This window comes from Rhizobium oryziradicis, from assembly GCF_001939045.1.
In the GTDB taxonomy this organism is placed as follows: Bacteria; Pseudomonadota; Alphaproteobacteria; order Rhizobiales; family Rhizobiaceae; genus Allorhizobium; species Allorhizobium oryziradicis.
On record NZ_MKIM01000028.1, the window covers coordinates 458562 to 516232 of the forward strand.

Here is a 57671-nt window from a genome sequence, read left to right on the forward strand (position 1 = left end):
GGCGGCGTGCGGGCCGCCATAACCCACCGGCACGCCAAAGCGCTGGGTGGAGCCGATGGCAATGTCAGCGCCCATTTCGCCGGGGGATTTCAGCAAAAGCAGCGCCATGGGATCAGCAGCCACAGTGGCAATCGCCTGCGCATTGTGGAGCGCGTTGATCAGCGGGGTAAAATCGCTGACATGGCCATGGGTGCCGGGATATTGAAATAGTGCGCCAAATACCTCGCCGGGGTTGAGATCGGCAAAGGGATTGCCGACCACCACCTGCCAGCCCAGAGGCTCGGCGCGGGTCTGGATAACGGCAATGGTCTGTGGGTGGCAATTTGCATCCACAAAGAAGGCTTTCGCCTTGGATTTGGATACGCGCTCCGCCATGGCCATGGCTTCGGCCGCAGCCGTTGCTTCGTCCAGCAAGGATGCATTGGCAACATCAAGACCGGTAAGGTCACACACCATGGTCTGGAAGTTCAACAGTGCTTCCAGGCGCCCTTGGGAAATTTCCGGCTGGTAAGGCGTATAGGCCGTGTACCACGCCGGGTTTTCCAGAATGTTGCGCTGGATGACCGGCGGGGTGATGGTGCCGTAATAGCCCTGACCAATCAGCGAGGTCAGCGCCTTGTTTTTGTTGGCGGTCTCGCGCAGCTTGTCCAGCGCTTCGCGCTCGCTCATAGCCGCACCCCAAACCAGTGGAATGGTCTGGCGGATAGAGCTTGGCACCGTGGCCGCAATCAGGCCGTCAAGGCTGTCATAACCAACCACTTTCAGCATCGCATCCATCTCGGCAGGCGATGGGCCAATATGGCGGCGATTGGCAAAATCGTAAGGCTGGTAGTCGGTAAACTGAAATTCTGTTGGCGTTGTCATGCGATCAGCTCATTGTAGGCGGCTTCGTCAAGCAGGCTCTGTGCGTCGGCAACATTGGCAAGCTTCAGTTTGAAGAACCAGCCAGCGCCACGCGGGTCAGAATTGACCAGCGATGGATCATCCACAATCGCCTGATTGATCTCGGTGATCTCGCCATCGAGCGGACAATAGACATCAGAGGCCGCCTTCACGCTTTCAACGGTTGCTGCCTGAGCGTCTTTTGCAAATGTGGCACCAACTTCTGGCAATTCGACAAACACCAGATCGCCAAGCTGTTCGGCAGCGTGCGCGGTAATGCCAACAATGGCGATATCGCCTTCAATTTGCAGCCATTCATGTTCAGAGGTGAATTTCAACATGGGAGATCCTTTTCGGGAGCTGGGATGGAGGAGGAAATGGCAGAGCAGAGCGGGGTAAATCCTCGCTTATCCCTTACCAATCAGCGTTTGTACGTTGGTGTAATGAAGGGCAGGGCCGAAACTGTCACAGGCAGAAACTTGCCGCGCACTTCCGCATAAGCTTGCGTGCCGACGGCTGCGTGATCTGCATGGACATAGCCCATGGCAACAGGGCCTTCGACTGTGGGGCCAAAGCCGCCAGAGGTGACTTCGCCAATCTCCACCTTGCCATCGGCATCGGCAAAAAGCTTGGCATGGCCGCGCACGGGCGCTTTGCCCTCCGGCTTCAAGCCAACGCGGCGGCGGGTAGGGCCGTTTGCCAGTTCAGACAGAATACGCGCTGAGCCGGGAAAGCCGCCTTCACGGTCGCCGCCTGCGCGTCTAGCCTTTTGTATGGCCCATTCAATCGCGCCTTCCACCGGGCTGGTGGTGGTATCAATATCGTTGCCATAGAGGCAAAGGCCCGCTTCCAGCCGCAGCGAATCGCGCGCACCAAGGCCAATCGGCTGACAATCCGGGTGGTCCAAAAGCGCCTTGGCCAAAGCCTCTGCCTTGTCAGCGGGCACAGAGATTTCAAAACCATCTTCGCCGGAATAGCCGGAGCGGGAAACGATGCAGAGTGTATCGAGGAGCGGAATTTCGCGCACATCCATGAATTTCATGCCAGATACACCAGCCCAAAGCTCTGCCAAAACCGCTTCTGCGCGCGGGCCTTGCAAGGCGAGCAAAGCTCTGTCTTCCAAAACCCCAATGGTGCAAGCCTCGCTGAGATGGGCGCGCATATGGGCAATATCGTTCTCTTTGCAGGCGGCATTAACCACCACAAACAAATGATCACCGCGATTGGTGATCATCAGATCATCGAGAATGCCGCCGTCAGCATTGGTGAAAAAACCATAGCGCTGGCGGCCTTCTTTCAGCGCCAGAATGTCCACCGGCACCAGCGTTTCAAGGGCGAGAGCCGCATCGTCCACCTTGCCGGATTTTGGCTTAAGCAGCACTTGACCCATGTGGGAGACATCAAACAGGCCTGCGCTGGCGCGGGTGTGCAAATGTTCTTTCAAAACGCCAGCGGGATATTGCACCGGCATGTCATAGCCAGCAAAGGGCACCATGCGGGCACCAAGGGCAATGTGAAGATCATAAAGAGGGGTGCGTTTAAGGGCGAGATGGTCGTCCAAGAGGCGTCTCCACTGTCATGCGCATGCGCACATAGGCTCAAAATTAGGCACAGCTATGCCGGTTCATGAGCCCCCTCTGTCCTTTTGCCTGAGATTGTTATCCCTTCGGCGCGGCCCATGCATATCAACGCAAGGCTTTTCTCCAGAGTGCAGTCTACCCCTTGTGGTCCGTTTGCCTGAGAGTTTCCGGGGCGGTTGCTCCTTCGGCACCGGATTAAACCGGATTCTCCCAACAAGGTCATAAAGCCATTATCTTCAGGCCCCACGCGTTGGCAAGAGGGCTTGGTCGTTATCAGCTAAATATTTGTCGCCCCCAAAAAGGGGCGGGACGAAATCGTTGTACTCTCAAGGTGCATTTTGCGATCCTCGCCGCATGAGCGCACTTGCATTTCACAAAAATTTGAATAGCTTCCCCTCTGGGGGATGAAGAAAAGCATGAGCACATCGCGATCAGCATTGAAGCTTATGATCCGCGCTTTGTGCGTGATTGCGCTTTTATGCCTGAGCTTTGCCCATAAGGCACCACAACTCTACGCAGCCCCGATTGAGGCCGCCGCGCTGCAACTGCCAGACGGAAGCTATGCCGATCTTTGTGTTGCCGAAAAAGGCATTAAATACCCAGCAGCCAACCCATTGTGCGAGGCTTGCATTGTTTGCGCCTCTATGGTTTTGCCTGCACCGCAGAGTGATGAATGGCTGTTGGGCCATTTCGCAAGCCTATCTCGGCCATGGGTTTCTTCCGCTGCAACACTGGCCGGGCATCTTGCGCCTCTGGCACGGTCTCGAGGGCCGCCGGTTTTCCCTGAATTGCTGAATTTCCACTTTTATCAAGCAATTTGATCGCGAACCGACAGCTTGGTTCGCCGGGAGACATTCCGTGAAATCTATCATTCTGTTGTCATCAGCAGCCTTTGCGCTGGCTGTTGCATCCACATCGGCTTTTGCCCATGCCTCGTTTGCCAATAAGGACGCCAAGGCCGAAGGCTATGTGGTGGCTACCCTGCAAGTGCCACATGGATGCGACGGCCGCGCCACCACTGACGTTTTTGTCAAATTGCCAGAAGGCTTTATCGCCGCCAAGCCAAAGCCAAAAGCGGGCTGGAAGCTGGAGGTGATCGCGGGCAAATACCAGAAATCCTATGAAAACCACGGCTCGCAACTGACCGAAGGTCCGGTTGAAGTGCGTTGGACCGGTGGCGATTTGCCCGATGCGTTTTATGATACCTTTGTCATTTATGGCAAAGTGACGGGTGTGGCACCCGGCACAAAGCTGCCCTTTGCGGTCACTCAGCTGTGCGGTGCAGATGCAAAGGTTGCTTGGGATGAAATTCCCGCAGCGGGTGTTGATGCGCATAGCTTAAAACACCCGGCCCCCACGTTGACAATTGTCGCGGCAGGCGATGATCCACATGCTGGAATGGTGATGGCGGGCAATAGTCATGATCATGCGGCCATGATGGAAGCCACGCAGCCACCAGCCGATTCCAGCACAGCCAATGTCGGTGCACTGAAATTGTCTGCGGGTTTTGTAAAGGCAATGTTGCCGGGCCAGCCAGTGGGCGGCGGTTATGTCACAATTGATAATACGGGTGCTGCCGATGATAAACTGGTGTCGGTTTCATCATCGGATGCCGATAAAGTTGAGATGCACGAAATGTCGATGACCAACAATATCATGAAAATGCGCAAAGTGGATGGTGGGCTGGACGTCAAGGCCGGTGGTCGGCTGGAAATGCAACCCGGTGGCTATCACCTGATGTTCATGGGCGTGAAAAAGCCGTTTGCCGCTGGTGAGAAAGTGCCTGTGACGCTGACGTTTGAAAAGGCGGGCAAGGTCGAGATGTTATTGCCGGTCTTGGCGGCGGGGAGCAAATAACAAAGCGCAAATAATGAAGAGCATGAGCAGGTTGGATTATTCAGCCTGCTCATCCGCCAGATCTTCGGCATCGCGATAGGCCTGTCTGGTTTCTTCCAAGCTGGCGCGGGGGTGTCTGTGTTCTCCCGCTTTCATGAAATGTAGGCCAATGGCGGTCGAATCTTTCAATGTGGCAATGGCCGTGCGGGTAATGCCCTCAGCCTTGTTGAGCTCTTTCTTTGCTTCGATTTGCTGGTTTATTTGCTCAACATAGGGCGACCGCGTCCCTTTTTGGACGGGTCTCAACGTATCTGTTACGTAGCCAGCTGTTGTGGCCGAAACCGACAGCACTTGGGTCATGTTGCTCACCAGATCTATTTGCTCATCGACATCTCACCATATTTAAATATACGAAGCTTTAAACACGCATTTCCAATTTTAGATTGTTTTGCCTTATTTGCATAATTTTGGGGCGAACGTGCTTAACATTGCCTGAAATTTGCGAGTGTCTCTCGCAAAATGTGCCGAGCTATACCATTGTTACCCTCAGAATAACGGCCGCGCCGATCAGATTCGGCACACAGATCATGCAAGAGGCAGAATGGAACATGTGGCATATGTGGCACTTGGCGGAGCGCTTGGATCTGTTCTGCGCTATCTCACCGGCATGGCCACCATCCGGTTGTTTGGTCCGTTTTTGCCTTGGGGCACATTTACGGTCAATATCGTCGGCTCATTCTGCATTGGTTTGCTTATGGAGTGGATTGCGCGCAAGCTGAATGCCTCAACCGATATGCAATTGTTTCTCGTGACCGGTGTTATGGGTGGTTTCACCACGTTTTCATCGTTTTCGCTGGATGTGATCCGCCTTGCAGAGCGTGGAGAATTGCTTTGGGCCATGGCCTATGCGCTGGCCACTGTGTGCCTTGCAATTGTTGCCGTGTTTGGCGGTCTGGCCGTGGGGCGAGCGATATTTTAAGCTGTTCTTCTGTTTTTTTCGATCTGCCGTTTCCCACATCCGTTAAAATACGCTAAAGCCACCCCAAGAAGCAGAGTTTGCCACCGCGTTACGCGGTTTTTGGCTTTGGCTGCACAGATTTTTAAGGCTGGCGCGTCTCGCGCCCAAGGGAACGAAAGACGTCCTTATGGCAGGAATAGAACATATCACCGTGGATGCGGATGAGGCCGGTATGCGCCTCGATCGCTGGTTCAAGATCCACTATCCGGGCCTGGGCTTTGGCCCCTTGCAAAAGCTTCTGCGCTCCGGTCAGGTGCGCGTCGATGGTGGCCGTGTGAAAACCGATGCCCGCGTGCAACCGGGGCAGGTTGTGCGGGTTCCACCTTTGGATGTTGATGCAAAGGCTGTCAAAACCGGCCCGATCGGCATCAAGGATCTGAAGCATTCCGACGATGGCGAGTTGCTGTCTAGAATGCTGTTGCATGAAGACGACAAGGTTTTTGTGCTCAACAAGCCAGCCGGTCTGGCCGTGCAAGGTGGTTCAGGCCTGACCCGCCATCTGGATAAGATGCTGGAAGCATGGACCAGCAAAAAGGGTGAAAAGCCTCGGCTTGTGCACCGGCTTGACCGCGACACCTCTGGCGTTTTGGTGGTTGCCCGCACCCGTGGCGCTGCGCAAAAGCTCACCGCCGCCTTTCGTGAGCGCGACACCAAAAAGACCTATTGGGCCTTGGTGAAGGGCGTGCCACGCAAGCAGGACGACAAAATTTCCACCTGGCTGGTCAAAGAACAGACCGAGGATGGCGACCGCATGCGGATTGCCAAACACGGCGAAGACGGTGCTGACCATGCCATTTCCTATTATCGCGTGCTGGAAACAGCGGCACAAAGCCTGGCCTGGCTGGAGATGGAGCCATACACGGGCCGCACCCATCAGCTTCGCGTGCACGCCTTGCACATCGGCCATCCAATCATTGGCGATCCGAAATATTATGTTGATGATCCCAACTGGGATTTTCCCGGCGGTGTGCAAAAACGCCTGCATCTTCACGCCCGCCATATCGACATTCCGCACCCCAGCGGCGGACGCTTGCGCGTCACCGCGCCCCTGCCGCCGCATATGGTGCAAACGTGGAACCTGCTGGGTCTGGATATGGAAAATGGCGGAGATCATGAATGAAGCTTGTTCTGTTTGATTGCGATGGAACGCTGGTCGATAGCGCCAGCACCATCCATGAAACCATGCGGCGCACGTTTTTGCATTTCAACAAGCCAGAGCCGGCTTTGTCGGCAACCAAATCCATCATGGGTTTGACCTTGGACATTGCCATTGCCCGCATGGACAACAAGCCGCATGTGGATGATGAAGCGCTGGCGATGATGGCCTATTACAAGTCATTGTTCACCGAAGTGCGTCAGGCACCGGATTATCGCGAGCCTCCGTTGTTTGACGGTATTCGCGGCGTGGTTGAGCAGCTGGCAGCGCAAGAAGCGATTTTGATTGGGGCCGTGACCGGAAAATCCCGGCGCGGGCTTGATGCTATTCTTGATGTGCACGGCTTTCGTCCGCATTTCATCGTCTCGCGCACGGCGGATGATTGCCCCTCCAAGCCGCATCCCGCCATGGTGACCGAGTGTTGCGATGAAACAGGCTTGCGGCCAGAACAGACCATTGTGATTGGCGATGCCATTTACGATATGCAAATGGCAAAAAGTGCCGGGGCAAAGGCCATCGGCGTCAGTTGGGGCAGCGCCAGCGTGGAGCAATTGGTGGCCACGGGGGCCGATGTTGTGGTTCATCAACCCCATGACCTTCTCGACCATATTCTGTGAGTGAAACAATGCGCGATATTTTTGAGGGGCTTACGCCTGAATTGAGCGATGCTGATCCGATCAGGCGGGCGCAAATCCAGATGAAAAAGCCGCTGCCAAAGCGGTTTTACACGGAAGTCACTGTTGCTCCCGCAGAGGATGGTTTTGCCGTGCTGCTGGATGGCAAGACGGTGAAAACGCCTGCGCGCAATGGGCTGGTTTTGCCGACCAAGGCGGCGGCAGAGCTGGTCATGGCAGAGTGGCAGGCGCAAGTGGAGGTGATTGATCCCGGTACCATGCCCATCACCCGTTTGGTCAACACGGCGCTTGATGCGGTGGCCGTTAGCATGGATGAAGTGTTGGACGATATCGTCCGCTTTTCCGGCTCTGATCTGCTGTGCTATCGCGCCGATGGCCCCCAGGAGCTTGTGGCACGCCAAAGCGCGCAATGGGACGGTATTCTAACATGGCTTGCCGATCGCCATGGTGCACGCTTCATCCAGACCAGCGGTATTATTCATGTGGAGCAGCCAAAACCGGCCACAGATGTTTTCCGTCGGGCATTGAACTCCTATAACCATGCCTTCGCGCTCGCCAGCCTGCATGTCATGACGTCCCTGACCGGGTCTGCCATTCTGGCGCTTGCTATTGCCGATGGTCATCTTTCGTTGGAGCAGGGCTGGGATATTGCTCATCTCGACGAAAACTGGACGGATGAACATTGGGGCACTGATTCTGAAGCACAGGCGCGGCGCAATGCGCGATTGGTGGATATGCGGGCAGCACATCTGGTTTTGAGATCAACTGTGCAGTGATGAACTTTGGCTGATAAAGCCGTTAAAACCCTGCTGCGTGATCCGTGGCAGGGTTTTATTTATATTTAACAACATCTTGTTGTTACATCCGCGATGCAGATTTACAGGGCGCGCTTTTAAATAACGACAATGTTATTGACATTTCCTGCGGGCTGAACAATGGCTAAATTCTGTTCTCATTGCCAGAGTTTTGTGCTTGCGGGGTTTTATGCTGTCGCGCCTTTTACGTTTTACGGCTGGTGTTGTTTGTGTGCTCTTGCTGGCGGGCTGCGTGTCGCGCGTGGTCGATCCTGCGCCGAAAAAATTCTTCTACGATGTGCGCGCCGTGGTGGTCGTTGCTGGTCCGAAAGTGCCTTTGCCTTTGGTGCAAGGGGTTGAGCGGCGCATGTCGGATGCGGTTGCAGCCACTGCGAGATCAGAGCTTTTGCCGCGCGTTATCCTGACGGTGCGCTTAGAGCAAGTTGGTATTTCCATTGGGCTGGATAACAATAAGAATGAAGCTGAGGTCAAGGTGTCGGCAGCGTCGGTTGAAACGGGCGAAGTGATCGCGCAGGGCGAATTCAAGGTGCTGACCGAGACTGGCAGTGCCAGCCTTGCAGCCGAAAGCCTGGCTGAAGAGGTTTCTGCTCGTCTTCGCTCCTTGTTTTATCTCCAGCGCCCGCCGGTGCAATAAGGGTTTCCCGCGTCAGCGGATCTGTCACCCGCTGATGGGAATGCAGATATGAACAGGTGTGAGATTGACATATTTTTGTCTTGCGCCTAACCATGAACATGGATGGTTTTTGCTTTGAAGAGGTTCAGAGCGGAAAGCAAAAGGGAATGCGAAGGTGTGGACCCCATCAGGGCACGCTAAACGCAGCCGACCCCGCGACTGTAGAGCAGCGAGGGTTTTCCATTCGGCTTTGGACTGATTGGTACGGCGGGCCACATGGTGTGGCCGGTGCGAAAAAGAAAAAAGCCGGAAAAGCCACTGGAGTGGCAAAGCGATCTGCCGGGGTTGGACGCCTCTTTATCTACGAATCGTCCGCCTTTTCGTTTGTGCCCCATGCTCCGGGAAGGTGAGGAAAGCCTGTGAACCAACCTCTTAGGTTGGTTTGACACTGTGAGCCAGGAGACCTGCCGTCCGTGACGGGCATTTGCCCAATTGGGGGAGAAATCCCTGACGCCAGCACGGAGGTTGTCGTGGCGCAACAAATTTTAAGCGGAGCCATCTGGCCCCGCACAGAGGTGCATTGCACCCTGCAAAACCACTCCCTCTTGCAAGAGGGAGTGGTATTGTGGTGATGTTTTCAACGTCGCGCACCATTGTGGCTGGCTTTCTGGCGCTGGCCATCGCGGCCTTGGTTTTTGCCGTTTGGCCGCGCGGTGCTCCTGACGCAATTGATTCCGCTTCAAAGGCTTCGCCGATGTCGAGCGCTCCAATGTCAATGGGCTCCTCCACATTCGGCGGAAAAATGGCGGAAAGCAGGCCCGATGTCAGGGCACGCAGCCTTTTTGCGCCACCAGCGGGTGGCAATTAAGCCATGTCCTATCAAAATGTGAAAAGCACCTTCGTTCTCGGAGGGGCACGGTCTGGCAAATCCCGTTTTGCGGAAAATCTGGCGATTGATAGCGGTCTGGAGCGGCATTATATAGCCACCGGCCGCGCCTGGGATGATGAAATGCGTGCGCGTATTGCAACGCACAAGCATGATCGTGGCACCCTTTGGACCACCCATGAACAGCCGATTGCGCTGACGGATACGCTGATGCGTCTTGATGCACCTGGCCGCGTGGTGCTGGTGGATTGCCTCACACTTTGGCTTACCAATCTGATGATGGAAGAGGCTTCAGATATTGCGGCAGAAAGTGCGGCCCTTGCAGCCCTTTTGCCGAGACTTTCGGCCTCCATCATCCTTGTTTCCAACGAGGTCGGCCTTGGCATCGTGCCAGACAATAAAATGGCGCGAGAATTTCGCGACCATGCCGGTCGGCTTCATCAAATGATCGCGGCGAACGTCGCAGAAGTCTATTTTGTTGCGGCTGGCTTGCCGCTGAAAATGAAGGGTTAAGTGCATGTTGCAGCAAAAAATTCCCGCCACCGTCATCACCGGCTTTCTGGGTGCTGGCAAAACCACCATTATCCGCAACATGTTGATGAATGCTGGCGGCAAAAAAATTGCCCTGATTATCAATGAATTTGGCGATCTCGGCGTTGATGGTGATGTGCTGAAGGGCTGTGGTGCGGAAAACTGCACCGAGGATGATATTATCGAACTGACCAACGGCTGCATCTGCTGCACGGTGGCCGATGATTTTGTGCCGACGATGCAACGCTTGCTGGAGCGTGACGTCAAGCCCGATCACATCGTCATTGAAACCTCCGGCCTTGCTTTGCCGCAGCCGCTGGTGGCGGCGTTCAACTGGCCAGATATTCGCACTCGTGTGACAGTCGATGGTGTAATTACGGTGGTGGATAGTGCTGCCGTTGCCGCTGGCCGTTTTGCTGATGACCACGACAAGGTGGATGCGCTGCGCGTGGCCGACGAAAGTCTGGACCACGACAGCCCGATTGAGGAGTTATTTGAAGATCAGCTCACCTGCGCTGATTTGATTGTGCTTAACAAAACCGACCTTTTGGATGCGCAAGGCATTGTCCGCGTGCGCGAAGAGATTTCCGGCCGCATCGCCCGTAAACCAACCATGGTGGAGGCCAAAAACGGGCAAGTGCCTTCGATGGTGTTGCTGGGTCTTGGCGCAGGCTCGGAAGCCGATATTGATAACCGCAAATCCCACCACGAACTGGAGCATGAAGCGCTGCATGAAAGCGGGGTTGAGCATGAGCATCACCACGACCATGATGAATTTGAAAGCTTTGCCCTGAACCTCGGCAGCATTGCAGACCCATCCGGCTTTGTGGATCGCTTGAAGCCGGTGATTGAAGCCCATGATGTGCTGCGGCTGAAAGGTTTTGTCGATGTACCCGGCAAGCCGATGCGGCTTGTGATTCAGGCCGTTGGCTCGCGCATTGACACCTATTTCGATCGGCCTTGGGCGTCTGGTGAAAAGCGCGAGACCCGTTTGGTGGTCATTGGCCTGCATGATTGGGATTTTGGCGCGGTGGTGGAAGCCGTGCAGGCGGCAGCATAAGCCATGCATCTTCTGGCCGCCCAGCAAGGCTCGATTGTGGATGGAGATGAGGCAATAGACCTTGGCCAAACGCCGGGAGATATTGTGTTTTTATCGGCTGCCGACACCGAGCTTTCAGCGCTTGCTGCGGCTTTGTCGCGGCGCGAGGCGTCCACCCGCTGGCGGCTTGCCAGCCTGATGGCATTGAAACACCCCATGTCGGTGGACACCTATATTGAGCGCACGGCCCGCCATGCGAAATTGATTGTAGTGCGGGCGTTGGGTGGGGCAAGCTATTTTCACTATGTGCTGGAAGGGCTTTTTGCTTGCGCGCAGCGCTCAAACGCCGCCATCGTCGTGCTCCCCGGCGATGACAAGCCGGATGCCGGGCTGGATGGATTTTGCAATGTCGTGGCGGCGGATGTTTCAGCGCTTTGGGGCTATTTGATCGAAGGCGGAGATTGTAACGCGCTGAATTTTATCACTTATGCCGAAGCGATTGTGCGGGGTTCCGAAAAGCCACAGCCGGCAATGCCTTTGCTGAAGGCTGGCCTGTGGTGGCCGGGGCGCGGGGCTATTGGTGTGGAGCAATGGGCGGAGCTGGTGGCTGGTGGTTTACCCCCCTCTGTCCTGCCGGACATCTCCCCCTCAAGGGGGGGGAATGGCCCGACGAAGCCCCTCGATTCCTCTTCAGCCTCAAGGAATGTCGATACAGATGCGCAAGATGCATCATCCCTGATCTCCCCCCCTGAGAGGGAGATGGCTGGCAAGCCAGAGGGGGGGGGTATTCTCGCTCGAAGGCCAACCGCCGCCATCTGCTTCTACCGCGCTCTGGTGCAAAGCGGCGAGACGGCACCCGTGGAAGCGCTCATAGACGCGCTCAGAGCTGAGGGGCTCAACCCGCTCCCCGTTTTTGTCTCTAGCCTTAAAGATGCGGTTTCGGTCGAAACCCTGCGCTCAATTTTCACCCAAGCCAAGCCCGATGTGGTGCTGAACGCCACCGGCTTTGCCGTCTCGGCTCCCGGCTCTGAAAACCCATCCACCGTCTTGGACGAGGGTGGTGCGGTGGTACTGCAAACCCTGTTTTCATCGTCACAGCGGTCCACTTGGGAGGCTTCAACCCAAGGGCTGACGGCGCGGGATCTGGCCATGAACGTGGCACTTCCCGAGGTGGATGGCCGGGTGCTGACGCGGGCGGTATCGTTTAAATCGCAGGCCCGCTATGATGCGCGGGTGGAGACCAATCTGGTCAGTCATGAGCCGGATCAAGGTCGGGTTGATTTTGTGGCAAAGCTTGCCGCCAACTGGGCGCGGCTTCGCAAAACGCCAGCGCCTGAGCGCAACATTGCCCTGATCATGGCCAATTACCCTAATCGTGATGGCCGTTTGGGCAATGGCGTTGGGCTGGATACGCCAGCGGGTAGCATGGAAGTCTTGCGGGCGTTGAAGGCACAAGGCTATGTTGTTGATGGCTTACCCTTGAACGGCGACGCCTTGATGGATGCCTTGATGGCCGGGCCAACCAATGCCGCAACCGATGGTCGGGTGGTCCGTGAACGGCTTTCTCTCGATGATTATCGGGCTTTCTTTGCATCTCTTCCCGTTTCGATCCAGCAGGCTGTTTCCGCTCGCTGGGGTGATGCAGAGACCGACCCTTTCTTTCTGAACGGCGCATTTGCCCTGCCATTGATGCGCTTTGGCAATATCATGGTCGGTATTCAGCCCGCGCGCGGCTATAATATTGATCCCAAGGAGAGCTATCACTCGCCCGATCTGGTGCCGCCCCACGGTTATTTTGCCTTCTACGCCTTTTTGCGTGAGACGTTTGAAGCGCATGCGGTGATTCATATGGGCAAGCACGGCAATCTCGAATGGCTGCCGGGCAAAGCGTTGGCGCTCTCCGAGAGCTGTTATCCCGAGGCCATCTTTGGCCCCATGCCGCATCTTTATCCGTTCATCGTCAACGATCCGGGCGAGGGCACGCAGGCCAAGCGCCGTACCAGTGCGGTGATTATCGACCATCTGACACCGCCGCTCACACGGGCCGAAACCTATGGCCCCTTGAAAGATCTCGAAGCGCTGGTGGATGAATATTATCAGGCAGCCGGTGGCGATCCGCGGCGGTTGAAATTGCTGAAACAGCAGATTCTCGATCTGGTGGCCGATATTGGTTTGGATGAGGACGCAGGCATTGCCAAAGATGATGCCGATGACATGGCCTTTTCCAAGCTGGATGCCTATCTCTGCGACCTCAAGGAAATGCAGATCCGTGATGGCCTGCATATTTTTGGCGTCGCCCCTAAGGGGCGTTTGCTGACAGATCTGGTGGTGGCTTTGGCGCGGGTGCCGCGCGGGCTGGGGCAGGGTGGCGATGCCAGTTTGCAACGTGCCATTGTCATCGATGCCGGGCTTGCCGCCTTTGATCCACTAGATTGCGTCTTTTCTGATCCATGGACAGGTGCAAAACCGGCTATTCTCAAGGCGTTGATCGACACACCTTGGCGTATCAAGGGGGATACAGTTGAGCGCATTGAAGTGCTTGCCGCAAAGCTCGTTTCCGGCGAGATGCCTTGTCCTGAGGATTGGCTCAAAACCCGCGCGGTGCTGGATGAGATTGAAGCGCGGCTGAAACCCGCTGTGGTCACATCCGGCCCTGCAGAGATAGCCGGGTTGCTCAATGGTCTTTCGGGACAGTTTGTGCCGCCCGGCCCATCGGGTGCACCCACGCGCGGAAGGCCCGATGTGTTGCCAACCGGGCGTAATTTCTACTCTGTCGATTGCAGGGCTGTGCCAACACCTGCGGCCTATGAGCTTGGCAAAAAATCTGCCGAGCTTTTGATTGCCCGCTATGTCCAAGACCATGGCGAATGGCCAACATCGTTTGGCTTGACCGCCTGGGGCACATCCAATATGCGCACCGGCGGTGATGATATTGCTCAAGCGCTTTCGCTGATTGGCGTCAAACCCTTGTGGGACAATGCTTCACGAAGGGTGACGGGCTATGAAGTGATTCCCCAAGCCAAGCTGGGTCGTCCACGGGTGGATGTGACTTTGCGCATCTCCGGCTTTTTTCGAGATGCTTTTCCAGAGCAAATTACTCTGGTTGATAAGGCTGTGCGGGCCGTGGGTGCGCTGGATGAGGACGAGGCTGACAACCCGATTGCCGCGCGTATCCGGGCCGAGACAGCACAATTTGAAGCGAAAGGCCTCACCACCAAGGAGGCAAAACGTCGCGCCGGATACCGCGTGTTTGGCTCCAAGCCCGGCGCTTATGGTGCTGGCCTGCAAGCCTTGATTGACGAAAAAGGCTGGGAGCGCCGCGCCGATCTGGCCGAGGCCTATCTGGTCTGGGGCTCTTATGCATATGGTGCTGGCGATGAAGGGCTCAATGAGCGTGGCCTGTTTGAGGAGCGTTTGCAAAGCATTGAAGCCGTGGTGCAAAATCAGGATAATCGCGAGCACGATCTGCTCGACAGCGATGATTATTACCAGTTTGAAGGCGGCATGACGGCAGCGGTTGAGCAGCTCTCAGGTGCGCGCCCAACCATCTACCACAACGATCATTCGCGGCCTGAAAAGCCGATTATCCGCACATTGGAAGAGGAAATCGCCCGCGTGGTGCGCGCCCGCGTCGTCAATCCCAAATGGATTGAGGGCGTGATGCGCCATGGCTATAAGGGCGCGTTTGAAATTGCCGCGACTGTCGATTACCTGTTTGCTTTTTCGGCCACCACCGGCGCCGTGCGCCAACCGCATTTTGAAGCGGTTTACCGCGCTTTTGTGTTGGATGAGCGGGTGCGCGATTTTATGCTGGAGAAAAACCGGGCGGCGTTTCAAGAAATGTCGGATAGGTTGCTGGAAGCCATAGATCGTGGTCTCTGGACCCCGAAAAGCAATTCTGCAAAATTCAATCTGTCAAAACTGCATTCTTTGGAGATGACCCATGACTGAAGACGCAACGCCCACATCTCCAGAAGATCTTGCCCGCCATGCCGAGAAAATGGCCAAGAAAAAAGCGGCCCGCGACAAAATCATGGCCACTAAAACCGGCGAAAAGGGCTTGATCATTGTTCACACCGGCAAAGGCAAGGGCAAGTCATCGGCAGCCTTCGGCATGATTTTTCGCCACATTGCCCATGGTAAAAAATGTGCGGTGGTGCAGTTCATCAAAGGGGCCATGTCGACCGGAGAGCGCGATTTGATTCTGCGGCATTTCTCTGACCTGTGCGAATTTCACACAATGGGCGAGGGGTTTACCTGGGAAACACAAGACAAGGCCCGCGATGTGGCCATGGCAAAGACCGCATGGGAAAAGGCCAAGGATCTGATTCGCGATCCATCCAACTCCATGGTCTTGCTCGACGAAATCAACATTGCCATTCGCTACGACTACATCGACTTGGGCGAGGTTGTCGCATTCTTGCGCGATGAAAAGCCGGCGATGACCCATGTTGTTCTCACCGGCCGCAACGCCAAGGAAGAGCTGTTAGACATTGCCGATCTGGTAACGGAAATGGAATTGATCAAACATCCCTTCCGCTCCGGCATCAAAGCGCAATTGGGCGTGGAATTTTAATGACCCAGCATTGGGCGTTCTGGGCTTTTCTGTCGGCAGGCTTTGCCGCTCTTACAGCCATCTTTGGCAAAGTGGGCGTGGCGGGTGTTAATTCCGATCTCGCCACACTGATCCGCACAGTGGTTATTTTTGTGGTTTTGGTCGGCATTGTCACAGCCACCGGGCAATGGCAGGCACCGGCCTCCATCAATGCCAAGACATGGATTTTTATGGCACTTTCAGGCGTCGCCACCGGCGCATCGTGGATTGCCTATTACCGCGCTTTGAAGCTGGGCAATGCCTCGCAAGTGGCACCCGTCGATAAACTATCCATCGTCTTGGTGGTGATTTTTGGCGTGGTTTTTCTCGGCGAGAAAGTGTCGCTGGTCCATTGGACCGCAGTAACGCTCATTGCTGCTGGTGCAATTATATTGGCAGTGTTTTGATGAAAAAGCCCGCCGGATGTGAAATCCGGCGGGCTTTTTTCATCGCGGTTTATCAGAGAACCAGGCGATACTTGGCAAAGCCGTCCGTGCCATTGCCAGCATCTTCAATTTTCGCACCCTTCACCTGTGCTGCAAAAGTCCGGCCTTTGGGGCCAGTCTGGAATGTGGCTGTGGTGCCGGGCAAGGCTGCGAATTTCCAGTTTCCATCGGCTTCCGGGTCAATGGTGCCCTTGGAGATGATGTAGCGCACAATCACGTCGCGGTTGGTGTCGGGGCCAACAAAGATCACCTTGTCGCTGGCAATCTCCGGGAAATGACCACCACCGCCTGCGCGATAATTGTTGGTGACAACCACGAATTTCTGCGCCGGATCAATGGACTTGCCGTTAAAGCTCAGGTTCTTGATGCGGTTGGCATCGGGATTGATGGCCTTGCCATCCTTGTCATATTTCGTGGGCTGCGACAGATCAATCTCATAGGTCACGCCGTCAATCACGTCGTAATTATAGGATGGGAAGTCCAGATTGAGCAGCGCTTCATCCTTGGAGCCGGGCTTGATCTGATTGAACATGCCAGCCGACATTTCCAGCCAGTTTTTCACCTGCGCACCGGTGATCAGCACAGCCTGCACGGTGTTGGGGTAAAGATAAAGGTCGGAGACGTTCTTGATAGCGATATCGCCCGCTGGAACATCGGTGTAATAATCGGCACCGCCGCGTCCACCGGCCTTGAAGGGGGCCGCAGCCGAGAGAACCGGATAATCCTTGTACTTCGTGTCCTTCAACATGTCCTTGATGTACCAGGTCTGGGCATTGGACACGATTTGCACCGATGGATCATCGGCCACCAGAGCGAAATAGGAATAGAGCGGTGCCGAGGTCTTGCCCACCGGCGTGCGCACATAGGTCAGGGTTGCCTCGTGCTCGTCTTTTACGGCCGCAACAATCTTTGGCTCGTCTTTGGTGTCGGCAATGATTTTTTTGGCATCATCGCGGTGATAGATCGGCCGGGCTTCGCAAGTGAAATCAACGATCTTCCAGCTTTTGCCGTCTTTTTCCAGCATCAGATCAATCAGGCCCATATGCGAGCCCCAGAAGCCAGCCATAACGGCGGGCTTGCCCATCAGCGTGCCTTTAACCGGATCGGCACCCTTGATACCGTCCCATGTTTTAGGGCCGGGGAACACCAGATGCTGGTGACCGGTGAAAATCGCGTCAATGCCGTCAACGCCTGCGAGATAGAGCGAGGCATTTTCCATTTTGTCGGTCTGGCTTGCACCATCAATGCCGGAGTGGGAGAGGGCGATGATAATGTCAGCACCCTGCTCTTTCATCACCGGCACCCACGCGCGGGCAGCCTCTACAATGTCGCGGGTCTGGGCTTTGCCTTCCAGATGGCCTGCATCCCACATCATGATCTGCGGTGGTACAAAGCCGATAAAGCCAACCTTGATGGTGCTCTCAACACCGGCACCATCCTTGATTTTCTTGTCAATGATGGTGAAGGGCTTGAAGTAAAGCACATCATTCTTGGGGTCCGAGGCCAGCTCGCCCTTGGTCAGATTGGCGCAAACGATGGGGAATTTCGCAGCCGCCAGCGTGTTGAACATAAAGTCCAGGCCGTAGTTGAACTCGTGATTGCCTAGCGTGCCGCACTCATAGCCCAGCACGTTCATGGCCTTCATCACGGGATGCAGATCGCCGGCTTTGATGCCCTTTTTATAGGCCATATAATCGCCCATCGGGCTGCCCTGCAAAAGGTCGCCGTTGTCAATCAGCATGGAATTGCCTGCTTCGGCGCGAATCGAATCAATCAGCGATGCCGTGCGCGCCAGCCCCAACGTGTCGTTTGGCTTATCGGCATAGTAGTCGTAGGGCATCAGGTTGACGTGAATATCGGTGGTTTCCATCAGGCGCAAATGGGCCTGATTGCTGTTGGCGCGCGCGGCAAACGGGTGCAAGACCACCAGCGCACTGGCAGCAGCAAAACCACCAAGCAAAGATCGACGGGTAATAGGGTGCAGGTCAACGAGAGACGACATGGAAGGGCTCCTGGCAAGCGTTATCATCGCAAATCAGTTGCATTCCTATCATGACAGTCTGATGATGCTAAAGTGCAAATTCCTGAAAACAATCAAGATTGATCAGTTGGTCTTGTGCATCACGACTTCAGCACGGGAATAACTTCGTGATGAAAATGCCGAAAGTAAGCCGTGACTTGCGCAACCGATTTGCTGTTTTGGCGAAATTGAATGCCAAGCCTGCCGCCCTTGTTCCAGCACACGATGCCTTCCATCAAGCCGATGTCGTCATTCTCAACCTGAATCGTGCTGCCGGTGGCGGCGTGAAAGGCTGTGTAAAGCTCGACAGCCAGTCCTTTGCGGGAAATGTTGACAATCCGGCAATTGGCGAGCTGCTTCATATAGCGCACATTGCTGTCCATGCGCACGCGGCTGCGCTCAACGCTTCGGATATCCGCTTTTAAAGTGTTTTCGCTGGCAACAGTCACCTGAATATACTCCCGAGCTTATTTTTATCGATGTTAAAAAATCAAAGAGTTTTGCCGATGCTCCACAGCGTCGTTTGATCTGTGAGGCTGTCAACACTCAAACGGATCTCGTTGCCCGTTTGCCGCAGGCGCAATTGTGCCGCAACACCTTCACCGCGATGGGTGTCAATGCTCCAGAGCCGTTGATTGTTGCGGTTGTGGAAAACAAGATTGCCGGTCTCGCTGATCCGCAGTGTGCCGGGCAGATCGCGTCTTTCATGCTCGGACACCATAGACCAAAGCACCTCGCCTTTGCTGTTTTTCAGCAAGGGGCCTTGATCTGGATCGTTCACAAGGCTTGCGCTACCGTTGAAGGTGGAGAGCGATTGACCGGGGAGCAAGGTCGCATTCACACGGCTATCGAGCCGCGAAAGATCGGCCATTTCGCCCACCAAAGGCGTCTGCATCAGAAATTTCACATCCTCCAGCGACCAGCCGTTGAACTTTTGTGCCGCCAGCAGCACTGTCAGTTTGGCAAGCGACGCGCTTGGTGTCATATCCACGGGGTTCAGTGCGCCAATGGTTGGCAACCACGCGCCAGCGGCATAGGCGTTGTAATCAACGGCACCTTGCTGAACATGGGTGTTATCAACAATTACCACGCCCGCCGCATTGGCATCATGCAGTGCCTGATAGATCGCGCCTTTCTCAGGCGTATTGGCATTGCCGCTCGGGAAATTGCCAGCGCCGTAGGATTGCAACACCAGGCCACCAATGCCCTTTGCTGTGATGGCGCGAATCATATCGGCCAGCATCGCTGCGCCCGTTGCGGGATTATAGCTGGCCGGAAAAGCGTTGAGCTGCACCACCGGCCTCGCATTGATGGCTGTGGTGATGGCCTCAAGCTGGGCGAGGGTTGAGGCGCGGGTGTCGGGGTGGTCGAGGCTCACAGCTTCAGAGACAGGGCCGGGCGGGATATATTCCGGCGAGAGCGAAAATGTGATGCCGTATTGGCCGAGATTGGGAAAGTTGGGCGATGCAAAGGCGCGAAACTGGCTGGTGTTGGCCTTGACCACGCGCGACGCCCGCATCAGCTGATTGTCGAAAAACACCGAAACCGCGGGAATGCCAAGTCGCGCCGCAGCAACCGCGCCACAGACATTTTCAAACGCATCGGTATGAAAACTCACGCCGGAGATGTTGCCAGGTTCTGGCGAATGAAACAGCGGCACTTGCGAACCAGTTAGAATAACCGGCTTGCTCAATTGTGCGCTCATAGTGCCATCCGCATCAAAGCGCGACAGCAGCATGGGAAGCGCTGTGCCGCTGAATTCCAGCGTGTCTGTGCCGTGCAACACAATCCAGCCGTCGGCCTCGGTGTAATGCTCCAGAATGTAGCGGGCTATCAGGCACCAATCTGTGGGTTGCAGATTGGTGCTATCCAGCATGCCGCTGGCGCTTTCGGGGAAGGCGAGGTCGGTGATGTAATCCAGCATCAAACCCGGAAACTGTTGGTGAATGATCGGGTCAAGATGGGTCTGGCAGGCTGCCTTGAATTCCTTGCTGGTCATGGGAGCCAATGGCGAGCCAACGCAACTGATGGTTCCCCCGGTGTTGATAACAGCAATTTTCAAGGCACTCTCCCTAGACTTTTATTGTCCGGCAGATGTGGCCTCTGCCGGTGCACGATCAATCCTGCATTGAAAGCAGTTGTTGCGCGCAGATCTTACATGCACATAGGCGATTTCTGAACGTTCGAGAAGCTCTTGTGCGCGGGTAATGATGTTATCCGTGCTGGTCACAGCACCTGTGCCATAAACAATGCGATCATCATGCCCATAGCCACGCACAATATAGTCCGGGCTATCGAGCATGGGCGGCAATGCGTCGCCGTGAGCATAGCCCGAACATTCTTCCGCATGGATGAAAATTGGCCCTGTCTCGGCATAGGGCTGAAGGGCAGGAAAGGGTCTGTAGGCCAGCGTCAGATAAGGCGCGCCTTCCACAATTGGCCCAAGGCAATGGCGGCATTGATAGCCGCCGGGGCTGTGGCGATGTTCCGGCGCTAGGCCATAGGCATCGGGCGCTCCAGCGCGATAGGCGCTGGCAAGATCGGATGGCATGGGGGAAAATATGATTGATGGCATTGTCAGGCTCCATGTTTGAATGCAGCCAGACATTTCATGATGAATTGCGCGCAAACCACCCGTTTCTTGCCGTTTGCGGCAAAGACTATAGTAGGAGCTGGGACTATAGTGGGCGCTGGATATTGCTGTACACGCTCATCAGTTTTTTCAGCCGTGCATCATAGGCTTGCTCAATGCAGGCCACATCGGCATTGCAGGCCTGGCGGGTTTTGAGCCATGCTGTTTGCTGATCTTGCAATTCGCCCCGGTTGCCCATGGGCAACAGGCCGGAAACGAGATCAAAGGTGGTGACCATTTTCACGTCAAGATCATTTAAAGGTCGATTGTCGCAAATGGCTTTTTCATCGGCCTTCAGGTCTGTTTTGCTACAATCAAAGCTGGCCGCGTGGCTGGATTGAGGAAGAAACATGCCAAGGCCGAGAATCAGTGCTGCAGATGCTAAAAAAAGATAGGTCTTCATTGCCGTCACCGTTTTCCCATTTGAAATCCCTTCTCAACGAAAAGGCACCCCAATTGTTCCCGTTTCATGGCAATTTCATCGACATTACACAGTCTTAATGTGATCACGCATCTTATGACTTGAAATCATGGTTATTTGCCACAATTTTCACCCATCGACCTATTTTGCTGATGCGAAACCTCCCATAGAACTGTTCGCAAGAATGAAGAGGATGCAAGTATGCGTGGCCTGAAACCTTTTATCCCGGCTGTGATGGCTGTGATTGTGCTGACAGCGCCGCTGGTCGTGGCGCAGGAAACCAAAACCGTGCCGGAAAACCGGCAGGAAATGCAGATGTCCTTTGCGCCGCTGGTCAAACAGACTCACGGTGCGGTGGTCAACGTTTATGCAGAGCGCATTGTGCAGCGTCGCACCAATCCCTTCGCTGGGGATCCCTTTTTTCAGCAGTTTTTTGGTCAGCGCTTTCCCAATCGCACAGAAAAGCAAACCTCACTTGGTTCAGGTGTGATTGTTGAGGCCAACGGCACTGTTGTCACCAACAATCACGTGATTGAAGGTGCCGATGACATCAAGGTATCGCTGTCTGATGGGCGGGAATATCCGGTGAAAGTGGTGTTGAAAGACAAGGCGCTGGATTTGGCCGTTTTGAAAATCGACGCCAAAGAACAGCTGCCCACGCTGAAAATTGCCGACTCAAACAAGATTGAGGTGGGCGATCTGGTGTTGGCCATCGGCAATCCCTTTGGTGTCGGCCAAACCGTTACCAGCGGTATTGTTTCCGGTCTTGCCCGCAATCAGGTCACCGATGGTGACTTTGGCTTTTTCATTCAAACAGACGCATCCATCAACCCCGGCAATTCCGGTGGTGCGCTGATGAACATGAATGGTGAGCTGATTGGCATCAACACCGCCATTTTCTCACGCGGCGGTGGCTCGAACGGCATTGGTTTTGCCATTCCGGCCAATCTGGTCAAAGTGTTTCTGGCGGCAGCCGATAAGGGCGATAAGACGTTTGAGCGTCCCTATGTGGGGGCCACGTTTGAGCCTGTGACTTCGGATGTTGCTGATGCGCTGGGCCTGAAAAACGTGCTGGGTGCGCTGGTGGTCAAGACAATCGAGGGCGGTCCTGCGGATAAGGCCGGTATCAAGCCCGGGCAGGTGATCACGGCTGTGAATGGTCTTGTTGTCGAGCATCCCGATGCGCTGAACTATCGCCTGACCACGGCAGGTCTGGGCAAGGCAGTGACGCTGACTGTGATTGAAAATGGCAAGCAGAAAGAGATTAACCTCACCCTTGGCAGTGCGCCCGAAACTCGCCCGCGTGATGAGCGGCTTTTGAGCGGCAACATCCCGTTTGATGGTGCAACAGTGGGCAATCTGTCTCCGCGTCTGGCCTATGATCTTGGTATGCCGACCGATGCGACCGGCGTGGTAATCACCACTGTGGCTGATGGCTCTGTGGCTGAGCGTCTTGGTTTTCAGCCGCATGATATTGTTGTTGCCATCAATGGCACGCAGGTTAATTCCACCGAGCAAATGACAGAGATTGCCAAGAGCAACCCGGCCTTCTGGCGGGTGGAAATTGATCGCAATGGCCAACATATCCGGCAGATGTTTCGATGAGTGATTTGTTTGCCCCCAAGCTGGATGAGGATATGGCGGCCAAACGGCCGCTGGCGGATCGGTTGCGACCGAAAACGCTGGCCGAGGTGACGGGGCAAGACCATTTGACCGGGGCAGACGGTGTTCTGGCCCGGATGATTGCATCGGGCTCGCTTGGCTCGATGATTTTCTGGGGGCCGCCGGGCACGGGAAAAACCACGGTTGCACGGCTATTGTCTGGCGAGGCTGATCTTGCGTTTGAGCAGATTTCAGCAATTTTTTCGGGCGTTGCCGATTTGAAACGCGTGTTTGAAGGTGCGCGCGCGCGGCGTATGTCCGGGCGGCAAACCCTGCTGTTTGTCGATGAGATCCATCGGTTTAATCGCGGACAGCAAGATAGCTTTCTGCCTGTCATGGAAGACGGAACCGTGATTTTGGTGGGAGCCACCACCGAAAACCCGTCGTTTGAGCTCAATGCCGCTTTGCTATCGCGGGCGCGGGTGCTGACCTTTAAGCCTCACGATGAAGCCAGTATCAAAACTTTGCTGGAGCGGGCTGAAGAGGTGGAAGCAAAGCCGCTACCGCTCGATGACGCTGCCCGCGAAAGCCTGATCCGCATGGCCGATGGAGATGGCCGTGCAGCCCTCACCCTTGCCGAAGAGGTTTGGCGTGCTGCCCGCACCGGTGAGGTGTTTGACACCGAAGGCCTTAGCCGCATTGTGCAGCGCCGCGCACCGGTTTACGACAAGGGGCAGGACGGCCATTATAATCTGATTTCGGCCTTGCATAAATCGGTGCGCGGATCTGATCCTGATGCAGCGCTCTACTATCTCTGCCGCATGTTTGATGCCGGTGAAGATCCGCTCTATCTGGGACGCAGGCTGGTGCGCATGGCAGTTGAAGATATTGGCCTTGCCGATCCGCAAGCGCTGGTGATCTGCAATGCCGCCAAGGATGCCTATGATTACCTTGGTTCGCCAGAGGGAGAACTGGCACTGGCACAGGCCTGCGTTTATCTGGCAACAGCCCCCAAATCCAATGCCGTTTATACCGCCTATAAATCGGCGATGCGGGCCGCCAAAGAACATGGCTCGCTGCTGCCGCCCAAGCATATTCTCAATGCCCCGACCAAGTTGATGAAGGGCGAGGGCTATGGCGATGGCTATCGTTATGATCACGATGAGCCGGATGCTTTTTCAGGGCAGGATTATTTCCCGGAAAAAATGGGCCGCAAGACATTTTACGATCCGCCAGAGCGCGGGTTTGAACGCGATATTCGTAAACGTTTGGAATGGTGGTCGAAGCTCAGACGTGAGCGCGGCTGATATATATGGGGGAATTTCGAGTGAGCAATGTTCAATCCGTCAGCCTGTCGTCGGGTCACGCTTTTAGCAAGGAATGTCAGCCGGATATTACTCTGCTGGAAGGGCTCGGTGTTGAAGGTGATGCGCATTTGGGCGTCACGGTTCAGCATCGCTCGCGGGTGGCCAAAGATCCCACCCAGCCAAATCTGCGCCAGGTGCATCTCATCCACGCAGAATTGTTGGATGAATTGGCCGAGAAAGGCTTTCACGTTGCGCCTGCCGACATGGGCGAGAATATTTTGACACGCGGGCTTGATTTGCTCGCACTTCCGCGCGGAGCGAGGCTGCATCTCGGCGAGAGCGCGATTATCGAGGTGACTGGCCTTCGCAATCCTTGCAAGCAGATCAATGATTTCCAAAAGGGATTGATGCAGGCCGTGCTGGATTATGATGCCGACGGGCGTTTGATCCGCAAAGCAGGTGTTATGGCCATTGTGCTGAAAGGTGGGCGCGTGCGCCCCGGCGACAAGATCAATGTCGTGCTGCCCGACGCACCGCACCAGCCGCTTGAGGCGGTATAATCAGACTGTTTTCCGCGCTTTTGCTGGCGGATTGACCATTTTGACCGAGGATTCGGCGAGGCCGTTATGCCCTTCCATATCAACAATCAGATGCCAATGGGCGGTTTCAGGCACGGCAACTTTTACCGGGGCCTTTTTGGCCACACCGCCCGCATATTTGTAATCCAGACCTTCTTTGAAACGCTGAAAATTGGGCGCAGTCATCAAGCGCACATTATTGATCACGGATAGTGAGATTTCCAAAACTGTGCCGCCGCGCAGTTCTTTCAGATCATAATGGGTAAAGCGAAAGGCTGGCTTGGACATAAATCCTCCTCCCTTTATAAAAGGGTGTTCTGTTTTTTGTGGGCCTAAAATAAATCTGCTCTCTTAATGAAGCATAAGCGAGGGTGGTGAATTACCCGTAAAAAACGACTGGAAATGCGCCATAATAGCACCACGGAAGCGCCCAATTGACGCCCCATGGCTTTGCTAGAACGATTTCAGAAATCTCCAGTTGCCCCGCTTCGGTTCTGCCGAGCGGGGTCTTTTTTTATCAGAGCTTGAAAGAGCGCAAGCGCAAGGCGTTGGAGAGCACAAACACACTGGAAAGGCCCATGGCAACTGCGGCAAACATCGGTGACAGCAGCGTGCCATTGACAGGGTAAAGTGCTCCTGCGGCAATGGGGATCAGCAAGACATTATAGCCAAAGGCCCAAAACAGGTTTTGGCCGATATTGCGGATCACGGCATGGCTGATGCCAATGGCGCGGGCAACGCCATTCAGATCGCCGGACATCAGAACCACATCGGCGCTTTCAATGGCGATATCCGAACCGGTGCCGACGGCAAGGCCGATGTCTGCGGCGGACAGGGCCGGGGCGTCGTTGATACCATCACCCGTGAAGGCCAGTTTGCCGAATGTCTTGCGTAAATCGTCAATGGCTGCCACCTTGCCATCGGGCAACACTTCGGCCACCACGGTATCAATGCCAAGCTGGCTGGCAATGGCTTCTGCCGTTTTCTGATTGTCGCCGGTGATCATTGCCACTTTCAGCCCCAGATCGTGCAGCACCTTGATGGCCTCTGGTGTGCTGTCTTTGATCGGATCAGCAACTGCGATCAAGGCCGCAAGCTTACCATCGACCGCTATGTAAAGCGGCGTTTTGGCGGCAAGCGCCAGCCGTTTGGCATCCTCATCAAAGGCGCTCACAGAGATGCCGCTCCGCGCCAAAGCACGGTCTGCCCCGATGATGATGGTCTGGCCGGAGACGGTGCCGCTGACGCCAAAGCCTGGCTCTGCCTTGAAGTCGGTGACGTCAACACTGACCGCGCCTTCGCTTTTGGCCGCTGCCACAATGGCGGCAGCAATGGGGTGTTCCGAACGAGCTTCCAGACTGCTTGCGAATGCCAGAATATCACGACGCGAAAAACCATCTGCGACGATCAGGTCGGTGAGTTCGGGCCTGCCTTTTGTGAGCGTGCCGGTTTTGTCAAAGGCGACGATTTTCACGTCTTTGAGGGCCTGCAAAGCCTCGCCTTTGCGAAACAACACGCCCAGTTCGGCGGCGCGGCCGGTGCCCACCATGATAGAGGTTGGCGTTGCAAGCCCCATGGCGCAGGGGCAGGCGATGATCAGCACCGCAACCGCATTGACGAGCGCATAGCTGAGCGCAGGCGATGGACCGAGCAGAATCCACAGAGTGAATGTCACCACGGCGGCAGCGATAACGGCAGGCACAAACCAAGCCGTTATCTCATCCACCATGCCCTGAATGGGCAGTTTAGAGCCTTGCGCAGTCTCGACCATGCGGATGATCTGCGCCAACATGGTATCGGCACCGACTTTTTCTGCTTCGAAGCGGAAGGCCCCGCTTTTATTGATGGTGCCGCCTGTGATTTTGCCGCCTTTTGCTTTCTCCACCGGCACCGGTTCACCGGTGATCATCGATTCGTCAACGTAAGACTGTCCCTCAATGAGCGTGCCATCCACCGGAATTTTCTCGCCGGGACGAATATCAATCACATCACCGACCTTTACCGCGCTGATCTCGATCTCTGTCACATGACCATCGCGGATCACCCGCGCGGTTTTTGGCGACAGGCCGATCAAGCGCTTAATGGCCTGGCTGGTTTTACCCTTGGCGCGGCTTTCCAGCGTGCGGCCCAGCAGTACAAGGGTGACAATCACGGCGGCCGCTTCATAATAGACATGCACCGCATTGGCAGGCATCAGGCTTGGGGCAAAGGTGGCAACCACGGAATAGATCCAGGCGGCAGAGGCACCCATAACAACCAGCGAATTCATATCTGGTGCGAGGCGTGCAAGATTGGGCAGGCCTTTTTGGAAGAAGCCAAGGCCCGGGCCAAACAACACCAGTGAGGTTAGCAAAAATTGCAATTGCCAGCTATGGTCCATGCCAATGGTTTGCATCACCCACATATGCATGCCGGGCACCATGTGAGAGCCCATTTCAATCACAAACACCGGCAGCGTGAGAACAACCGAGAGAATCGTGAGCCGGGTCAGCTTTTTCGTTTCAGCGTCCCGATGATCTTCTGGCGGCGCATCACTCATCTCGCGCACAGCCGGGTGACGCACAGTGTAGCCCGCCTTGGTAATCGCGGCTTCCAATGTTGCTATGTCGGTGTCTGTGGTTCTGGTGACCGTTGCCCGCTCGGTGGCTAAGTTCACTGACGCCGATGTGACACCAGCAACATCCGTGAGCGCTTTTTCCACCCGTCGAACACAAGAGGCGCAGGTCATGCCTTCGATATCGAATTCGCTGGTCTCGATCCGTGGTGTGTAGCCGGCTTTGGTTATGGCGCTCAGAACATTTGCAAGTTCCGGCTTGTCGACAAAGCGCACACTTGCCTTCTCCGTTGCGAAATTAACGGATGCACTTTCAACCCCCGGCACGCTGGCAATCGCTTTTTCCACGCGCCTGACGCAGGATGCGCAGCTCATGCCCTCAATGGCAATGGTGGTTTCGGTGGATGCATTGGCAGTCATCGGCGTGGTCCTTATTGGAGGAGTGCCTGCCATAAATAGGGCTTCCCACGGGGGGAAGGTCAAGGGCAATCACCAAGATAATTTTCAGCCGTCTTTATGGATGGCTTTGGATGTCGCCAATTGAGGCGGATCGACGCAGCTTGACTTAAGTCAAGGCTCATAGGCCTGGATCATGGAATGACTCCTGCAACAGGGGGTAGTCTTATGAAACCTGATTTGGCTGAACAAACACCGGCGGAACAAATATCGGGGGGTGTTGAACAGTTTAACGCTGAAGCCGTTAACTCGGCGAAAAAACGCGAACCACTCTACGCTGCGCGCAAGAAAATCTTTCCCAAGCGGGCATCTGGCCAGTTTCGCCGGTTTAAATGGCTGATCATGGCCATCACGCTTGGTATTTATTATCTCACGCCGTGGCTGCGCTGGGATCGGGGTGCCTATGCACCGGATCAGGCAGTGCTTATTGATCTGGCCCATCGTCGTTTCTACTTCTTCTTCATCGAAATCTGGCCACAGGAATTCTTCTTTGTGGCGGGCTTGCTGGTGATGGCGGGGTTTGGGCTGTTTTTGATCACCTCTGCCGTCGGGCGGGCGTGGTGTGGCTATACCTGTCCGCAAACGGTGTGGGTTGATCTGTTTTTGGTGGTGGAGCGCGCCATTGAAGGAGATCGCAACGCCCGCATTAAGCTGGATAATGCGCCGTGGAGTTTCAACAAGCTATGGCGTCGGGTGAGCAAGCACCTTGTGTGGATTGGCATTGGTGTGCTGACGGGCGGTGCCTGGATTTTCTACTTTGCCGATGCGCGCGATTTGCTCAAAGATTTGGTCACCGGCGAGGCAGCACCGATTGCCTATATGACGGTGGCGATTTTGACAGCCACCACCTATGTTTTTGGTGGGCTGATGCGCGAGCAGGTCTGTATTTACATGTGTCCATGGCCACGCATTCAGGGTGCGATGCTGGACGAAAATTCACTGGTGGTGACCTACAATGACTGGCGCGGTGAGCCGCGCTCACGCCATGCCAAAAAAGTGGCAGCCGCTGGCCAGCCGGTGGGCGATTGCGTGGATTGCAATGCCTGTGTTGTGGTCTGTCCCATGGGCATCGACATCCGCGATGGTCAACAGCTGGAATGTATTACCTGCGCTCTGTGCATCGACGCTTGTGATGGCGTAATGGATAAGACCGGCAAGCCGCGCGGTTTGATCGCCTATTCAACGCTTGCGGAATATAACGGCAATATGGCGCTGGCCACCAGCAATGGTGCAACGGCCATTGATCCGGCCAAGGTGCGCAATGCCGATGGCACATTTGTCGATACGATTCGCCACTTTAACTGGCGGGTTATTTTTCGCGCACGCACGCTGCTTTACATCGGGGTCTGGTCTGCTGTTGGCATCAGCCTTCTCGTGGCACTTTTAACACGCGAGCGGCTGGATCTTAACGTCTTGCACGACCGCAATCCGCAATATGTTCTCGAATCCAACGGTGCGATCCGCAATGGCTATACCGTGCGCCTGCTCAATATGATCCCGGAGCCGCGCGATTTGACGGTGACGCTGGATGGTTTGCCGGAGGCGACCATGAAGGTGAATGGCATGCAGGAGACGCCAACCCGCTCGATCACGGTGTCCGTGGAACCAGATGAGGCAACCACATTGAAAGTCTATGTGACAATGCCGAAGGGACAGATCACGGACCAATCCGAAACCTTCCAATTCGTGGTCAGCGATCCATCGTCAGGCGAGAACGCCGTGAACAAAGCCACATTCAACGCACCGGGAGGCAAGTGATGACAGCAAGAGTGAAAAAGCAATTTGTCTTTACCGGTTGGCACATGCTGGCAACGATCTGCACGTTCTTTGGCGTCATCATCACGGTTAATCTGACCATGGCCTATTATGCCAGCCATAGCTGGAGTGGTATGGTGGTTGGAAATACCTATGTGGCCAGCCAGCAGTTCAATCGTAAAACAGCTGAAATTGGCACGTTGCTGGCCACGGGAATCAAGGGCGTCATCACGATTGATCAAGGCCAGATTACCTATGATCTTTCGATTCCTGATCAGGGGCCGGTGGTGGCCGATGACGTGGTGGCGAATTTCAGGCGCCCGGTGGGCGAGCATCAGGATTTTTCCCTGACCCTTTTGCCAACCGCGCCCGGCCATTTCACCGGCACGCATCCCGTTGCTGATGGTCACTGGATTGTCGAAACTATTGCCAAACGTGATGGCAAACTGGTGATGCATGAAGCAAACCGCATTGCGGTGATCAGGGGGCAGCAATGAGCTGCTGTGCAGCCGGAACAGAGGCAACACTGGATCTTGCGCAGTCGGCGGCACTTTTGCCTTCGAGCGATGAGATAAAGCTGGCGCGTCGCCAGTTGGGCGATGGCGTGTTTCAGGTCGATTTCAGTGTCCCCGGCGTCTATTGTGGTGCCTGCATCACCACCATTGAGACCGCATTGAAAAAGCTGCCGGCTGTTGAAAAGGCGCGGGTTAATCTCTCCACCCGCCGTGTCAGCGTAGTGTGGCATGGTGCGGATGAACAGGGCTTTGACCCCGCAGATCTCGCCCGCGCGGTTGCTGCCCAAGGCTATGCCTGCCATCTTTTCAGCGCACAGGAAGAGGCGGCCGACCAGCAATTGAAGCAATTGATCCGTGCCGTTGCTGTTTCTGGCTTTGCCGCCGTCAATATCATGCTTTTGTCCATCTCTGTGTGGTCCGGTGCCGATGATGCAACCCGCGATTTGTTTCACTGGATTTCGGCGCTGATTGCCGCACCCGCTTTGATCTATGCCGGGCGTTTCTTTTATGTATCGGCGTGGAATGCCCTCAAGCATGGCCGCAGCAATATGGATGTGCCGATCGCCATTGGCGTCAGCCTTTCCTATTTTTCGTCGCTGTGGGAGACCCTTCATCACGGCGAACATGCTTATTTCGATGCCACGGCATCCTTGTTGTTCTTTCTGCTGATTGGCCGCACCCTGGATCATATGATGCGCAATCGGGCGCGCTCGGCCATCAGTGGCTTGGCACGGCTTAATCCGCGCGGCGCAACCGTGGTGGGAGCCGATGGCAGTCGCGATTATCGTCTGGTGGATGATATTCGCATCGGCGATCACATTGCCATTGCGGCGGGCGAGCGCATTCCGGTGGATGGTGTGGTGCTGGTGGGCCGCAGCGATCTGGATCGCTCCATTGTCAATGGCGAGAGCGTGCCGCAGCCAATTGGCGTGGGCGACGCTGTGCAGGCGGGAACATTGAACCTGACCGGCTCGCTGACCATTGAAAGCACCGCGCAGGCCCGCGATTCATTCCTCGCAGAAGTCATCCGCATGATGGAAGCCGCAGAGGGCGGCAAGGCGCATTATCGCCGCATTTCTGACCGAGCCGCCCAGCTTTACGCGCCGGTTGTGCATCTTTTGGCGCTGGCCTCCTTTGTGGTCTGGGGGTTTTACGATGGCGATTGGAAACATGCGTTGATGGTGGCTATTGCCGTGCTGATCATCACCTGCCCATGCGCCATTGGCCTGGCGGTGCCGGTGGTGCAGGTGGTTGCGGCTGGCAGGCTGTTTCAAAAGGGCATTATGGTCAAGGACGGTGCCGCCATGGAGCGGCTCGCAAAGGCTGATGCCGTGGCCTTTGACAAAACTGGAACGCTCACCATTGGTCAGCCCCGTTTGGTGAGCGATGGTGGTGCAAGCGCCGAGATTTTAACCATCGCCAGCGGGCTTGCGACGCATTCGCACCATCCTTTGTCACGCGCTCTGTGCCGAACCGTTCAGGTCATGCCTCGACATTTTGACTCTGTGCAGGAGTTTCCGGGCCGTGGTGTTGAAGGTGATGCGGCGGAAGGGCGTTATCGTCTTGGCAATCGTATTTTTGCGGTGGGACAGGACGGGGATGATGGAGCAGACACGCAGGCGTCAGAGGTTGTCCTGTCGGTCAATGGCTGTGAACTCGCCAGCTTCCTGTTTGAAGACAGTGTGCGCCCGGGCGTTGAGCAAACCGTTGCAGAGCTTAAAGCAGAAGGATTTCGCTTGGCCATCTTGTCGGGCGATCGTGATTCGGTTGTCTCGGCTTTGGCCGCAAAGCTCGGTATTGTTGAGCATCATGCCGGACTTAAACCTTCGGAAAAGGCGGAATTTTGCAAAGTCGCTGACGCCAACGGGCAGCATTTGCTGATGGTGGGCGATGGCATCAATGATGCACCAGCGTTGACGGCGGCTTACGTATCCATGGCACCCGCCACGGCCTCGGATGTCGGCCGTCAGGCTGCCGATTTCGTGTTCTTGCACGATAGCCTGGATGCCGTGTCCTTTGCCATTGATGTGTCGCGCCGGGCAGGGCAGTTGATCCGCGAAAACTTCTTTTTAGCCATCGGATATAATGTTTTGGCGGTGCCGATTGCGCTTTTGGGCTATGCTTCACCGCTAATCGCAGCGGTTGCCATGTCCACCTCGTCCATGCTGGTGGTGGTCAATGCGCTGAGGTTGAACCGGCTGAGTGGCGCGGCCGCATCCTCTCGAAAAAGTGACCTTGTCGTATGAATATGCTGATCTATCTCATCCCTATCGCGCTGTTTATGGGCGGTATCGGCTTGGCGGCTTTTCTCTGGTCGCTCAAATCCGGGCAATATGACGATATGGATGGTGCGGCCTGGCGGGTGATTGCACAAGATGACGACAAACCTGACACCTGACGTCGCCTTTCGCCTTGCCGGATGACCAAAGGAGTGCCAAAACAGCCTCCTTGATTTTTGGTAGATGAATTGGAGCATTCACATGCAACAGGCGGAAATCGGATTGATCGGCCTTGGCGTGATGGGGTCAAACCTCGCGCTGAATATTGCCGAGAAGGGCAATCGCATTGCGGTGTTTAACCGCACGCCCGCCCGCACCCATGAGTTTTTGGCAGAAGCGGGTGATCTGGCCAGCAACATCATTGGTTGCGACACAATTGAAGAATTCGTTGCCGCCATTCGCCCACCGCGCCCGATCATCATCATGATCAAGGCTGGTGACGCCGTGGACCAGCAGATGGAATTGCTCAAGCCTCATCTTGAGGCCAATGACATCATGATTGATGCTGGCAACGCCAATTTCCGCGATACCATCCGCCGCTTCGATGCCTTGAAGGATTCCGGCCTGACTTTTATCGGCATGGGCGTGTCTGGTGGCGAAGAAGGCGCACGTCACGGACCTTCCATCATGGTTGGTGGTCTGGAAGAAAGCTGGAAGCGCGTCGAACCCGTGCTGACCTCAATCTCTGCCAAATTCAAGGGTGAGCCTTGCGTGGCATGGCTGGGTACCGATGGTGCAGGCCATTTCGTCAAGACCATTCACAACGGCATCGAATATGCCGATATGCAGATGATTGCCGAGATTTATGGCATTTTGCGTGATGGTCTTGGCATGTCTGCCAGTGAAATCGGTGGCGTGTTTGGCGAGTGGAACAAGGGTCGTTTGAACTCTTACCTGATCGAGATCACCGAAAAGGTTTTGAAGGCAACGGATCCGATTACCGGCAACCCGATGGTGGACATGATTGTCGATGCCGCTGGCCAGAAGGGTACCGGCAAATGGTCGGTCATTGAGGCGCAGAACATGGGCGTTGCTGCAACCGGCATTGAAGCCGCTGTTGCTGGCCGCGTTTTGTCATCGCAAAAGAAAGAGCGCGTGGCTGCGGAAGGCATTTTCGGTCTGCCAACGCTTGGCGAAAAGCCACAGGATGGCATGGCCTTCCTTGCCGATCTGGAAAGCGCATTGCTGGCTGCCAAAATTGCCGCCTATGCTCAGGGCTTCGCAGTGATGGCGGAAGCCTCCAAGGAGTTTGGCTGGTCCTTGCCAATGCCAACCATCGCCAAAATCTGGCGCGAAGGCTGCATTATCCGCTCGCAATTCCTCGATGAAATCACCTCGGCTTTCACCAAGGAGCCTGATGTGGCCAACCTGTTGATCACCCCTGCATTCTCGCAGATGGTCAAGGAAACCGATGGCGCTTTGCGTCGCGTGGTGTCTTACGCGGCACTCTCGGGCCTGCCTATTCCGGCGCTGTCCTCGGCTCTGTCTTATTTCGACAGCTACCGCCGTGGCCGCGGCACAGCCAATCTCATTCAGGCACAGCGTGACTTCTTCGGCGCGCATGGCTTTGACCGGGTGGACGGCAAGGAATATCACCACGGCCCTTGGGGCAGCGGTGCTGCGATCTACTGAGTGTTTTAAAATATATAGCGGCTCAATCCTTCACCGGATTGGGCCGTTTTTCTATGGGTAGTGACATGACAAATTCTCTTACGCTTCTTGGTACCAAGGGTGGTCCCGCCATCCGTCCCGGTGGACCCAACCCAACATCCATGCTGTTAACCCTGGGCGGACGCCGAATGGTGGTGGATTGCGGCTTGGGTGTTGCCCGTGGTCTGGTGGAAGCGGGCATGTCTTTGAAAGACCTCGACCTGATTTTCATCACCCATTTGCATTCAGACCATGTGTTGGAGTTGGGGCCGCTGATTCACACCGCCTGGACCACAGGCCTCGCAAACAAGGTGACCGTATTTGGTCCTCCCGGCATCAAGCGTCTTTGGGAAGGGTTTGTTGCCTCAATGTCGTATGACATTGAAACCCGTGTTGCTGACGAGGGACGCCCGGATTTGAGTGCCTTGGTCGAACTGATTGAGTATGGTCCGGGGCTTGTTTTGGACGCAGATGGATTGCGGGTGGATTCCTTGCGGGTTGATCATCCGCCTGTGACAGATTGTTTTGCTCTGCGCATAAAGGCCGAGGGGCGCTGTGTGGTGTTTTCATCCGATACGGCCTATTTTCCGCCGCTTGCCGATTTCGCCTCAGGGGCGGATATTCTTGTGCATGAAGCCATGCTGCCGGAGGGAGTTGATAGCATTATTCGCCGCACCGGCAATGGTGCGCGCCTGCGCGAACACCTGCTGGCGTCGCACACACTGGCAGCAGATGCAGGCCGCATTGCAACGCAAGCTGATGTGCGATGTCTGGTGCTCAATCATCTTATCCCCGCGGATGATCCGGATTTTACGGAAGATCACTGGCGTTCCGCTTTGGCACCAACATGGTCTGGCGAATTGGTGATCGGCAAGGACGGATTATCCATCGTCCTCGATTGAAGTGCTCAATCTTCCCAAACCGGCTTGCTTATGCCCTGCAACAAGTGCGGCTCAACGCCATCAATACTGGCGATGACGGTTTTGGCCAGCTCGCGGCCCGCCATGCGAAAATCTTCCCTGGCCGTGATGATTTCCGGCCTGATCCAGTTGAGAATCGGCATGGATTCCTTGGATACAAGATCAACCTTATCGCCAAGGTGCTGCCCAGCCGCCTCAATACCGGCATTGACGGCAATTGCGGCGCTGCTGGCAGAACAGATGATGCCATCGGGGGCATCACTGGAGCGCATCAACGCTTCGGTGGCTGCGCGTATTTTTTCCAACGGCGCATCAATATCAATGTCGATTGGAACCTCTTGTAAGCCGTGGGTGCGAAGGCCGGCGCGAAAGCCATCACGGGTGTGCGTGAAATATGTCAGCTTGCTGGGCGGTGCGAACAGCGCAATGCGTTTACGGCCACGCGCTGCCAGCTTGCCCACAGCCTCACTGGCAAATTTTTCATTGTCGAAATCATAATAGGGATGGATTGCCCCATGGGCCGTGCGCCCATGGGTGGCAAAGGGCAGGCCGCGCTCTAGCAAAAGATTGACGCGAGCATCATTTGGCTCAGTGCGCGAGATGATAATGCCGTCGGCCGAGCCTGTATCCAGAATATATCGAACCGCCTGCATGGGGTCTTTGCTATGGGAATGGGGCGTAACCACAATGTGGTAAGGCGTGCTGGATAAGACCTCGGAAATGCCAAACATGATCTGGCTGCTAAAGCCCATGATCTCTTCGTCAATGCTCAGCACTAGGGCAATGACATTGGTTTTGCCGGTGCGCAGGCGCACGCCAGCGCGGTTAGGTTGATAGCCAAGCTGCCTTGCCACCATTCGCACGCGCTCTTTGGTGTCGGCACCAATGTCCGGCGCATCCTTCAAGGCGCGCGATACGGTGGTAATGCCTAGGCCTGTCATGAAGGCAATGGTCTTCAGGGTTGGGCGCTCTTTTCCAAGGGCGCTGGATTCTGTGGCCTTTTTGCTTTGTTTCAGATCATCATCCATCGAAATTCCACCTGAAGAAAGCCGTGTTTACACGTGTCGAGCGGTCTTGTGCAAGGGGCGGCAACACCTCTCAATCGACGGAAAAGACGGATAATCTGAAACGTTACAGTTGGAAAGTCCAGTGCAGAAATTGCAGGCGAGACACTTAATGAGGGTGTTGCATGAGGTGATAATAATATTGCATTTGCGATGCTGCATCGTATCATTTTTGCCCAAATCATTCAAAAATATCGCTTTTTTGCAATTTTGCGATGCAAATTTTGTGAAAAATCATGGCTTCGCAGGCGGCTTGCGCCCATCAAAATTAAAGGCGTGAATAAAAAATGAATATTTTCTATCTTCATGGTTGCGTGATCTGAAACTTTGACATAGGTTTTTACTGCAACGTTTCAGTTGGGGAGGAGACCTAATGAATTTCCGGTGCATCGCGGCTGTTTTGGCTGCTACCGTGGCATTGCCGTTTGGCATGGCCCACGCGACCGATCTTGAAGTAACCCATTGGTGGACATCGGGCGGCGAAGCCGCGGCGGTGGCAGAGCTTGCCAAGGCGTTTGATGCCACAGGCAATAAATGGGTGGATGGTGCCATTGCCGGTTCTGGCGGCACGGCGCGGCCGATCATGATCAGCCGTATCACCGGCGGCGATCCGATGGGGGCCACGCAATTCAACCATGGCCGTCAGGCGCAGGAGCTGGTGGAGGCCGGTTTGATGCGTGATTTGACGGATGTGGCCACCAAGGGCCACTGGAAAGACGTAATCAAGCCCGCAAGCCTTCTGGATAGCTGCACCATTGATGGTAAAATCTATTGTGCGCCGGTCAATATCCATTCCTGGCAATGGCTGTGGCTGTCCAACGACGCCTTCAAAAAGGCCGGCGTGGAGCTGCCGAAAAACTGGAATGAGTTTGTGGCCGCTGGCCCCGCCTTGAAAAAGGCAGGCATTCAGCCTCTCGCAGTGGGTGGCCAGCCATGGCAGGCCACTGGTCTCGTTGATACCCTGATGATTTCTCTCGGTGGTAAAGACCTCTACATGAAGGTCTTCAAGGACCGCGACGCCGCAACCATTTCCGGGCCTGAAGTCGCCAAGATCTTCAAGGCAGTTGATGATGCCCGCAAGCTGGCGGCAGGCACCAATGTGCAGGACTGGAATCAGGCCACCAACATGGTCATCACCGGCAAGGCTGGTGGTCAGGTTATGGGTGACTGGGCGCAGGGCGAATTCCAGCTTGCTGGCAAGGTAGCGGGCAAGGATTACACATGCCTGCCGGGCCTTGGCCTGAATGAATATCTCACGGCAAATGGGGATGCTTTCTATTTCCCCAAGCTGAAGGATGAGGCTAAATCCAAGGCGCAGGATGCTTTGGCGGCAACGATTGTTGACCCGAAGGTTCAGGTTGCCTTCAACCTCAAGAAGGGTTCTCTCCCCATTCGAGGTGATGTGGATTTGGCGTCGGCCAATGATTGCATGAAGAAGGGTCTTGCCATTTTGGCTAAAGGCAATGTGCTGCAAAGCCCGGATCAGCTCCTTTCTGCCGATACGCAAAAGCAGAAAGAAGACCTGTTCTCGCAATTCTTCGCCAACCCTTCCATGACGCCTGAGGCCGCACAGAAGCGCTTTGCGGAAATTCTCAAAGCGGCTGATTGAAACTGTCCTTTAAAACAGACGATGTCGGAGCAAATTCAAAGCGGGTTTTCCGCCCGCTTTGATGTGCCCCACGCATATTGAGTTTTCAATTTTTAGGCTGTGAGAAGAGGAGGTTGCTCTGATGATGGCCAAAGGCCAAACCACGCGACCCACCCGGTGGCTGCGCAATCTGAATGCAAAAATTGCATCAATCCCGATGATTCTGATCGCTGTGGTGATCTTCTTCGGTGGCAGCATGTGGACGGTCGTTTATTCCTTTACCAATTCCAAGCTGTTGCCGAGGCTGAATTTTGTTGGCCTTGATCAGTATAATCGCCTGTGGAGTTCGGCGCGCTGGATCGTGTCAATTGAAAATCTGGCAATTTACGGCGTGCTGTCGCTGATTTTCAGCCTTGTCATTGGCTTTGTGCTGGCGGCACTGATGGATCAGAAAATTCGCTTTGAAAATGTGTTTCGCACGATTTTTCTCTATCCCTTTGCCCTGTCCTTCATTGTGACGGGTTTGGTGTGGCAATGGATTCTCAATCCCGAATTCGGCATTCAATCGGTTATCCGCTCCATTGGATTCACCAATTTCAATTTCGACCCGCTCTATAACCAGTCCATCGTGATCTACGGCATCCTGATTGCCGGTCTCTGGCAGGGAACAGGTCTGGTGATGTGCCTGATGCTGGCGGGTCTGCGCGGCATTGACGAGGACATCTGGAAGGCATCCCGCGTCGATGGCATTCCAACCTGGAAAACCTATCTGCTGATCATCATTCCCATGATGCGCCCGGTGTTTATCACCACGCTGGTCATCATCACCAGCGGTATCGTCAAGGTCTATGATCTGGTAGTGGCGCAAACCAGCGGCGGTCCCGGCATTGCCTCGGAAGTGCCTGCCAAATATGTTTATGACTATATGTTCCAAGCGCAAAATCTGGGGCAGGGCTTTGCCGCCTCCACCATGATGCTGCTCACTGTGGCCATTATTGTCATCCCATGGGCCTATCTGGAATTTGGAGGGCGCAAGCGTGGCTGATCGTTCCGTTATCAAATTATCCGACCATATCAGTCCTGAAAAACGCCTGAGAGAAGGGCCGCAGGGAGCCAAGCCAAAGCGGGTATTTTCGTCTCGCAACATTATGCTCTACGGCATCTTGTTTGTGGCCGCCGCCTATTACCTGTTGCCATTGTATGTGATGGTGGTGACCTCGCTGAAAGGCATGCCGGAAATTCGCATGGGCAACATTTTCTCGCCGCCCATGGAAATCACCTTCGAGCCATGGGTGAAGGCTTGGAGCGAGGCCTGCACCGGCCTCAATTGCGATGGCTTGTCGCGCGGCTTTTGGAATTCGGTGCGCATCACTCTTCCGTCTATGGTGATTTCCATCCTGATTGCCTCCGTCAGCGGTTATTCGCTGGCCAACTGGCGGTTCAAAGGGGCCAATCTGTTTTTCGCGGTGCTGGTGGTCGGTGCCTTCATTCCCTATCAGGTGATGATCTATCCGATCGTGATTATCCTGCGCGAAGTGGGTATCTACGGCTCACTGTCTGGTCTGGTGATTGTTCATACCATCTTCGGCATGCCGATCCTCACATTGCTGTTTCGCAATTATTTCTCCTCGCTGCCGGAAGAATTGTTCAAGGCAGCGCGCGTGGATGGGGCAGGGTTCTGGCAAATCTATTTCCGCATCATGCTGCCCATGTCGCTGCCGATTTTTGTGGTGGCCATGATCTTGCAGGTGACAGGCATCTGGAACGACTTCTTGTTCGGCGTGGTGTTCACCCGGCCAGAATATTACCCGATGACGGTGCAACTCAACAATATCGTCAACTCGGTCCAGGGCGTGAAGGAATATAACGTCAACATGGCCGCGACAATTTTAACGGGTGCCGTTCCCCTGATTATCTATTTCGTCTCTGGGCGCCTGTTTGTGCGCGGTATCGCCGCTGGCGCTGTGAAGGGGTAAATCATGAATACCAGTGTTTCTATCCGCGACCTTTCCTTGAATTTTGGCGCTGTGACGGTGCTGAAAGACCTCAATCTCGATATTGCCGATGGCGAGTTTCTGGTGCTGCTCGGCTCGTCCGGCTGCGGCAAATCCACACTGCTCAATTGTATTGCCGGGCTTTTGGATGTGTCGGAAGGCCAGATCTTCATCAAGGACAAAAACGTCACCTGGGAAGAGCCGAAAGACCGGGGCATCGGCATGGTGTTTCAGTCTTATGCGCTCTACCCGCAGATGACGGTTGAGAAAAACCTCTCCTTTGGCCTGCAAGTGGCAAAAATGCCGAAAGAAGAGATTGACAAGCGCGTGGCGCGAGCCTCGGAGATATTACAAATCGGGCCGCTGTTGAAACGCAAACCCGCTGAGCTTTCCGGCGGTCAGCGCCAGCGAGTGGCCATTGGCCGGGCACTGGTGCGCGATGTGGATGTGTTTCTTTTCGACGAGCCGCTGTCCAATCTTGACGCCAAGCTGCGCGCCGAACTGCGCGTGGAAATCAAGCGGCTGCATCAACAGCTGAAAAACACCATGATCTACGTGACCCATGATCAGATTGAAGCGCTGACGCTGGCAGACCGCATTGCCATCATGAAAAGCGGCGTCATTCAGCAGCTTGATGATCCGATGACCATCTACAATCGGCCCAAAAATCTCTTTGTGGCAGGCTTTATCGGTTCGCCATCGATGAATTTCTTCAAGGGCCAATTAGTGGAGAAGAACGGTGCCGTGGTGTTTTCCAGCGGTGGCGTGGATTTCAGTCTCTCCGGCTATGATGCTGATACAAAGCTTGATGCGGGCCGCGAGGTGGTGTTGGGCGTTCGGCCAGAACATATCGCGGTCGATGCAGCGGGTGAGACAGGCCATACTGCAACAGTGGATATTGAAGAGCCAATGGGGGCCGACAATCTGCTGTGGCTGAAACTGGCCGGGCAGAGCCTGTCTGTACGCATTGCCGGAACACGGCGTTATGCGCCGGGAAGCAAGGTTCATCTCTCCTTTGATATGTCGGTGGCGTCTTTGTTTGATGCGAAGACGGAAGTGCGGTTGTGAGAGCTATGTCTGAAACTAATCTCGATCTTTCCGGCCCATGGCAGCTTGCCACATCGGCGGGTGAGCATTCTTGCAACATCACCATTCCCGGTGACGTGCATAGCGCGCTTTATGCTGCAAAGATCATTGCTGATCCCTATTTCGGGCGCAATGAAGAGCAGGTGCAGTGGGTGGCCGAAGCCGATTGGGTGCTGTGCCGCAGTTTCACCATCGATCATCTCGAAGGCGACTGGTATCTGGATATTGAGTATCTCGATACCGTGGCCGTCGTGTTCATCAATGATATTCCGGTGCTGTCAGCGGATAATTGCTTTCGTCGGTACCGTCCGGATGTGAGTGCTGCCTTGCAGCCAGGCGAAAACACCATCCGGATTCTGATCCATTCCAGCATTAAAGCGGGAGAGGAACGGCAGGCGCGCCTACCGTTTTACGTGCCTTATTCCACCGGAAATTCGCCGATTCCCAATGGCAATATGCTGCGTAAACCGCAATGCCACTTTGGCTGGGACTGGAACATTGCCATTGCGCCGCTTGGTCTCTATGGCACTGTTGCCATTCGCAAGCTTGATCCCGCGCGCATTGAGCATGTGGAGGCAGAGCAACATCACCACAGCGATGGGCGGGTGACGCTGACGGTCAAGGCAACGGTATTTGCCAGCCAGCCAGCCGTGACACCGCTGCATATCACCTTTGGTGAGGAGCGCGTTCGGCTGGATTGCGGCATCAATGCCGGTGAAACACGCATCACCCATGTGTTTGAAATCGAAAACCCACGTCTGTGGTGGCCTGCGGGCAGCGGCGAGCAGGCGCTTTATAGCCTGAGCGTTGAAGTGCCCGGGGAAAAGGTGGAAAAGCAGATTGGCCTCCGCACCATTGAGCTTTTGACCGATACCGATGAGGCTGGCAGCCGGTTTGCGTTTAAGGTCAATGGCCGGGAAATCTTCTGCCGGGGTGCCAACTGGATTCCGGCAGATGCGGTTTTTTCCAGATCTTCGCAGGAGAAAACGCAAGATCTGCTGCAATCGGCTGTTGATGCCCATATGAACATGATCCGCGTTTGGGGCGGCGGGTTTTATGAGCCGGATTGGTTTTATGATCTGTGCGACCGGATGGGGTTGATGGTCTGGCAGGATTTCATGTTTGCCTGCAATCTTTACCCTTGCACCGAGGATTTTCTGGAAAATGTCGGCCATGAAGTAGAGTATCAGGTGCGGCGCTTGTCATCGCATCCATCCATTGCGCTGTGGTGTGGCGACAATGAATTGGTGGGCGCGCTGACATGGTTTGAGGAAAGTCGCAACAATCGCGATCGCTATCTGGTGGCCTATGATCGGTTGAACCGGGTGATAGAGCAGGGCGTGAAACGTGCCTTCCCGCAAGGTCTGTGGTGGCCATCCAGCCCGGCATCGGGTTATCTGGATTATAGCGATGCATGGCATGCCGATGGCTCTGGCGATATGCATTACTGGTCCGTGTGGCACGAAAACAAGAGCTTTGACAATTACCGCAGCGTCAAACCCCGTTTTTGCTCCGAGTTCGGATTTCAGTCTTACACATCCTTGCCGGTGATTGAGAGTTTTGCAGAGGCGAAGGACATGAACATCGCCTCGCCGGTGATTGAGTTGCACCAGAAAAACGCAGGCGGCAATGAGCGCATTGCCGGCACTATGTTCCGCTATTTCCGCTTTCCAAAAGATTTTGCCAATTTTGTCTATCTCAGCCAGATCCAGCAGGGGTTGGCGATCAAGACGGCGGTAGACTATTGGCGCTCGCTCAAGCCCCATTGTATGGGCACGCTCTATTGGCAGCTTAACGACACGTGGCCGGTGGCGTCCTGGGCAAGCCTGGATTACGGCGGTGGCTGGAAGGCCATGCATTACATGACCCGGCGTTTCTTTCAGCCGGTGGCTGTTGCTGCTATTCCAAGTGCGGATGGCACGTCACTTGGTTTTTCCATGGTGAATGACACAGCCGACGCCGTGCATATCGATCTTACGCTGTTTTCGCTGACATTGGATGGAGAACGCAAGGAACTCACCACAGCGCGCGGCGTGTGCGGACCTGACAAGGCTGAAACGCTGACGACCTTCAACGTCAGCGATATTGCGGATGATACGCTGATTGCCTGGGAGTTTTCGGCCTCTAACGGCATGAGCGGCGAGGGGCATCATTGCGCAAGCACCTACAAGGCGCTCGACCTCGCCCCGTCAGGGCTTACGCTCGATGTGAAACCCACGGACGATGGCTCTTTTGAGCTTTTGGTCAGCGCCCGAGGCCTAGCCTTGTTTGTGATGATCGAGAGCAAAACGGCTGGACGCTACAGCGACAACGCATTTGACCTGACGGCGGGTGCGCAAAGGCGGGTGATCTTTACGCCATCCATGCGCCTGCCGTCCGAGACTGTTCCTGAGTTTACCCTTTACGATCTTTATTCTTGTCAGGCGTCAAGCTGATCGCTTGGCGGCTGATTGGTTTGCGGCAAGAGTGTTGAGATGTTTTGCCCCGGTGTCGTGGGAGGCACGGGGCCCATTTGAGGAGGAATACCGATGACGAAGCTTGGATTTCAAATGTATAGTGCGCGCAATTTTCAGCCCTACTCTAGCATTTTGGAAAAACTTGGCGCTGCGGGCTACAGCCACGTTGAAGGCTTTGGCGGTATGTATGGCGATCTGGATGCAGCCGGTCTCAAGGCGCTGCGGGCCGATATGGATAAAAACGGTCTGACCATGCCAACCGGCCATTTCGGCATTGATATGCTGGAAAATGACACCGGACGGGTGTTTGAAATCACCGATTCACTCGGCATCAAGGCGATCTATTGCCCGTATCTGCTGCCTGACCAGCGCCCCAGTGATGCGGCTGACTGGTTTGCTTTTGGTCAGCGGTTGGAAGCGGCTGGCAAGCCGTTCGTGGAGGCCGGCCTGACCTTTGGCTGGCACAATCATGATTTTGAATTTGCCACGCTGTCGGATGGCTCGACGCCGCAAGAGCAGATTTTTGCAGGTGGCCCCGGTCTGAAATGGGAAGCGGATCTTGCCTGGGTGGTGCGCGGCGGGGCTGATCCGTTTGCGTGGATTGAAAGCTATGGCAAGCGCATCACGGCTGTTCACGTCAAGGACATTGCCCCTGCAGGTGAAAATACCAATGAGGATGGCTGGGCCGATGTCGGGCACGGCACCGTTGACTGGAAGGGGCTTGTTGGCACGCTCGGCAAATTCAATGTCGATCATTATGTGGTCGAGCATGACAATCCAAGCGATATTGATCGTTTGATTACGCGCTCAATTGCTTCCTTTAAATCCTATTGATTTCAGAATATTAATGAGGTTTTCCAATATGGAACGCGAACTTGGTGTCGGCATCATCGGATGCGGCAATATCTCGACGGCTTACTTCACCCTGGCACCCTTGTTCAAGGGCATCAAAGTGGTGGCGTGCAGCGATATCAATATGAATGCAGCCGAGCTGCGGGCTGAAGAGTTTGGCGTGAAAGCGCAAACGGTAGAGGAATTGCTGGCCAATCCGGATGTGGATGTGGTTGTCAACCTCACCATTCCAGATGCCCATTATCCGGTCTCAAAGCAAATTCTGGAGGCGGGTAAGCACGTTTACTCTGAAAAACCTCTGGTGTTGAGCCTTGAGCAGGGTGAGGATTTGCGCCGGATTGCCAAGGAAAAGGGCCTGTCTGTCGGCTGCGCACCGGATACGTTCTTGGGCGGCTCCCATCAGCTCGCCCGCCAATATATTGATCAGGGTGGCATTGGCCGCATCACCTCTGGCACCTGCCATGTGATGAGCCCCGGCATGGAGATGTGGCACCCCAACCCCGACTTTTTCTTTCTGCCTGGTGGCGGGCCGATTCTTGATCTTGGGCCTTATTACATTGCCAATCTCATCAACCTGATTGGCCCGGTGAAGCGGGTTGGCGCGCTGACCTCCATGGCAAGTGAGACCCGCACCATCACCAGCGAGCCACGCAATGGCGAGAGCATTCCGGTTAAGACGCCCACCAACATCCATGCGCTGTTGGAGTTTGTGAATGGTGCAACCATCACGCTGTCGGCCAGTTGGGATGTCTGGTGCCATCGCCATGCCAATATGGAGCTTTACGGCACCGAAGGTTCATTGTTTGTGCCGGACCCGAATTTCTTTGGTGGGGTTGTTGAGGCAACGGGCCGCAACAAGGAGATCAAGCCGCTCGAAGTGTGGGATCATCCGTTTGGCATTGACAATCAAGAGAGCCAGCAAGGTCCACGCGCCAATTACCGCACAGCGGGCCTTGCCGATATGGCACTGGCCATTCTGGAAGGGCGCGACGCGCGCTGCTCGCTCGATCGGGTGTTGCATGGTGTGGATGTGATGACGGCCATTCTCAAGTCTGGCGCGACTGGCGAGTTCATTACACTTTCTACGACATGTACCCAACCTGCTGCACTTGGCGTAGAAGAAGCGCGTGCCTTGTTAAAGTAGGTGTTTGACGATGGGGCGAGACCAATCGCCCCATCACCAATAAAGGGAGATTACCATGAGCTGGCAACCGGCTGAAAATCGCTATGAGCGAATGACCTATAATCGCTGCGGCAAAACCGGCCTCAAGCTTCCGGCCATTTCGCTGGGTCTCTGGCATAATTTTGGTGACGATACCCCGCATCAGATCAAGCGCGATATGTGCCGCGCGGCCTTTGATCTCGGCATCACCCATTTCGATCTTGCCAATAATTACGGCCCGCTGCCCGGCTCGGCCGAGCTTGCCTTTGGCGAAATCCTGAAGACAGATTTTCACGGCTTGCGCGATGAGTTGGTGATTTCATCCAAGGCCGGTTATCACATGTGGCCCGGCCCTTATGGGGAGTGGGGTAGCCGCAAGTACCTCATCTCGTCTTGCGATCAGAGCTTGAAGCGCATGGGTGTCGATTATGTCGATATTTTCTATTCGCACCGTTTTGACCCCGACACGCCCTTGGAAGAGACCTGTGGTGCGCTGGACCATATCGTAAGGTCAGGTCGTGCCCTTTACGTCGGTATTTCCTCCTATAATTCTCAGCGCACCCGTGAGGCTGTCGAGATTATGAAGGGTCTGGGCACGCCGCTGATTATTCATCAGCCAAGCTATTCCATGCTCAATCGTTGGGTGGAAGACGACAAGCTGTTGGATACGCTGGATGATGTTGGCATGGGCTCCATTGTGTTTTCGCCTTTGGCGCAAGGCATGTTGACCACCAAATATCTTCAAGGCATTCCAGAAGGCAGCCGGGCTGCGCAAAGCAAGTCGCTGAAGACGGAATTCATTCGCCCTGAGATTATTGATAATATCGCCAAGCTCAACACCATCGCCGAAAAGCGCGGCCAGACATTGGCGCAAATGGCCATAGCCTGGGTGCTGCGTGGCGGGCGTGTGACCTCGGCGCTAATTGGTGCCAGCCGGGTTTCGCAGATTGAAGATTGCGTGAGAGCGCTCGACAACCGCGATTTCTCGGATGCGGAACTGGCTGAAATCAATGTTTACGCCAAGGAAGCCGACATCAATCTGTGGGCCAAGTCAGCCGAGCGGGATTGATTTTGATGTTTCCCCGCGCCGCATTGTGGCGCGGGGTCTGTTTTGTGTCTGGGAGGAGAAACCATGATCATCAATCCAATTTTGCCGGGGTTTAACCCGGACCCGTCGATCTGCCGGGTGGGCGATGATTATTACATCGCGACATCGACGTTTGAATGGTATCCCGGCGTGCAGATCCATCATTCACGCGATCTGGTCAACTGGACCCTGATCCGCCGTCCGCTGGAGCGCAAAAGCCAGCTCGATATGCGTGGCGATCCCGATAGCTGCGGCATCTGGGCACCCTGCCTGTCCTATGCCGATGGGCTGTTCTGGCTAGTGTATACCGATGTGAAGCGCTACGATGGCAGCTTCAAAGACGCACCCAATTTTATCGTCACATCCCCCACCATTGAGGGCGAATGGTCGGACCCGGTTTATGTCAATTCCTCTGGTTTTGACCCATCGCTGTTTCACGATGATGATGGCCGCAAATGGTTCGTCAACATGCATTGGAACCATCGGCCTGAGGCGCATAATACCGAGGGCGATAATACGGCTTTTGATGGCATTTTGTTGCAGCAATGGGATGCGACCACCAAAAAGCTGGTTGGGCCTGTGCATAATATCTATCGCGGCACCGAGCTTGGTCTGGTGGAAGGGCCGCATCTTTTCAAGCGCAATGGCTGGTATTATCTCACCACCGCAGAAGGCGGCACTGGCTATGACCATGCCGTCACCATGGCGCGCTCGCGCACCCTGGAAGGGCCGTATGAAACCCATCCGGAAAAATATCTGATCACCTCGAAAGACAGCCCCAAAGCACCGCTTCAGCGCGCTGGCCATGGCCAATATGTTGAAACTTCTGATGGTCAATCCTATCACACCCATCTGCTAGGCCGCCCATTGTCACCTTACCGACGGTGTACGCTGGGACGCGAAACCGGCTTGCAAAAATGCATCTGGAAGGATGACTGGCTTTATTTGATTGACGGCACACCAGTGCCCGCCGTGGAAGTCACGCCGCCGGTGCCAACCGAGCGCAAATTCAAGCCGCAGCGGATTGACTATCTGTTTGATCAGGCAAAGCTGCCAATGGATTTTCAATGGTTGCGCACGCCGGAGCCAGAGCGGATTTTTTCAACCACCGAGCGGTCCGGATTTTTGCGGTTGTTTGGCCGTGAAAGCATTGGCGCGTGGTTTGAGCAGGCCTTGGTGGCGCGAAGACAAGAGCACCACAGGTTTCGTGCTGAAACGCGCATAGAATTTGTGCCCGATACCTACCAGCAGGTCGCAGGACTCACGCACTATTACAATCGCTATAAGCTGCACGCCTTGGCGGTGACCTGGCATGAAACGCTGGGCAGGGCGCTGACCATTTTGTCCTGCCCCGGAGATTATCCCGCAGGTAAGCTGGTGTTTCCCATCGGATCGGGCATTTCCGTGCCGGAAGGCGCACTGGATCTGGCGATGGAGATCGTTGATAACGACCTGCATTTCTTCTGGAAGCCTGCTGGTGCTGATGATTGGCAAGATATTGGCGAGGCACTGGACGCGGGCGTGATTTCCGATGAAGGCGGTCGTGGTGAGCATGGTTCGTTCACCGGTGCCTTTGCAGGCGTTTTCGCCTTTGATTTAACCGGGCAGGGCACACCCGCTGATTTTGACCGATTTGCCTACGAGGCACTCTGAGCGCGAAGAGAGTGAAAAGAGCCTTGGCGGGCGGGCAGCACTGGCACATCAAAATGGTCCGGTGCTTGTCGGGCCTTTGCCCGCTCAATCATCATGTCATAGGCTCGTTCAAGATGACGGCAAAAGCGCTCAGAATCGAACAATGGCGATTGAAAGCGTTGCTCATTCAGATGGGCTTTCAAATCTGCAAGCTTTTGCGGATTTTGGACCAGCGCACTGGCCAGTTCCACAAATGACGCGTCATCATCTGCCACCAAATCATTGAGGCCCATGGCGTTCAGTAGGCTTTCCGACACGCGGGCTGCGAAATTGCCGCCACGTTTGGTGATGACCGGCAAACCAGCCCAGAGCATGTCTGACGTGGTGGTGTGGCCATTGCAAGGGAAGGTATCAATGGCAAAATCGGCGGCCTGCACCCGCGCCAAATGGCCCGCATAGGCCATCTTTGGCGCAAACAGCAGTTGCGATTGTTTGATGCCAAGCGTCTTGAAATGGGCTGCCGTGGATTGGCGGGCGTGGTTGCCATCAATCATCAGCCATAGCAGCGCCTTGGGGTTGGCTTTCAACACCTCTGCCCAGAGCGCCATTGTGGTAAGAGAGTTTTTCTTTTGCGCATTGAAAGCCGCAATGATCACCCGATCCGCAGGCAGGCCAAGCGCTGTGCGTTTGGCAGCAAGCGGCAACGGACGGTGGATTGGATCGTTGGGCTGATAGCATTCTGGCAGGCGGCAGAATTTTTCGTGATAGTGCGGTGCTGAAGACGCCGGCAGCACAAAGCGATCGCCAATGGCATAATCGCAATCCACCTCAATACAGGTGCCGGGAAAGCCCAGCCATTGCACATGCACGGGGGCCAGCGGCCTGTTCATCAGTTGCGAGCGTGTTCCGCGGGTGTGGCCCTTTAGGTCCACAAGAATGTCTATGTTTTTTGCGCGAATACTGGATGCCGCCTCATCATCATTCATCGCCTCGATGCTGATAATATTGCCCCAATCCTTGCGCCCGCCCAGATCAAAACCCAAGAGTTTTTCTGGCGTGTAGCAAAACAAGGTCACGTCGAATTTGGCCGGGTCGTGAGCGGTCAACACGCTGCGAAACAGCCGCATGGTGGCGTGGTCGTCCCATAGGTCGCAGGAGAGATAACCAATGCGGATTTTATCGCCCCATTGATGCGGCTGATTGCGGCGCTGGGCCTGCATCTGTGGGGTTATTGGCGTGATGCTTCCGATGGAGGCGGCTAGGCGGTTGAGTGCCTCATCTTCCTCCCACATAATGCTGCTGTGCGGCGGTTCTTCAGCAAGGCAATCGGTTTGACCGGCCAGCAATTCGGCGCGAAGCAATGGCTCCTCTTCTTTCAGGATCGCATAGTCACAATGTTCGCGCGCCAACCGCAACAGTGTCAGTCGAACATAATTGTCGTTAGGCTGTAATTTTCGCAGTTTTTGCAAAACACTCAAGACGAGTGGATTGCGCGGATCGCCTAGCAAAATCTCTGCTGCCCGTTGCAGATGGATGATGACAGAGCTTGCAGCAAGGGCCGCCACATATTGTTTTATCTGTTCCGGCTCCGCTGGCGAGCGATTGGCATCAAGCGCAACAAATGCGGCTTGCGCCAGTAGGTCGCTGCGTTCTGGCTCCTGCGCGCACTCTGCGGCAAACTGATATGCTTGCACCGCCCCATCCAAAATCTGCATTTTCAACAGAGCATCGCCCAAAAGCCTGGCAGCCTCAGGCCCGGAATGGGAGGCAATCAAGCTCGATAGTATCTCAACAGCCGCTTGCGGCTGATCGTTATCGTATAGGGTTTGGGCGTCCAGCAGGGTTGGCAAGATCGGTATGTCTCCATGCACGTTTGCCCGTGGTGGTAACGTCCCGACCTTGCCCCAACCGGGTGGTTATGTTGCCCGCATCCTTGCAGAATTTTTGCGCTTTGCGGCCATGATTTTCGGGCGGATCAACCGATAGCCCAACAGCACAAGGACAATGGCCGTATATGTTGCGGGCTCCAGCGTGAAGGATTTGCGCGAAAGAACAAAATGCAACAACTCGGCGGCAAGAATGATATAGCTGGCCTTGTGCAGGGTGTTCCATTTGCTGCCCAGCTTGCGGATTGACCAGCGGTTGGAGGTCAGCGCCAGCGGAATGAGCAAAACCAGCCCCAACATGCCCAACATAATATAGGGACGCTTGAGAATATCGCCCAAAATCGACGAGAAAATCAAACCGCGATCCAGGGCCAGATAGACGGCAAAATGCGCCAGTACATAGTAAAACGCCAAAAGCCCCAGTGCCCGGCGGTAGGCAATGAGATTGACCTTGAACAGATCGCGCAGCGGTGTCACCGCCAAACCGAGACAGAGCAAGCGCAGCGCCCAAAGGCCCAGGCGGTGCTCAAACTCACGCACGGGGTCAGCCCCCAGCCCACCAAAGATGCCGAGGTAAAAGGCATAGAGGCCGGGGAGTAGGCCGATGGCATAAAGCGCCCAGATGCTGAGCGATTTCTGTCGGGCGGAAAGTTTAAAATCAGCCATGATCAATAGAACTTCGTCAGGTCCATGCCTTTGTAAAGGCCAGCCACCTGTTCGCCATAGCCATTGAAGGGCAGGGTATCAATGCGCGCGCCACCAAACAGGCCTGCACTTTCGCCAATGCGCCGCTCGGTGGCCTGGCTCCAGCGGGGGTGATCGACCTTGGGGTTCACATTGGCATAGAAGCCATATTCATTGGGGGCAAGAATATTCCAGGTGCAGGGCGGCTGTTTTTCTGTGAGGGTAATTTTGACAATCGATTTGATGCCCTTGAAGCCGTATTTCCATGGCACAACGAGGCGCAGTGGCGCACCATTCTGATTTGGCAGGGTTTCGCCATAAAGGCCGGTTGCGAGAATCGTCAGCGGATTGCGCGCCTCATCCAGCCGCAAACCATCCACGTAAGGCCAGTTGATGGATTGGAAAAAGCCGCTTTGCCCCGGCATTTCATCGGGCCGGACCACGGTTTCAAACGCCACATATTTGGCACTGCCCAAGGGCTCGACCTTATCCAGCAGGGCTGAGAGCGGAAAACCGATCCACGGGATGACCATGGACCACGCCTCAACGCAGCGCATGCGATAGATGCGATCTTCCATGGTGAAAGACGACATAATGTCTTCGATGCTGATTTTCTGCGGCTTGGCCACAAGCCCGCCGATTTCCACCGTCCACGGCGTCGGCTTGAATTTGCCCGAATTGTTGGCGGGATCAGATTTGTCCGTGCCGAATTCGTAGAAATTATTATAGGTGGTCACATCTTTTTTCGGCGTCAGCTTGTCTGGAACTTTATAGGCCGTTGGCTTGCCTGTAAGTGGTGCTGCAAGGGCATCGCCTGCAATAGCAAGCCCCAATGTGCCTGCGGCAGCGCCCATCAATGTGCGGCGAGACAGATAAACGCCCTGCGGCGTGATCTCGGAGGCGGGAATGTGAGGCGGGCGAAATACGGCCATGGTCGGTTTGCTCCCTATCAGCTATAAAAGCATTCTACGCATAAGTACGGTCGGTGGATTGAAAATGTTACAGGGGATTTCAAAATTTCCGTATTTTGCGCTTCACATTCCTGTGCACGCGCAACAGTACCGTTTTCGGCCTTGCTGATAGTGACATAAACGCTCATTTGACCTAGAAAAATTCAAAACCAGCCCGCGCGCGTGATCTATTCCATCAGCGTTGTGCGACAAAACCAGCTTTCGAGGTGACACCCATGCCCGTCTATCGCTCCAGAACCACGACTCATGGCCGCAACATGGCAGGCGCGCGCGGCCTTTGGCGCGCAACCGGCATGAAGGATGGCGATTTCGGCAAGCCGATTATTGCCGTGGTCAATTCATTCACGCAATTTGTGCCCGGCCATGTGCATCTGAAAGATCTCGGCCAGTTGGTTGCCCGCGAAATTGAAGCGGCTGGCGGTGTTGCCAAGGAATTCAACACCATCGCCGTGGATGACGGTATCGCCATGGGTCACGATGGCATGCTCTATTCGCTGCCATCGCGTGAAATCATCGCGGATTCGGTCGAATATATGGTCAATGCCCATTGCGCCGATGCCATGGTCTGCATTTCCAACTGCGACAAGATCACCCCCGGCATGTTGATGGCCTCCTTGCGGCTGAACATTCCAACTGTGTTCGTCTCTGGCGGTCCCATGGAAGCGGGCAAGGTTGTGATGCATGGCAAGAAGGTCGCCCTTGACCTCGTGGATGCCATGGTTGCTGCCGCTGACGACAAGATTTCCGATGAAGATGTGGCCACTATCGAGCGTTCGGCCTGCCCCACCTGCGGTTCTTGCTCTGGCATGTTCACCGCCAATTCCATGAACTGTCTCACGGAAGCGCTGGGCCTGTCCCTGCCGGGCAATGGCTCTACGCTCGCTACTCACTCCGACCGCAAGCGGTTGTTTGTGGAGGCTGGCCATCTGATCGTTGATCTGGCCCGCCGTTACTATGAGCAGGACGACGAAAATGTACTGCCGCGCACCATCGCCTCCAAGCAGGCGTTTGAAAACGCTATGGCGCTGGATATTGCCATGGGCGGCTCTACCAACACCGTTTTGCACATTCTGGCTGCCGCCTATGAAGGCGAGATCGATTTTAATCTCGATGACATTGACCAGCTGTCGCGCCGCGTACCGTGCCTGTCCAAGGTGGCCCCTGCCAAGCAGGATGTGCATATGGAAGACGTACACCGCGCAGGCGGCATCATGCGCATTCTCGGCGAGCTGGATCGTGGTGGCTTGATCAACCGCGATTGCCCAACCGTGCATGCACCAACGCTGGGTGATGCCATCGATCAGTGGGATATTACCCGCACCAACTCTGAGAGCGTGCGCGAATTCTTCCGCGCAGCCCCCGGCGGCGTGCCAACGCAGGTGGCGTTTTCGCAATCATCGCGCTGGGATGAGCTGGACTTGGACCGCGAAACCGGGGTCATCCGCTCGGTTGAAAAGCCATTCTCCAAGGATGGCGGCTTGGCCGTGCTGAAGGGCAATATCGCTCTGGACGGCTGCATCGTTAAAACCGCAGGCGTTGATGAAAGCATTTTGAAATTCACCGGCCCTGCCAAGGTGTATGAAAGCCAGGATTCGGCCGTAAAAGCAATTCTCGGCAACGAAGTGGTGGCTGGCGACGTGGTGGTGATCCGCTATGAGGGACCAAAGGGTGGTCCGGGCATGCAGGAAATGCTCTACCCAACCAGCTACCTGAAATCCAAGGGCCTCGGCAAGGCTTGCGCCCTGATCACCGACGGCCGCTTCTCTGGCGGCACATCGGGCCTGTCCATCGGTCACGTCTCACCCGAAGCTGCCAACGGCGGCACCATCGGTTTGGTCCGTAACGGCGATACCATTGCCATCGACATTCCAAACCGCACGATTGAACTGATGCTCTCGGAAGGCGAACTCGCAGCCCGTAGAGTGGCCCAAGATGCGGCTGGCTGGAAGCCCGCGGAGGTGCGCAAGCGCAAGGTGACAACGGCGTTGAAGGCCTATGCCGCCTTTGCAACAAGCGCGGATTTGGGTGCTGTGCGGAAATTGCCCGAATAAACGCCGGATATTTGAAATGGTGCAGAACGCCGTCGCAAAATTGGTTTTGCGACGGCGTTATCGTTTTATTCAGACCTCAATATTGCTATTCATCCGCTGCCACTCCACAAATGTTACCGTGCCACTGATGTCCAGTCGCGGGCTTTCGGGTAAAAGAGATATAAATTCGAGGGAGTGGCCATCCGGATCGTTAAAATAAACGCTTGCGGCTGGCATCCAGGGAAACACCACCGGCTCATCGATCTCCTCATTGCTTCCGCCACGCCGAGGCACAACGCCTTTTGATCGGAGAAAGTCCGGAGAGAGAAGGAGTTGATCAAGAGTGGTTTGAAATGCGATGTGGAGCCTGAGTTGCACGGGTGAACTGTGAATAGACCAAAGGCCGAGCATCGACCGGTCCCGTCCACCAACCCAGAAAAAAGCAACATCGCGGTTTGGTATTCTGTGAGCGAATTCCAAACCCACGACATCTCGATAAAAATCGATTGACCTGTCGAGATTGGAAACAGTCAGGTGGGTCTCATACAGCCCCGTTATCGGTATCATATGCATCAACTCCTTCTTTTACCTCCGCGTCACACTGTGCTGGGAGACTTGGTTTGGGTTGATCGTGTTTGTAGAACCTCAACTTAAGTTGAGGTCAATAGGGGGCTTTATAAAAACACCGATAAACAGAAGGGCTCAAAGCCCTCAGCCTTTTGACGCACCTTAAAAAAATGTCAGAATTTTACTGCCTGATCACACTGGAATAATCAGCCGGTGAATTGCCCGCAGCCTGTGCCTTGGCACTGATGGCCGCACGCTTGCGAAGCTCAGGCTCCGGCAGCTTCCAGACCGAGGCTCCATGCTCTGCGAGATAGCCGGGCAGGTAACCCGACAGCAAAACACGGTAATCCGTTGGAATGCCCGGCTCAATCTGGCGGGCAAGATCAAACACCACCGTGGTGCAGTTGGTGGTGATCGTGTCGTAGAATTTGGGCTGTCTGGCGAGCTGATCGGCCGAGTTCACGTAATTCAAAAACAAGGCGCGCATCGCCTGTTTGGGAATATCCAGCGGGTAAAGATAGGTGTCCTCCTTGCGCATATTGGTGCGAAGATAGAGAATATCCCGCTCATCGGCGGCCAGAAAAGCCAGTTCATAGGTTTTGAAAAAGCCTGCTATCGACGAATAGGATTCGGTCTTCTCGCGGCGTGTCTCGACCGAGAACACCACGCGCTGACCATCCTCAAAGCCAAAACTGACCAGCGTATGGGCAATGGCATCCATGCCCCAATAGGACAGGACCATATCGGCCTCATTCAGCTTATTGAGATCATATTGCCGCGTCTCCCATTTGGCATCGGCGGCACTGTCGCTTGTCCAGTTGAAATTGCGTACGTTCTGGAGCGTGACGATATTGTTATCAACCGTTCCCGTCACGGTTTTGGATACATCCACCGCCCAATCTCGATCAAGGCTCGGCGTGATCGATTGCCACCAGATGCCGATGAAAACCAAGCTCAATAGAAACAGCCCGACTGAGGCAAGCGGTAATTTTCGAGCCAAGGAAATGATAGCAAGGACAAATATAAGCCACAGACCGGAAGCTGCGCCACGGATAATGTCTAGACCCGGAATGCGATACCAAAGAGCCAGCGTTATCCAACCGCTTACGACAAGTGCGGCAAAAACCAATAGGGTAAGAAGGATCACGCTGATAATGGGAAAAAGAAGTTTCATATAGCATGTCTTTTTTTAAATTAGGCTCTTGAACTTTAACCGAGAAATCCCCAAATGGTTGTTATGGGGCGTTCCACACGGAAGATGAGGAGAGATCTGAATCCCGGATCACGGTCGCGCGTGAGTCATTTGTTTACACTGTCAAGTGGAAAGATGGCGGGTAATGTGATCATGGGATCTATTCTCCTGATTATGATGATTTCGTTATTCTTTATGATGATGCCGATTAAGCTCATCACTACGAATACAGTATATACAATATCGTTGGTAAGGGATGATAGTGGCGCAAATGCCATGCTGTAAGGGCGGAGGCGATAACTGTACAATGCCTGATTGTGTTATTGCCTCCACTCAGCAAAATTGGATACCTCGTGATAAAGATATAAAAAAATATCTCCATTTCGATCGTACTATATCTGAAGAATTATTAGCCTCTATTGCTAATGATCCTAATTTGGTGTCGCGTCATTCATTCTTTCCATTAATTAGATTTTTTGAGAGTTGGATACGTTTTCGGCACGGCGGTAAGAGGATAGAAAAGAAACGCCCTCTTCGTTATGCAGCTCGAATAGATGCTGCGATTTTTGCTAGATACCGTGCGTTATTATCAGATTTTTTTGAAGCAGAGCTAAAACTCAAGGGTCTATCTTCCGTGCCTGTAGCCTACAGGCGCTTGCCTCGAGCATGTGGTGGAAATAAATCTAGTATTGATATTGCTAAAGAAGTTTTTGATTTCATTCGTTCTTGCGATAACTGTATAGTTACCGTCGTGGATATAAAATCATATTTTGAGAGTTTGGACCACGGGCGTATTCGTCAGTGCTGGGAGGCGCTCATAAAACAGCCATTGCCGCCTGATCATCAAGCTGTCTTTAATGCTATCACGAAATACTCTGTCGTAGATTATGATAAAATAATGAAAAGACTCGAGCTAATGGTACATCCAGCAGTGGGTTCGAGGGGCGAACGCAGAAAGCGAAAAATCGATTTACTAAAAGGAAAGTATTATAAACAGCTTTGTAGCGTGGAAGATTTTCGAAATTTAGTTGCGGGGGGAGACCCGAACTTTCCAAGTCTAATTCAAAAAAATGGATTTAATTTTGGTATACCGCAAGGTACTCCAATTTCTGACTTGGTTGCAAATTTCTATTTGATGGATTTTGACGCTGAAGTCAATTCTTGGGTTTCTGAGCATTCTGGTATTTATATGCGCTACTCAGATGACATTATTGTTGTAATTCCCCAATCTAATTCGATCTCAGATTTTGAAGTTAAAGATTTTTTGCAGACTCGTATCCGGCATTATGGCAGCAAGCTGCAAATTCAGGACAAAAAAGTTAGTATTAGTCGTTTTTCTAGAAATGGCTTAGTCCAAGATTTTAGTCGTGTTTTTGGAAGGGCGTCAGCAAACGGCCTTGAATATCTTGGGTTTCAATACGATGGAGCCTCTATTCAGATAAAAAACTCTACACTTTCAAATGCTTGGCGGAAAATGAAGCGACGCGCTTACGGTTCTGCTTGCGCTTACGTTAAGAGATACAGAAGCAAGGGTGAGATTTGGATAAGGGCAAACTATTCTTCTCTGCAACTTGAAACCAATCTTCTCAGAGACGTGACTTATAATCAAGATACAGGTTACGATACTTGGACGTTTTTGAAGTATGTCCGTCGATGCAGCCGAACTTTTTCAAATTATCCTCGGAATTTTTCGAGTCAAACCAAGCGTTACAGACGTTTAACAAAATTAATGATTGAGAAATCTTTAGATAAAGCGATTTCGGTTCACCTTAAATAATCTGCGCCGCATGTAGCGGCGCAGCTGAGGCTTCACCCAAAAACCCGCTTGAAAATCGTATCGACATGCTTGGTATGATAGCCAAGGTCAAACTTCTCGCGGATCTGCTCTTCCGTGAGGGCTGCTCGCACTTCAGCATCGCCCAGCAATTCTTCCAAAAAGTCCTTACCCTGTTCCCAAACCTTCATGGCGTTGCGCTGCACGAGGCGGTAGCTGTCTTCGCGGGAAACGCCAGCTTGGGTCAGCGCCAGCAGCACACGCTGGCTCATCACGAGGCCGCGGAATTTGTTCATGTTTTTCAGCATGTTTTCTGGGTAGATCACCAGCTTTTCAACAACGCCAGCCAAACGGTTCAGCGCGAAATCGAGCGTGATGGTGGTGTCTGGGCCAATGGCGCGTTCGACGCTGGAGTGGCTGATGTCGCGCTCATGCCAAAGGGCTACGTTTTCCATGGCGGGGACAACCGACATGCGTACCAGGCGGGCGAGGCCGGTGAGGTTTTCGGTCAGCACCGGATTGCGCTTGTGCGGCATGGCCGAGGAGCCTTTCTGGCCCGGCGAGAAGAACTCTTCGGCTTCCAGCACCTCGGTGCGCTGCATGTGGCGAATTTCGATGGCAACGTTTTCGATGGACGAGGCAATCACACCCAATGTGGCAAAGAACATGGCGTGGCGGTCGCGCGGGATGACCTGCGTGGAAACCGGCTCCGGCACGAGGCCTAGCTTTTCGCAGACGTGTTCTTCCACGCCCGGGTCGATATTGGCAAAGGTGCCAACAGCGCCAGAGATGGCACCCGTGGCAATTTCAGCGCGGGCGTTGACGAGACGGGCGCGGTTGCGCTCCATCTCGGCATAGAAGCGGGCAAAGGTCAGGCCCATGGTGGTGGGTTCTGCGTGGATGCCGTGGCTGCGGCCAATGCGCAC

Annotated in this window: 51 protein-coding genes and 2 riboswitches (2 of these 53 cut by a window edge); of the genes, 33 read left to right on the top strand and 18 right to left on the bottom strand. The window is 54.7% G+C overall.

Going from position 1 to position 57671, the window contains the following annotated elements:
• The 3 genes from gcvP to gcvT form a co-directional block, all read right to left on the bottom strand.
• A protein-coding gene (gene gcvP / locus BJF95_RS17685) for an aminomethyl-transferring glycine dehydrogenase (protein WP_075640744.1) crosses the window boundary here: on the bottom strand, positions 1 to 864 show its beginning. 2001 nt of this gene lie to the left of the window's left edge; 864 of the gene's 2865 nt are visible here — the first part of the coding sequence; the start codon lies at positions 862 to 864; its stop codon lies beyond the left edge, outside the window.
• Positions 861 to 1223: a glycine cleavage system protein GcvH gene (gene gcvH / locus BJF95_RS17690; RefSeq protein WP_075640745.1), complete on the bottom strand. Its 363-nt coding sequence runs from the start codon at positions 1221 to 1223 to the stop codon at positions 861 to 863. The genes gcvP and gcvH overlap by 4 nt, the downstream gene beginning before the upstream one ends.
• A gap of 80 nt (positions 1224 to 1303) precedes the next feature.
• On the bottom strand, positions 1304 to 2443 hold the full coding sequence (gene gcvT / locus BJF95_RS17695; RefSeq protein WP_075640746.1) for a glycine cleavage system aminomethyltransferase GcvT: 1140 nt from the start codon (positions 2441 to 2443) through the stop codon (positions 1304 to 1306).
• A 154-nt stretch (positions 2444 to 2597) separates the two neighbouring features.
• Positions 2598 to 2685: riboswitch (glycine riboswitch) on the bottom strand.
• 193 nt (positions 2686 to 2878) lie between these two features.
• Between gcvT and BJF95_RS17700 the strand changes: the two genes are divergently transcribed.
• Together BJF95_RS17700 and BJF95_RS17705 are read left to right on the top strand one after the other, a co-directional pair.
• Positions 2879 to 3283 carry a hypothetical protein gene (locus BJF95_RS17700; protein WP_075640747.1) on the top strand — a complete coding sequence of 135 codons (405 nt, stop codon included), beginning with the start codon at positions 2879 to 2881 and terminating at the stop codon, positions 3281 to 3283.
• Between the two features lie 37 nt (positions 3284 to 3320).
• Positions 3321 to 4319 carry a copper chaperone PCu(A)C domain-containing protein gene (locus BJF95_RS17705; protein WP_075640748.1) on the top strand — a complete coding sequence of 333 codons (999 nt, stop codon included), beginning with the start codon at positions 3321 to 3323 and terminating at the stop codon, positions 4317 to 4319.
• A 36-nt stretch (positions 4320 to 4355) separates the two neighbouring features.
• On the opposite strand, the gene BJF95_RS17710 is transcribed toward BJF95_RS17705, so the two are convergent.
• Positions 4356 to 4658, bottom strand: coding sequence for a hypothetical protein (locus tag BJF95_RS17710; RefSeq protein ID WP_075640749.1), 303 nt, complete (start codon positions 4656 to 4658; stop codon positions 4356 to 4358).
• A gap of 241 nt (positions 4659 to 4899) precedes the next feature.
• On the opposite strand from BJF95_RS17710, the gene crcB reads away from it, so the two are divergent.
• From crcB to BJF95_RS17765, 11 genes are all read left to right on the top strand, one after another.
• A complete protein-coding gene (crcB, locus tag BJF95_RS17715) occupies positions 4900 to 5277 on the top strand; it encodes a fluoride efflux transporter CrcB (RefSeq protein ID WP_075640750.1) in 378 nt (125 codons plus the stop codon).
• A 166-nt stretch (positions 5278 to 5443) separates the two neighbouring features.
• A complete protein-coding gene (locus BJF95_RS17720) occupies positions 5444 to 6436 on the top strand; it encodes an RluA family pseudouridine synthase (RefSeq protein ID WP_075640751.1) in 993 nt (330 codons plus the stop codon).
• Positions 6433 to 7089, top strand: coding sequence for an HAD-IA family hydrolase (locus BJF95_RS17725; RefSeq protein ID WP_075640752.1), 657 nt, complete (start codon positions 6433 to 6435; stop codon positions 7087 to 7089). Before BJF95_RS17720 ends, BJF95_RS17725 begins: the two co-directional genes overlap by 4 nt.
• 8 nt (positions 7090 to 7097) lie before the next feature.
• A complete protein-coding gene (locus tag BJF95_RS17730) occupies positions 7098 to 7883 on the top strand; it encodes an ATP12 family chaperone protein (RefSeq protein ID WP_075640753.1) in 786 nt (261 codons plus the stop codon).
• A 208-nt stretch (positions 7884 to 8091) separates the two neighbouring features.
• On the top strand, positions 8092 to 8556 hold the full coding sequence (locus BJF95_RS17735; protein WP_075640754.1) for a hypothetical protein: 465 nt from the start codon (positions 8092 to 8094) through the stop codon (positions 8554 to 8556).
• A gap of 86 nt (positions 8557 to 8642) precedes the next feature.
• Positions 8643 to 9021, top strand: a riboswitch (cobalamin riboswitch).
• A gap of 139 nt (positions 9022 to 9160) precedes the next feature.
• Entirely contained in the window at positions 9161 to 9403 is a 243-nt protein-coding gene (locus BJF95_RS17740) for a hypothetical protein (protein WP_139317554.1), read from the top strand.
• A 3-nt stretch (positions 9404 to 9406) separates the two neighbouring features.
• On the top strand, positions 9407 to 9934 hold the full coding sequence (gene cobU / locus BJF95_RS17745; RefSeq protein ID WP_075640756.1) for a bifunctional adenosylcobinamide kinase/adenosylcobinamide-phosphate guanylyltransferase: 528 nt from the start codon (positions 9407 to 9409) through the stop codon (positions 9932 to 9934).
• 4 nt (positions 9935 to 9938) lie between these two features.
• Positions 9939 to 11012 (top strand): cobalamin biosynthesis protein CobW, encoded by a 1074-nt coding sequence (cobW, locus tag BJF95_RS17750; protein ID WP_075640757.1) that lies wholly within the window; start codon positions 9939 to 9941, stop codon positions 11010 to 11012.
• Positions 11013 to 11015: 3 nt separating this feature from the next.
• Positions 11016 to 14942, top strand: coding sequence for a cobaltochelatase subunit CobN (gene cobN / locus BJF95_RS17755; protein ID WP_075640758.1), 3927 nt, complete (start codon positions 11016 to 11018; stop codon positions 14940 to 14942).
• Positions 14935 to 15567 (top strand): cob(I)yrinic acid a,c-diamide adenosyltransferase, encoded by a 633-nt coding sequence (cobO, locus tag BJF95_RS17760; protein WP_075640759.1) that lies wholly within the window; start codon positions 14935 to 14937, stop codon positions 15565 to 15567. The genes cobN and cobO overlap by 8 nt, the downstream gene beginning before the upstream one ends.
• On the top strand, positions 15567 to 15992 hold the full coding sequence (locus tag BJF95_RS17765; RefSeq protein ID WP_075640760.1) for an EamA family transporter: 426 nt from the start codon (positions 15567 to 15569) through the stop codon (positions 15990 to 15992). The genes cobO and BJF95_RS17765 overlap by 1 nt, the downstream gene beginning before the upstream one ends.
• 52 nt (positions 15993 to 16044) lie before the next feature.
• Here BJF95_RS17765 and BJF95_RS17770 read toward each other — a convergent pair whose 3' ends face one another.
• The 5 genes from BJF95_RS17770 to BJF95_RS17790 form a co-directional block, all read right to left on the bottom strand.
• The gene (locus BJF95_RS17770; RefSeq protein ID WP_075640761.1) at positions 16045 to 18033 is read right to left on the bottom strand and encodes a bifunctional 2',3'-cyclic-nucleotide 2'-phosphodiesterase/3'-nucleotidase; all 1989 of its coding nucleotides are present in this window, start codon (positions 18031 to 18033) and stop codon (positions 16045 to 16047) included.
• Positions 18034 to 18152: 119 nt separating this feature from the next.
• The gene (locus BJF95_RS17775; protein ID WP_245297360.1) at positions 18153 to 18500 is read right to left on the bottom strand and encodes a PilZ domain-containing protein; all 348 of its coding nucleotides are present in this window, start codon (positions 18498 to 18500) and stop codon (positions 18153 to 18155) included.
• 41 nt (positions 18501 to 18541) lie between these two features.
• Positions 18542 to 20113 carry an asparaginase domain-containing protein gene (locus tag BJF95_RS17780; RefSeq protein ID WP_075640762.1) on the bottom strand — a complete coding sequence of 524 codons (1572 nt, stop codon included), beginning with the start codon at positions 20111 to 20113 and terminating at the stop codon, positions 18542 to 18544.
• 18 nt (positions 20114 to 20131) lie between these two features.
• Positions 20132 to 20626, bottom strand: a complete 495-nt coding sequence (locus BJF95_RS17785) for a DUF1203 domain-containing protein (RefSeq protein ID WP_075641125.1) — start codon at positions 20624 to 20626, stop codon at positions 20132 to 20134.
• A gap of 103 nt (positions 20627 to 20729) precedes the next feature.
• Positions 20730 to 21035: a lysozyme inhibitor LprI family protein gene (locus BJF95_RS17790; protein WP_245297381.1), complete on the bottom strand. Its 306-nt coding sequence runs from the start codon at positions 21033 to 21035 to the stop codon at positions 20730 to 20732.
• Between the two features lie 270 nt (positions 21036 to 21305).
• Between BJF95_RS17790 and BJF95_RS17795 the strand changes: the two genes are divergently transcribed.
• Genes BJF95_RS17795 through BJF95_RS17805 form a run of 3 tightly spaced genes read left to right on the top strand, consistent with a single transcriptional unit; the run spans position 21306 to position 24573 of the window.
• Entirely contained in the window at positions 21306 to 22709 is a 1404-nt protein-coding gene (locus tag BJF95_RS17795) for a DegQ family serine endoprotease (RefSeq protein WP_075640764.1), read from the top strand.
• The gene (locus BJF95_RS17800; RefSeq protein WP_075640765.1) at positions 22706 to 24013 is read left to right on the top strand and encodes a replication-associated recombination protein A; all 1308 of its coding nucleotides are present in this window, start codon (positions 22706 to 22708) and stop codon (positions 24011 to 24013) included. Before BJF95_RS17795 ends, BJF95_RS17800 begins: the two co-directional genes overlap by 4 nt.
• Positions 24014 to 24018: 5 nt before the next feature.
• Complete coding sequence (locus tag BJF95_RS17805; RefSeq protein ID WP_075640766.1) at positions 24019 to 24573, top strand: MOSC domain-containing protein; 555 nt, start codon at positions 24019 to 24021, stop codon at positions 24571 to 24573.
• Here the strand turns inward: BJF95_RS17805 and BJF95_RS17810 are convergent, their stop codons facing one another.
• Positions 24574 to 24879 carry a DUF1883 domain-containing protein gene (locus tag BJF95_RS17810; protein WP_075640767.1) on the bottom strand — a complete coding sequence of 102 codons (306 nt, stop codon included), beginning with the start codon at positions 24877 to 24879 and terminating at the stop codon, positions 24574 to 24576.
• Between the two features lie 229 nt (positions 24880 to 25108).
• On the bottom strand, positions 25109 to 27565 hold the full coding sequence (locus BJF95_RS17815) for a heavy metal translocating P-type ATPase (RefSeq protein ID WP_075640768.1): 2457 nt from the start codon (positions 27563 to 27565) through the stop codon (positions 25109 to 25111).
• Between the two features lie 204 nt (positions 27566 to 27769).
• On the opposite strand from BJF95_RS17815, the gene ccoG reads away from it, so the two are divergent.
• The 6 genes from ccoG (at position 27770) to BJF95_RS17845 (ending at position 34702) form a co-directional block, all read left to right on the top strand.
• The gene (ccoG, locus tag BJF95_RS17820) at positions 27770 to 29359 is read left to right on the top strand and encodes a cytochrome c oxidase accessory protein CcoG (RefSeq protein WP_075640769.1); all 1590 of its coding nucleotides are present in this window, start codon (positions 27770 to 27772) and stop codon (positions 29357 to 29359) included.
• Positions 29359 to 29853, top strand: coding sequence for a FixH family protein (locus tag BJF95_RS17825; protein WP_075640770.1), 495 nt, complete (start codon positions 29359 to 29361; stop codon positions 29851 to 29853). Before ccoG ends, BJF95_RS17825 begins: the two co-directional genes overlap by 1 nt.
• On the top strand, positions 29850 to 32117 hold the full coding sequence (locus BJF95_RS17830; protein ID WP_075640771.1) for a cation-translocating P-type ATPase: 2268 nt from the start codon (positions 29850 to 29852) through the stop codon (positions 32115 to 32117). The genes BJF95_RS17825 and BJF95_RS17830 overlap by 4 nt, the downstream gene beginning before the upstream one ends.
• Entirely contained in the window at positions 32114 to 32269 is a 156-nt protein-coding gene (gene ccoS, locus BJF95_RS17835) for a cbb3-type cytochrome oxidase assembly protein CcoS (protein WP_075640772.1), read from the top strand. The genes BJF95_RS17830 and ccoS overlap by 4 nt, the downstream gene beginning before the upstream one ends.
• Before the next feature lie 82 nt (positions 32270 to 32351).
• Positions 32352 to 33782 carry an NADP-dependent phosphogluconate dehydrogenase gene (gene gndA, locus BJF95_RS17840; protein WP_075640773.1) on the top strand — a complete coding sequence of 477 codons (1431 nt, stop codon included), beginning with the start codon at positions 32352 to 32354 and terminating at the stop codon, positions 33780 to 33782.
• A gap of 65 nt (positions 33783 to 33847) precedes the next feature.
• The gene (locus BJF95_RS17845; RefSeq protein WP_075640774.1) at positions 33848 to 34702 is read left to right on the top strand and encodes an MBL fold metallo-hydrolase; all 855 of its coding nucleotides are present in this window, start codon (positions 33848 to 33850) and stop codon (positions 34700 to 34702) included.
• 5 nt (positions 34703 to 34707) lie between these two features.
• Here BJF95_RS17845 and BJF95_RS17850 read toward each other — a convergent pair whose 3' ends face one another.
• The gene (locus BJF95_RS17850) at positions 34708 to 35748 is read right to left on the bottom strand and encodes a LacI family transcriptional regulator (protein WP_075640775.1); all 1041 of its coding nucleotides are present in this window, start codon (positions 35746 to 35748) and stop codon (positions 34708 to 34710) included.
• Between the two features lie 409 nt (positions 35749 to 36157).
• Between BJF95_RS17850 and BJF95_RS17855 the strand changes: the two genes are divergently transcribed.
• The 9 genes from BJF95_RS17855 (at position 36158) to BJF95_RS17895 (ending at position 47662) form a co-directional block, all read left to right on the top strand.
• Entirely contained in the window at positions 36158 to 37393 is a 1236-nt protein-coding gene (locus tag BJF95_RS17855) for an ABC transporter substrate-binding protein (RefSeq protein ID WP_075640776.1), read from the top strand.
• A 121-nt stretch (positions 37394 to 37514) separates the two neighbouring features.
• A complete protein-coding gene (locus tag BJF95_RS17860) occupies positions 37515 to 38417 on the top strand; it encodes a carbohydrate ABC transporter permease (protein WP_075640777.1) in 903 nt (300 codons plus the stop codon).
• Positions 38418 to 38427: 10 nt separating this feature from the next.
• A complete protein-coding gene (locus BJF95_RS17865; protein ID WP_175577293.1) occupies positions 38428 to 39348 on the top strand; it encodes a carbohydrate ABC transporter permease in 921 nt (306 codons plus the stop codon).
• A 3-nt stretch (positions 39349 to 39351) separates the two neighbouring features.
• Positions 39352 to 40434: an ABC transporter ATP-binding protein gene (locus BJF95_RS17870; protein ID WP_075640779.1), complete on the top strand. Its 1083-nt coding sequence runs from the start codon at positions 39352 to 39354 to the stop codon at positions 40432 to 40434.
• A 5-nt stretch (positions 40435 to 40439) separates the two neighbouring features.
• The gene (locus BJF95_RS17875) at positions 40440 to 42887 is read left to right on the top strand and encodes a beta-mannosidase (RefSeq protein WP_075640780.1); all 2448 of its coding nucleotides are present in this window, start codon (positions 40440 to 40442) and stop codon (positions 42885 to 42887) included.
• Positions 42888 to 42980: 93 nt separating this feature from the next.
• Positions 42981 to 43742, top strand: coding sequence for a sugar phosphate isomerase/epimerase family protein (locus BJF95_RS17880; RefSeq protein WP_075640781.1), 762 nt, complete (start codon positions 42981 to 42983; stop codon positions 43740 to 43742).
• 28 nt (positions 43743 to 43770) lie between these two features.
• On the top strand, positions 43771 to 44904 hold the full coding sequence (locus tag BJF95_RS17885; RefSeq protein WP_075641126.1) for a Gfo/Idh/MocA family protein: 1134 nt from the start codon (positions 43771 to 43773) through the stop codon (positions 44902 to 44904).
• A gap of 55 nt (positions 44905 to 44959) precedes the next feature.
• Positions 44960 to 45991: an L-glyceraldehyde 3-phosphate reductase gene (gene mgrA, locus BJF95_RS17890; protein WP_075640782.1), complete on the top strand. Its 1032-nt coding sequence runs from the start codon at positions 44960 to 44962 to the stop codon at positions 45989 to 45991.
• A 63-nt stretch (positions 45992 to 46054) separates the two neighbouring features.
• A complete protein-coding gene (locus BJF95_RS17895) occupies positions 46055 to 47662 on the top strand; it encodes a glycoside hydrolase family 43 protein (RefSeq protein WP_075640783.1) in 1608 nt (535 codons plus the stop codon).
• Here BJF95_RS17895 and BJF95_RS17900 read toward each other — a convergent pair.
• From BJF95_RS17900 to msrP, 3 genes are all read right to left on the bottom strand, one after another.
• Complete coding sequence (locus tag BJF95_RS17900) at positions 47647 to 49491, bottom strand: O-linked N-acetylglucosamine transferase, SPINDLY family protein (RefSeq protein ID WP_245297361.1); 1845 nt, start codon at positions 49489 to 49491, stop codon at positions 47647 to 47649. The two genes, BJF95_RS17895 and BJF95_RS17900, sit on opposite strands and share 16 nt — an antisense overlap.
• Positions 49492 to 49557: 66 nt before the next feature.
• Complete coding sequence (gene msrQ, locus BJF95_RS17905; RefSeq protein WP_075640784.1) at positions 49558 to 50193, bottom strand: protein-methionine-sulfoxide reductase heme-binding subunit MsrQ; 636 nt, start codon at positions 50191 to 50193, stop codon at positions 49558 to 49560.
• Between the two features lie 2 nt (positions 50194 to 50195).
• A complete protein-coding gene (gene msrP, locus BJF95_RS17910; RefSeq protein ID WP_075640785.1) occupies positions 50196 to 51143 on the bottom strand; it encodes a protein-methionine-sulfoxide reductase catalytic subunit MsrP in 948 nt (315 codons plus the stop codon).
• Between the two features lie 254 nt (positions 51144 to 51397).
• On the opposite strand from msrP, the gene ilvD reads away from it, so the two are divergent.
• Positions 51398 to 53233, top strand: coding sequence for a dihydroxy-acid dehydratase (gene ilvD / locus BJF95_RS17915; protein ID WP_075640786.1), 1836 nt, complete (start codon positions 51398 to 51400; stop codon positions 53231 to 53233).
• A 69-nt stretch (positions 53234 to 53302) separates the two neighbouring features.
• Here the strand turns inward: ilvD and BJF95_RS17920 are convergent, their stop codons facing one another.
• Both BJF95_RS17920 and BJF95_RS17925 read right to left on the bottom strand, forming a co-directional pair.
• The gene (locus BJF95_RS17920; protein ID WP_083638916.1) at positions 53303 to 53779 is read right to left on the bottom strand and encodes a VOC family protein; all 477 of its coding nucleotides are present in this window, start codon (positions 53777 to 53779) and stop codon (positions 53303 to 53305) included.
• A 181-nt stretch (positions 53780 to 53960) separates the two neighbouring features.
• The gene (locus BJF95_RS17925; RefSeq protein WP_075640788.1) at positions 53961 to 54953 is read right to left on the bottom strand and encodes an Lnb N-terminal periplasmic domain-containing protein; all 993 of its coding nucleotides are present in this window, start codon (positions 54951 to 54953) and stop codon (positions 53961 to 53963) included.
• Positions 54954 to 55233: 280 nt separating this feature from the next.
• Here BJF95_RS17925 and BJF95_RS17930 point away from each other — a divergent pair, with 280 nt between their 5' ends.
• Complete coding sequence (locus BJF95_RS17930) at positions 55234 to 56748, top strand: reverse transcriptase domain-containing protein (protein WP_175577287.1); 1515 nt, start codon at positions 55234 to 55236, stop codon at positions 56746 to 56748.
• Between the two features lie 32 nt (positions 56749 to 56780).
• On the opposite strand, the gene purB is transcribed toward BJF95_RS17930, so the two are convergent.
• Positions 56781 to 57671 carry the 3' portion of an adenylosuccinate lyase gene (gene purB / locus BJF95_RS17935; protein ID WP_075640790.1) on the bottom strand. 411 nt of this gene lie beyond the right edge of the window, so 891 of the gene's 1302 nt are visible here — the last part of the coding sequence; the start codon falls outside the window, past its right edge; the stop codon is at positions 56781 to 56783.

Coding starts and splice junctions, on each gene's coding strand:
- BJF95_RS17845 (WP_075640774.1), top strand. CDS start 33,848: ATGACAAATTCTCTTACGCTTCTTGGTACCAAGGGTGGTCCCGCCATC.
- BJF95_RS17870 (WP_075640779.1), top strand. CDS start 39,352: ATGAATACCAGTGTTTCTATCCGCGACCTTTCCTTGAATTTTGGCGCT.
- gndA (WP_075640773.1), top strand. CDS start 32,352: ATGCAACAGGCGGAAATCGGATTGATCGGCCTTGGCGTGATGGGGTCA.
- mgrA (WP_075640782.1), top strand. CDS start 44,960: ATGAGCTGGCAACCGGCTGAAAATCGCTATGAGCGAATGACCTATAAT.
- BJF95_RS17800 (WP_075640765.1), top strand. CDS start 22,706: ATGAGTGATTTGTTTGCCCCCAAGCTGGATGAGGATATGGCGGCCAAA.
- BJF95_RS17720 (WP_075640751.1), top strand. CDS start 5,444: ATGGCAGGAATAGAACATATCACCGTGGATGCGGATGAGGCCGGTATG.
- BJF95_RS17825 (WP_075640770.1), top strand. CDS start 29,359: ATGACAGCAAGAGTGAAAAAGCAATTTGTCTTTACCGGTTGGCACATG.
- BJF95_RS17895 (WP_075640783.1), top strand. CDS start 46,055: ATGATCATCAATCCAATTTTGCCGGGGTTTAACCCGGACCCGTCGATC.
- BJF95_RS17735 (WP_075640754.1), top strand. CDS start 8,092: ATGCTGTCGCGCCTTTTACGTTTTACGGCTGGTGTTGTTTGTGTGCTC.
- cobO (WP_075640759.1), top strand. CDS start 14,935: ATGACTGAAGACGCAACGCCCACATCTCCAGAAGATCTTGCCCGCCAT.
- ilvD (WP_075640786.1), top strand. CDS start 51,398: ATGCCCGTCTATCGCTCCAGAACCACGACTCATGGCCGCAACATGGCA.
- ccoG (WP_075640769.1), top strand. CDS start 27,770: ATGAAACCTGATTTGGCTGAACAAACACCGGCGGAACAAATATCGGGG.
- BJF95_RS17790 (WP_245297381.1), bottom strand. CDS start 21,035: ATGTTTCTTCCTCAATCCAGCCACGCGGCCAGCTTTGATTGTAGCAAA.
- cobN (WP_075640758.1), top strand. CDS start 11,016: ATGCATCTTCTGGCCGCCCAGCAAGGCTCGATTGTGGATGGAGATGAG.
- ccoS (WP_075640772.1), top strand. CDS start 32,114: ATGAATATGCTGATCTATCTCATCCCTATCGCGCTGTTTATGGGCGGT.
- BJF95_RS17730 (WP_075640753.1), top strand. CDS start 7,098: ATGCGCGATATTTTTGAGGGGCTTACGCCTGAATTGAGCGATGCTGAT.
- BJF95_RS17710 (WP_075640749.1), bottom strand. CDS start 4,658: ATGACCCAAGTGCTGTCGGTTTCGGCCACAACAGCTGGCTACGTAACA.
- BJF95_RS17860 (WP_075640777.1), top strand. CDS start 37,515: ATGATGGCCAAAGGCCAAACCACGCGACCCACCCGGTGGCTGCGCAAT.
- BJF95_RS17850 (WP_075640775.1), bottom strand. CDS start 35,748: ATGGATGATGATCTGAAACAAAGCAAAAAGGCCACAGAATCCAGCGCC.
- BJF95_RS17770 (WP_075640761.1), bottom strand. CDS start 18,033: ATGTCGTCTCTCGTTGACCTGCACCCTATTACCCGTCGATCTTTGCTT.
- gcvH (WP_075640745.1), bottom strand. CDS start 1,223: ATGTTGAAATTCACCTCTGAACATGAATGGCTGCAAATTGAAGGCGAT.
- BJF95_RS17765 (WP_075640760.1), top strand. CDS start 15,567: ATGACCCAGCATTGGGCGTTCTGGGCTTTTCTGTCGGCAGGCTTTGCC.
- BJF95_RS17920 (WP_083638916.1), bottom strand. CDS start 53,779: ATGATACCGATAACGGGGCTGTATGAGACCCACCTGACTGTTTCCAAT.
- BJF95_RS17885 (WP_075641126.1), top strand. CDS start 43,771: ATGGAACGCGAACTTGGTGTCGGCATCATCGGATGCGGCAATATCTCG.
- BJF95_RS17855 (WP_075640776.1), top strand. CDS start 36,158: ATGAATTTCCGGTGCATCGCGGCTGTTTTGGCTGCTACCGTGGCATTG.
- BJF95_RS17795 (WP_075640764.1), top strand. CDS start 21,306: ATGCGTGGCCTGAAACCTTTTATCCCGGCTGTGATGGCTGTGATTGTG.
- BJF95_RS17815 (WP_075640768.1), bottom strand. CDS start 27,565: ATGACTGCCAATGCATCCACCGAAACCACCATTGCCATTGAGGGCATG.
- cobU (WP_075640756.1), top strand. CDS start 9,407: ATGTCCTATCAAAATGTGAAAAGCACCTTCGTTCTCGGAGGGGCACGG.
- crcB (WP_075640750.1), top strand. CDS start 4,900: ATGGAACATGTGGCATATGTGGCACTTGGCGGAGCGCTTGGATCTGTT.
- BJF95_RS17810 (WP_075640767.1), bottom strand. CDS start 24,879: ATGTCCAAGCCAGCCTTTCGCTTTACCCATTATGATCTGAAAGAACTG.
- msrQ (WP_075640784.1), bottom strand. CDS start 50,193: ATGGCTGATTTTAAACTTTCCGCCCGACAGAAATCGCTCAGCATCTGG.
- BJF95_RS17925 (WP_075640788.1), bottom strand. CDS start 54,953: ATGAAACTTCTTTTTCCCATTATCAGCGTGATCCTTCTTACCCTATTG.
- BJF95_RS17785 (WP_075641125.1), bottom strand. CDS start 20,626: ATGCCATCAATCATATTTTCCCCCATGCCATCCGATCTTGCCAGCGCC.
- BJF95_RS17700 (WP_075640747.1), top strand. CDS start 2,879: ATGAGCACATCGCGATCAGCATTGAAGCTTATGATCCGCGCTTTGTGC.
- BJF95_RS17725 (WP_075640752.1), top strand. CDS start 6,433: ATGAAGCTTGTTCTGTTTGATTGCGATGGAACGCTGGTCGATAGCGCC.
- BJF95_RS17830 (WP_075640771.1), top strand. CDS start 29,850: ATGAGCTGCTGTGCAGCCGGAACAGAGGCAACACTGGATCTTGCGCAG.
- cobW (WP_075640757.1), top strand. CDS start 9,939: ATGTTGCAGCAAAAAATTCCCGCCACCGTCATCACCGGCTTTCTGGGT.
- BJF95_RS17805 (WP_075640766.1), top strand. CDS start 24,019: ATGGGGGAATTTCGAGTGAGCAATGTTCAATCCGTCAGCCTGTCGTCG.
- BJF95_RS17880 (WP_075640781.1), top strand. CDS start 42,981: ATGACGAAGCTTGGATTTCAAATGTATAGTGCGCGCAATTTTCAGCCC.
- msrP (WP_075640785.1), bottom strand. CDS start 51,143: ATGGCCGTATTTCGCCCGCCTCACATTCCCGCCTCCGAGATCACGCCG.
- BJF95_RS17875 (WP_075640780.1), top strand. CDS start 40,440: ATGTCTGAAACTAATCTCGATCTTTCCGGCCCATGGCAGCTTGCCACA.